This is a genomic window from Mycetohabitans sp. B2 (assembly GCF_021733735.1).
In the GTDB taxonomy this organism is placed as follows: Bacteria; Pseudomonadota; Gammaproteobacteria; order Burkholderiales; family Burkholderiaceae; genus Mycetohabitans; species Mycetohabitans rhizoxinica.
The window spans coordinates 1-57,312 of record NZ_JAHKSP010000046.1; the positions used below are offsets into that span (position 1 = coordinate 1).

General features: G+C 61.6%; 53 protein-coding genes and 5 pseudogenes (1 of these 58 only partly in view). 21 read left to right on the top strand and 37 right to left on the bottom strand.

What is annotated here, in order from left to right; translation table 11 throughout:
* The 8 genes and pseudogenes from KPG66_RS09015 to KPG66_RS09050 all read right to left on the bottom strand — a co-directional run.
* Positions 1–2,287: non-ribosomal peptide synthetase (locus KPG66_RS09015; protein ID WP_237070708.1), on the bottom strand; the 2,287-nt coding region annotated here is incomplete at its 3' end.
* A gap of 535 nt (positions 2,288–2,822) precedes the next feature.
* Positions 2,823–2,994: pseudogene (locus KPG66_RS09020) on the bottom strand (adenosine deaminase); the annotation flags it as partial.
* Between the two features lie 102 nt (positions 2,995–3,096).
* Positions 3,097–3,453, bottom strand: a complete 357-nt coding sequence (locus tag KPG66_RS09025) for a hypothetical protein (protein ID WP_237070709.1) — start codon at positions 3,451–3,453, stop codon at positions 3,097–3,099.
* A 556-nt stretch (positions 3,454–4,009) separates the two neighbouring features.
* Positions 4,010–5,020 (bottom strand): 4-hydroxy-2-oxovalerate aldolase, encoded by a 1,011-nt coding sequence (dmpG, locus tag KPG66_RS09030; protein WP_041753701.1) that lies wholly within the window; start codon positions 5,018–5,020, stop codon positions 4,010–4,012.
* Positions 5,017–5,979 carry an acetaldehyde dehydrogenase (acetylating) gene (locus KPG66_RS09035; RefSeq protein ID WP_013435814.1) on the bottom strand — a complete coding sequence of 321 codons (963 nt, stop codon included), beginning with the start codon at positions 5,977–5,979 and terminating at the stop codon, positions 5,017–5,019. Before KPG66_RS09035 ends, dmpG begins: the two co-directional genes overlap by 4 nt.
* A gap of 60 nt (positions 5,980–6,039) precedes the next feature.
* Positions 6,040–6,807, bottom strand: a complete 768-nt coding sequence (locus tag KPG66_RS09040; protein WP_237070710.1) for a 2-keto-4-pentenoate hydratase — start codon at positions 6,805–6,807, stop codon at positions 6,040–6,042.
* A complete protein-coding gene (locus tag KPG66_RS09045; protein WP_237070711.1) occupies positions 6,804–7,610 on the bottom strand; it encodes a 2-keto-4-pentenoate hydratase in 807 nt (268 codons plus the stop codon). Before KPG66_RS09045 ends, KPG66_RS09040 begins: the two co-directional genes overlap by 4 nt.
* Before the next feature lies 1 nt (position 7,611).
* Positions 7,612–7,821, bottom strand: a complete 210-nt coding sequence (locus KPG66_RS09050) for a tautomerase family protein (protein WP_041753703.1) — start codon at positions 7,819–7,821, stop codon at positions 7,612–7,614.
* A 141-nt stretch (positions 7,822–7,962) separates the two neighbouring features.
* On the opposite strand from KPG66_RS09050, the gene KPG66_RS09055 reads away from it, so the two are divergent.
* The 5 genes from KPG66_RS09055 to KPG66_RS09075 all read left to right on the top strand — a co-directional run bounded on the left by KPG66_RS09055 (position 7,963) and on the right by KPG66_RS09075 (position 13,439).
* Positions 7,963–8,859, top strand: a complete 897-nt coding sequence (locus KPG66_RS09055; RefSeq protein ID WP_013435818.1) for a LysR family transcriptional regulator — start codon at positions 7,963–7,965, stop codon at positions 8,857–8,859.
* 70 nt (positions 8,860–8,929) lie between these two features.
* A complete protein-coding gene (locus tag KPG66_RS09060) occupies positions 8,930–10,447 on the top strand; it encodes a hypothetical protein (protein WP_237070712.1) in 1,518 nt (505 codons plus the stop codon).
* A 317-nt stretch (positions 10,448–10,764) separates the two neighbouring features.
* Positions 10,765–12,492 (top strand): 2-isopropylmalate synthase, encoded by a 1,728-nt coding sequence (leuA, locus tag KPG66_RS09065; protein WP_237070713.1) that lies wholly within the window; start codon positions 10,765–10,767, stop codon positions 12,490–12,492.
* A 309-nt stretch (positions 12,493–12,801) separates the two neighbouring features.
* A complete protein-coding gene (locus KPG66_RS09070; protein ID WP_237070714.1) occupies positions 12,802–13,053 on the top strand; it encodes a hypothetical protein in 252 nt (83 codons plus the stop codon).
* A gap of 161 nt (positions 13,054–13,214) precedes the next feature.
* Positions 13,215–13,439 (top strand): hypothetical protein, encoded by a 225-nt coding sequence (locus KPG66_RS09075; protein ID WP_237070715.1) that lies wholly within the window; start codon positions 13,215–13,217, stop codon positions 13,437–13,439.
* 35 nt (positions 13,440–13,474) lie between these two features.
* Here KPG66_RS09075 and KPG66_RS09080 read toward each other — a convergent pair whose 3' ends face one another.
* The 24 genes from KPG66_RS09080 to KPG66_RS09195 form a co-directional block, all read right to left on the bottom strand.
* Entirely contained in the window at positions 13,475–14,695 is a 1,221-nt protein-coding gene (locus KPG66_RS09080; protein ID WP_237070716.1) for an O-succinylhomoserine sulfhydrylase, read from the bottom strand.
* Between the two features lie 28 nt (positions 14,696–14,723).
* Positions 14,724–16,259 carry an amidophosphoribosyltransferase gene (gene purF, locus KPG66_RS09085; RefSeq protein ID WP_013435825.1) on the bottom strand — a complete coding sequence of 512 codons (1,536 nt, stop codon included), beginning with the start codon at positions 16,257–16,259 and terminating at the stop codon, positions 14,724–14,726.
* 36 nt (positions 16,260–16,295) lie between these two features.
* Positions 16,296–16,787: a CvpA family protein gene (locus tag KPG66_RS09090; protein WP_041754381.1), complete on the bottom strand. Its 492-nt coding sequence runs from the start codon at positions 16,785–16,787 to the stop codon at positions 16,296–16,298.
* A gap of 30 nt (positions 16,788–16,817) precedes the next feature.
* A complete protein-coding gene (locus KPG66_RS09095; protein ID WP_237070717.1) occupies positions 16,818–17,534 on the bottom strand; it encodes an SPOR domain-containing protein in 717 nt (238 codons plus the stop codon).
* A 56-nt stretch (positions 17,535–17,590) separates the two neighbouring features.
* Positions 17,591–18,916 (bottom strand): bifunctional tetrahydrofolate synthase/dihydrofolate synthase, encoded by a 1,326-nt coding sequence (gene folC, locus KPG66_RS09100; protein ID WP_237070718.1) that lies wholly within the window; start codon positions 18,914–18,916, stop codon positions 17,591–17,593.
* Between the two features lie 28 nt (positions 18,917–18,944).
* On the bottom strand, positions 18,945–19,817 hold the full coding sequence (gene accD, locus KPG66_RS09105) for an acetyl-CoA carboxylase, carboxyltransferase subunit beta (protein ID WP_013435829.1): 873 nt from the start codon (positions 19,815–19,817) through the stop codon (positions 18,945–18,947).
* A 44-nt stretch (positions 19,818–19,861) separates the two neighbouring features.
* The gene (trpA, locus tag KPG66_RS09110; protein ID WP_013435830.1) at positions 19,862–20,665 is read right to left on the bottom strand and encodes a tryptophan synthase subunit alpha; all 804 of its coding nucleotides are present in this window, start codon (positions 20,663–20,665) and stop codon (positions 19,862–19,864) included.
* Positions 20,652–21,560: a DNA-methyltransferase gene (locus tag KPG66_RS09115; RefSeq protein WP_041754383.1), complete on the bottom strand. Its 909-nt coding sequence runs from the start codon at positions 21,558–21,560 to the stop codon at positions 20,652–20,654. The genes trpA and KPG66_RS09115 overlap by 14 nt, the downstream gene beginning before the upstream one ends.
* Before the next feature lie 29 nt (positions 21,561–21,589).
* Entirely contained in the window at positions 21,590–22,783 is a 1,194-nt protein-coding gene (gene trpB, locus KPG66_RS09120; protein ID WP_237070719.1) for a tryptophan synthase subunit beta, read from the bottom strand.
* Positions 22,784–22,831: 48 nt separating this feature from the next.
* Positions 22,832–23,551 carry a phosphoribosylanthranilate isomerase gene (locus tag KPG66_RS09125; protein ID WP_237070720.1) on the bottom strand — a complete coding sequence of 240 codons (720 nt, stop codon included), beginning with the start codon at positions 23,549–23,551 and terminating at the stop codon, positions 22,832–22,834.
* Positions 23,544–24,344: a tRNA pseudouridine(38-40) synthase TruA gene (truA, locus tag KPG66_RS09130; protein WP_237070721.1), complete on the bottom strand. Its 801-nt coding sequence runs from the start codon at positions 24,342–24,344 to the stop codon at positions 23,544–23,546. Before truA ends, KPG66_RS09125 begins: the two co-directional genes overlap by 8 nt.
* Before the next feature lie 11 nt (positions 24,345–24,355).
* A complete protein-coding gene (locus KPG66_RS09135; RefSeq protein ID WP_237070722.1) occupies positions 24,356–26,314 on the bottom strand; it encodes a hypothetical protein in 1,959 nt (652 codons plus the stop codon).
* Positions 26,315–26,500: 186 nt separating this feature from the next.
* On the bottom strand, positions 26,501–27,622 hold the full coding sequence (gene asd, locus KPG66_RS09140) for an aspartate-semialdehyde dehydrogenase (RefSeq protein WP_237070723.1): 1,122 nt from the start codon (positions 27,620–27,622) through the stop codon (positions 26,501–26,503).
* Positions 27,623–27,979: 357 nt separating this feature from the next.
* Positions 27,980–29,053 (bottom strand): 3-isopropylmalate dehydrogenase, encoded by a 1,074-nt coding sequence (leuB, locus tag KPG66_RS09145; protein ID WP_237070724.1) that lies wholly within the window; start codon positions 29,051–29,053, stop codon positions 27,980–27,982.
* Positions 29,054–29,111: 58 nt separating this feature from the next.
* A complete protein-coding gene (leuD, locus tag KPG66_RS09150) occupies positions 29,112–29,765 on the bottom strand; it encodes a 3-isopropylmalate dehydratase small subunit (protein WP_041754385.1) in 654 nt (217 codons plus the stop codon).
* A gap of 94 nt (positions 29,766–29,859) precedes the next feature.
* Positions 29,860–30,000: an entericidin A/B family lipoprotein gene (locus KPG66_RS09155; protein WP_013435840.1), complete on the bottom strand. Its 141-nt coding sequence runs from the start codon at positions 29,998–30,000 to the stop codon at positions 29,860–29,862.
* A gap of 21 nt (positions 30,001–30,021) precedes the next feature.
* Entirely contained in the window at positions 30,022–31,431 is a 1,410-nt protein-coding gene (leuC, locus tag KPG66_RS09160; protein WP_041753709.1) for a 3-isopropylmalate dehydratase large subunit, read from the bottom strand.
* 439 nt (positions 31,432–31,870) lie between these two features.
* Entirely contained in the window at positions 31,871–33,172 is a 1,302-nt protein-coding gene (gene gltA, locus KPG66_RS09165; RefSeq protein WP_013435842.1) for a citrate synthase, read from the bottom strand.
* Positions 33,173–33,223: 51 nt separating this feature from the next.
* Positions 33,224–33,493 carry an FAD assembly factor SdhE gene (locus tag KPG66_RS09170; RefSeq protein WP_013435843.1) on the bottom strand — a complete coding sequence of 90 codons (270 nt, stop codon included), beginning with the start codon at positions 33,491–33,493 and terminating at the stop codon, positions 33,224–33,226.
* A gap of 7 nt (positions 33,494–33,500) precedes the next feature.
* Positions 33,501–34,205, bottom strand: a complete 705-nt coding sequence (locus KPG66_RS09175; RefSeq protein ID WP_237070725.1) for a succinate dehydrogenase iron-sulfur subunit — start codon at positions 34,203–34,205, stop codon at positions 33,501–33,503.
* A gap of 30 nt (positions 34,206–34,235) precedes the next feature.
* Positions 34,236–36,011: a succinate dehydrogenase flavoprotein subunit gene (sdhA, locus tag KPG66_RS09180; RefSeq protein ID WP_013435846.1), complete on the bottom strand. Its 1,776-nt coding sequence runs from the start codon at positions 36,009–36,011 to the stop codon at positions 34,236–34,238.
* A 4-nt stretch (positions 36,012–36,015) separates the two neighbouring features.
* Complete coding sequence (gene sdhD, locus KPG66_RS09185) at positions 36,016–36,384, bottom strand: succinate dehydrogenase, hydrophobic membrane anchor protein (protein ID WP_013435847.1); 369 nt, start codon at positions 36,382–36,384, stop codon at positions 36,016–36,018.
* On the bottom strand, positions 36,385–36,795 hold the full coding sequence (gene sdhC, locus KPG66_RS09190) for a succinate dehydrogenase, cytochrome b556 subunit (RefSeq protein ID WP_041753710.1): 411 nt from the start codon (positions 36,793–36,795) through the stop codon (positions 36,385–36,387).
* 203 nt (positions 36,796–36,998) lie between these two features.
* Positions 36,999–37,787, bottom strand: coding sequence for a GntR family transcriptional regulator (locus tag KPG66_RS09195; protein ID WP_237070726.1), 789 nt, complete (start codon positions 37,785–37,787; stop codon positions 36,999–37,001).
* Between the two features lie 400 nt (positions 37,788–38,187).
* Here KPG66_RS09195 and KPG66_RS09200 point away from each other — a divergent pair, with 400 nt between their 5' ends.
* The 6 genes and pseudogenes from KPG66_RS09200 to KPG66_RS09225 all read left to right on the top strand — a co-directional run.
* The gene (locus tag KPG66_RS09200) at positions 38,188–39,171 is read left to right on the top strand and encodes a malate dehydrogenase (protein WP_237070727.1); all 984 of its coding nucleotides are present in this window, start codon (positions 38,188–38,190) and stop codon (positions 39,169–39,171) included.
* A gap of 25 nt (positions 39,172–39,196) precedes the next feature.
* The gene (locus KPG66_RS09205) at positions 39,197–40,273 is read left to right on the top strand and encodes an HpcH/HpaI aldolase/citrate lyase family protein (protein WP_237070772.1); all 1,077 of its coding nucleotides are present in this window, start codon (positions 39,197–39,199) and stop codon (positions 40,271–40,273) included.
* 66 nt (positions 40,274–40,339) lie between these two features.
* Positions 40,340–40,912 carry a hypothetical protein gene (locus KPG66_RS09210; protein WP_013435853.1) on the top strand — a complete coding sequence of 191 codons (573 nt, stop codon included), beginning with the start codon at positions 40,340–40,342 and terminating at the stop codon, positions 40,910–40,912.
* Positions 40,913–40,944: 32 nt separating this feature from the next.
* Positions 40,945–41,115, top strand: a complete 171-nt coding sequence (locus KPG66_RS09215; protein WP_013435854.1) for a 2-methylcitrate dehydratase — start codon at positions 40,945–40,947, stop codon at positions 41,113–41,115.
* Positions 41,116–41,154: 39 nt separating this feature from the next.
* Positions 41,155–43,869, top strand: coding sequence for an aconitate hydratase AcnA (gene acnA, locus KPG66_RS09220; RefSeq protein ID WP_237070728.1), 2,715 nt, complete (start codon positions 41,155–41,157; stop codon positions 43,867–43,869).
* A gap of 85 nt (positions 43,870–43,954) precedes the next feature.
* Positions 43,955–44,355, top strand: a pseudogene (locus KPG66_RS09225) (IS66 family transposase); the annotation flags it as partial.
* Positions 44,356–44,458: 103 nt separating this feature from the next.
* Here the strand turns inward: KPG66_RS09225 and KPG66_RS09230 are convergent.
* Together KPG66_RS09230 and KPG66_RS17965 are read right to left on the bottom strand one after the other, a co-directional pair.
* Positions 44,459–44,632, bottom strand: coding sequence for a hypothetical protein (locus tag KPG66_RS09230; protein WP_237070729.1), 174 nt, complete (start codon positions 44,630–44,632; stop codon positions 44,459–44,461).
* A gap of 300 nt (positions 44,633–44,932) precedes the next feature.
* Positions 44,933–45,040, bottom strand: a pseudogene (locus KPG66_RS17965) (IS6 family transposase); the annotation flags it as partial.
* A 38-nt stretch (positions 45,041–45,078) separates the two neighbouring features.
* On the opposite strand from KPG66_RS17965, the pseudogene KPG66_RS09235 reads away from it, so the two are divergent.
* Together KPG66_RS09235 and KPG66_RS09240 are read left to right on the top strand one after the other, a co-directional pair.
* A pseudogene (locus tag KPG66_RS09235) lies at positions 45,079–45,215 on the top strand (ATP-binding protein); the annotation flags it as partial.
* A gap of 151 nt (positions 45,216–45,366) precedes the next feature.
* Positions 45,367–47,196: a cholesterol oxidase substrate-binding domain-containing protein gene (locus tag KPG66_RS09240; RefSeq protein ID WP_237070730.1), complete on the top strand. Its 1,830-nt coding sequence runs from the start codon at positions 45,367–45,369 to the stop codon at positions 47,194–47,196.
* A gap of 164 nt (positions 47,197–47,360) precedes the next feature.
* On the opposite strand, the gene KPG66_RS09245 is transcribed toward KPG66_RS09240, so the two are convergent.
* A complete protein-coding gene (locus KPG66_RS09245) occupies positions 47,361–48,425 on the bottom strand; it encodes a 2,3-butanediol dehydrogenase (protein ID WP_237070773.1) in 1,065 nt (354 codons plus the stop codon).
* A gap of 715 nt (positions 48,426–49,140) precedes the next feature.
* Between KPG66_RS09245 and KPG66_RS09250 the strand changes: the two genes are divergently transcribed.
* The 4 genes from KPG66_RS09250 (at position 49,141) to KPG66_RS09265 (ending at position 52,965) form a co-directional block, all read left to right on the top strand.
* Positions 49,141–50,358, top strand: a complete 1,218-nt coding sequence (locus tag KPG66_RS09250; RefSeq protein ID WP_237070731.1) for a DUF2863 family protein — start codon at positions 49,141–49,143, stop codon at positions 50,356–50,358.
* A gap of 193 nt (positions 50,359–50,551) precedes the next feature.
* Entirely contained in the window at positions 50,552–51,406 is an 855-nt protein-coding gene (locus tag KPG66_RS09255) for a response regulator transcription factor (protein WP_237070732.1), read from the top strand.
* 68 nt (positions 51,407–51,474) lie between these two features.
* Entirely contained in the window at positions 51,475–52,167 is a 693-nt protein-coding gene (locus KPG66_RS09260; RefSeq protein ID WP_013435864.1) for an energy-coupling factor ABC transporter permease, read from the top strand.
* 219 nt (positions 52,168–52,386) lie between these two features.
* Positions 52,387–52,965, top strand: coding sequence for a BspC domain-containing protein (locus KPG66_RS09265; RefSeq protein ID WP_237070733.1), 579 nt, complete (start codon positions 52,387–52,389; stop codon positions 52,963–52,965).
* Positions 52,966–53,065: 100 nt separating this feature from the next.
* Here KPG66_RS09265 and KPG66_RS09270 read toward each other — a convergent pair whose 3' ends face one another.
* A complete protein-coding gene (locus KPG66_RS09270; RefSeq protein ID WP_237070734.1) occupies positions 53,066–54,208 on the bottom strand; it encodes a M14 family metallopeptidase in 1,143 nt (380 codons plus the stop codon).
* A 24-nt stretch (positions 54,209–54,232) separates the two neighbouring features.
* A complete protein-coding gene (yaaA, locus tag KPG66_RS09275; RefSeq protein ID WP_041753717.1) occupies positions 54,233–55,015 on the bottom strand; it encodes a peroxide stress protein YaaA in 783 nt (260 codons plus the stop codon).
* A 98-nt stretch (positions 55,016–55,113) separates the two neighbouring features.
* On the opposite strand from yaaA, the gene KPG66_RS09280 reads away from it, so the two are divergent.
* The 4 genes and pseudogenes from KPG66_RS09280 to KPG66_RS09295 form a co-directional block, all read left to right on the top strand.
* A complete protein-coding gene (locus KPG66_RS09280) occupies positions 55,114–55,713 on the top strand; it encodes a PIN domain-containing protein (RefSeq protein WP_272907060.1) in 600 nt (199 codons plus the stop codon).
* 59 nt (positions 55,714–55,772) lie between these two features.
* Positions 55,773–56,957 (top strand): pyridoxal phosphate-dependent aminotransferase, encoded by a 1,185-nt coding sequence (locus KPG66_RS09285; RefSeq protein ID WP_237070735.1) that lies wholly within the window; start codon positions 55,773–55,775, stop codon positions 56,955–56,957.
* A 34-nt stretch (positions 56,958–56,991) separates the two neighbouring features.
* Positions 56,992–57,290 (top strand): annotated as a pseudogene (locus tag KPG66_RS09290) (3-hydroxyacyl-CoA dehydrogenase family protein); the annotation flags it as partial.
* 17 nt (positions 57,291–57,307) lie between these two features.
* Positions 57,308–57,312, top strand: the start of a protein-coding gene (locus KPG66_RS09295) for an oxepin-CoA hydrolase, alternative type (RefSeq protein ID WP_237070736.1). The gene runs 775 nt beyond the window's last position; the window shows 5 of its 780 coding nt (coding positions 1–5); its start codon is at positions 57,308–57,310; its stop codon lies off the right edge, out of view.

A 57,312-nucleotide genomic window follows, 5' to 3' on the forward strand; every position in this document is an offset into this window, starting at 1 on the left:
CGTCGGCCTTGAACCACGTTGACGCCATCGTGCATTCGCTTGGACCGTATTGATTGACCACTGTTACTTGAAGGCCAAACGCCTTATGCACCTGTTCACATACACTCGCCTCTAGCGGCTCACCAGAGGTCAAGATAGTGTTCAACGAGGATGCAATGGGACCCTTCGGTACACTTTCACAAAGACTACGCAAAAGGCTTGGCGTGATACTCAACAGTTTCGTCACGGACCTTTCGCGAATCACCGATATATATTGGCCTGGCTCTTTCGCCTGCTCATTGGGCACGATGATCACGCGCGCGCCTGCTATCAACGGACCAAACAAGTCGCGCACACAGGGGTCAAAGGCAAGACCCGTAATATTTAAAATAGTATCCGCACACGTGATGGCGTAATGGCGAGTCAGAAAACTTAAATAATTGACAACGCCACGATGCGAATGCATCACCCCTTTAGGCTGACCTGTCGAACCTGACGTATAAATAATGTAGGCAAGGTGCTCGGCCGTTACCCCACTGTCAAGTCGTGTCTTGGGACACGCGGCAATCTTGGCCCAATCCGTATCGAGATCAATACGTCGTGCCTCGATCTCAGGCAGCCTCGCTTCAAGATGGGATTGCGTCACCAAGACCGCGACGCTCGCCTGGCGCAACATAGACGTTAAGCGCTCGGCAGGATGGCTTGGATCCAGCGGCAAATATGCACCGCCCGCTTTCAGAATGCCTAATAGGCCAATGACTGCCTCAAGCGAGCGCTCGGCGCATAGTCCCACCACGACTTCCGGACCCACATCTAAGGTACGCAGGTAATGCGCCAGTTGGTTTGCCCTATCGTTTAATTCCGCATAGCTAAGCGTCTGATTCTCATAGACCAATGCCGTCACATCCGGCGTGCGCTCCACCTGCGCTTCGAACAATTGGTGAATACACCGATGCAATGGATAATCCTGTCGTGTCGCGTTCCATTCAACCAGCAGCCGATGCCGCTCTTCAGCATCGAGCAGGTCGATCCGGCCAATCGGTTGCGTGGCATTCGCAGCCAGCGCATGCACGCACCGAACAAGCCGACGCTGAAGCGCGTCGAGCTCTTCCACCGTATAGCATGCGGGATTCGCGTTAAAGTCGATCCTTAATTGACTACTGCCCGACGCCCAATAGGCGTCGAGCACCAGATCGTCAATCGGGCCATTGAGCAGATTATGGCTCGTCGACGGATACCCATCGAACGACATATCGTAGTCTAACGGCATCACATTAATCGTGGCACCGAATAGTGCTTGTCCTGGAGACAGCCCTAATCGTCGCCGTAGCACCTCGCTTGGGTAGCGTTGATATCGGAAGCCGCGCTGGATCTGCTGCGCAGCTTGCTGCAGCAATGACGACAAGTTCATTCCCGGCTGCATTGTGAAATGCAGCGGGATATCATGTGCCAGCGTGCCGAGGATGTACCGATCCGCGCCCAAGCGAGTCGTCACTGGCAAGCCCAGCACCACATCCTGCACGCCGGTCATCCGATGCCCATACACGGCCAGCGCAACGGTGAGAAGCTGGGCTAACCGCCCTGTATCCGACGTAAAGTCGCCTAGCGTCTGAGTCGGCAGGTAAGCTGTCTGGCGCAGCCGATGCTGCAAGAGTGGTGCGGCGCGGCTCACCAGCGTCGTGGGCTCGGGCCAATCGGCACATTGCTTGAGCCAATACGCTTCGTCTCTTTCTTGCTGAGTGGGCACCTGCTGCGCATCGCTGTCCAACAGCGGCAGAATCGAGCCAAACACACACGGCCCGGGCTCCTTGCCTGCGCGCATTGCGCTGTACACCCGCGCGACGCGTTGCGCGATGAGTACAGTGCCATAGCCGTCTATGATGATATGGCAGTAACGCTGATACCAAATCCATTGTTCAAAAGCGACTTTCAGTAACGCATAGCAAAAGAGTGGGCCCTGCACGAGATCCACCGGCTGCTCACACTCGGCGCGCATCCAGTCTTGCGCGCTTGTATGAGGATCAGCCGTTTCACTGAAATCCAACACCGGCATCGACCATGCGGGGGAGCCCATTGTCTGCCGCAGCCCCTCGCTACTATCGACAAATTGCAAGCGCAGGCTGTCCGCCTCGCCGATGACTTGGCACACTGCGGCTTCAAACACAGCCGGATCGATCGCGCCTTCGATCAATGTGTATTGGGCAATGTTGTAGACTGGACTGTCTGGATGAAACTGTTGCGCGAGCCAAATTTCCTTTTGCTCCGAAGAAAGCGAATATGTCGCAAGGGGTGTCGCGCTAACAGCCATCAATCCATCTCCATTTCAGATCAACGATTTATTCGATTTGAGATACGTGATTCGCCCCTCCCCCACGTATTGAGGTACCGTCAAGGCTCGGGCCATATTGTACGCCAGCGGCCTATAACCTTTACCCGGCTTACCTTGGTGAAAAATTGCTTATCAGGTGCGACTGCTACCAGGGCTGCATTTTTTAACTACTTGATTCGATTAGTTGTGCACTGCAGCTATCATAATGCAATGGACTTTACCCATCCGAACCACAGCGGCATAGTCCGCCTAGCCGGATAACGAGCGGCATCAAACCAGTATGAGAAAAGGAATCCTTATGAGTTGCATAGCTACCGTGATTGGTCTGGATATTTCGAAGGATGTATTCGTCGCCTTGAGACGCGACAAACAGGGGCGTGAGACGTTCAGAAAAAAACGCTCCCGACATCAGGTACTGGCTTTTTCGCAAGAGCGAGGCCAGCCGAGATGCTAAGCTGTTCAGTGCCGCGGCAACGCAAGCGCCTCGTGCAACACATCGGAAAGTCGCGAGCACTCCTGCGCCCATTCGGGTGCGAAATCCCGCGGCGCGCGCACTGCGGTATGCTTTCCAAAACAGCTCCGGCGGCCGGTCGTTTTTGCGGTAGTCCATGCAGGCCCGCGACCTCGTGCGCGTGATGTGTCTTCATCCATTCGACGATCTGCACCGCCTCGTCCAGATCCTGTTCCCCACCTTGCCGTGTGCTGTCAAGATCGGCCTATAGTGAGCCATATCATTGTCAAATAGGTAGATAAAGGATATTTTGTCATTTAACAAATCTGTTTCCTACCTAAGACGAAAGGAGAACTCGAATTCTATGTAAGCTAAATGGGAGCGTGCGCCCTTGTCTCTTTAAGTCCTTCTTCACCATCGTATTGATTGGAACATCGGCCGCACTTTCCCGCTTCATGTTGTCGTTGAGCTTTTTGCCATCGACAGTGCCATCACCGCCCGTGATCTTGTCTAATACCTTCTTACCGTAGTCCGTGACATCCTGGACCTCCATGTTTTCCACAGCGCCCATTGGGTTCACCCGCCCTGGGCCGACCTTCTCGTCCGGGCTGACCCAGCCATGCACATTCTCATCCGAGGCCCCAGCCCGCCTCGGGATGTTGCCCTTGTTTCTCGAATCAAGCTGGCCGTGCACCTCGTCCCTGGAACGGGCGAACGAGGGATGGCGCGCTGGTATCGACGTTCAGCGCACCGGCATCACCGTAGCCGGCTAGCTAGCTTCGGACTGGTCACTTCTCATGCTGGTAACGGAGAAATTGCGCTCGTTGCGCGCGGCCTCATCCAAACCGTGCTGGGTTGAAACCTCACGGCTACGGCCCTGCTCTGCCGAGTAGGTCTTGCGCGAGTCGGGGCCGAATCCACCATTGAAGAGTGCCGCCTACCATCGGGCGCCAATCCGCTCACCAGTGGCTGCCTGATACGCGGCGCAGAACTTGCGGCCCACGTCGACGGCAGCCGAGTCGTAGCGCGCGCTGTCCAGTTGCACGTCGTTCCCCGTCGTGCAATCGACAACGGCACTTGCCACCCATGTGTACAGCGCAAGCCGCGCCAGACGCCACGTCGTATGGGTATGAAGAAGGACGCGAAACGGCGCACCAAGCCGGCTCAGGCACCGGCATCGCGGTGAGTCCAGGTGAATTGGCCCCGGCATCTCGGCAAAGCCAGGCGGTCCGGCCCCGGCCCACGCAGGCCTAGCGAAGATCAAGCGCGACGTCGACGATCATGTCCTCCTGGCCGCCCACCATCTTGCGGCGGCCAAGTTCAACCAGAATGTCAACGGTCTTCAGGCCGTACTTCTGAGCGGCCACCTCAGCATGACGCAGAAAACTCGAATACACGCCGGCATAGCCAAGCGCAAGCGTTTCGCGATCGACGCGCACCGGACGGTCTTGCAACGGCCGCACCAGGTCATCGGCTGCGTCCATCAGCTGGTACAGGTCGCAACCGTGGTTCCAGCCCTGCTTGTCAGCAGCCGCAATGAATACCTCGAGCGGCGCATTGCCCGCCCCGGCACCCATTCCGGCTAGGCTCGCATCGATGCGGTCACATCCTTCTTCGAGCGCAACCAGCGAATTGGCCACGCCAAGACTCAGGTTATGGTGCGCGTGGATGCCGGTCTGCGTATCGGCACGCAACACCTCCTTCAGCGCGCGGAACCGGTCACGCACGTCGTTCATGCCGAGCGCGCCACCGGAGTCGACCACATAGATACAGCTCGCGCCATAGCTTTCCATCAGCAGCGCTTGCTCGGCCAGCTTCTGCGGCGTGGTCATGTGGCTCATCATCAGGAAACCGACCGGGTCCATGCCCAGTTCCCGGGCGTACTCCAGGTGTTGTCGCGAGACATCGGCCTCGGTACAGTGCGTCGCCACGCGCACGATACGTGCGCCGGCGTCGTACGCATTGCGCAGGTCGTGGATCGTGCCGATGCCAGGCAACAGCAGCGTGGCGATTTGGGCCCTCGTCACGCTTTGCGCGGCGGCCTCGATCCATTCAACGTCGCTGTGCGCGCCAAATCCATAGTTGAAGCTAGAGCCTTGCAGCCCGTCGCCATGCGCGACCTCAATGCTGTCCACGCCGGCACGGTCCAGCGCGGCCGCGATCGCGCGCACGTTCTCCACGCTGTACTGGTGCCGTATGGCGTGACTGCCGTCGCGCAACGTCACGTCGGAGATATACAGTTTCTTGCCGGTGTGGCTCATTGTGCGGTCTCCCGATGGCCGCGCGCCATGCCCGTGTCGAGGCGGCGGCGCGCGATCAAATCGCCGCATGCAAGCGCGGCCGATGTCATGATGTCTAGATTGCCGGCATACGACGGCAAATAGTGCGCCGCGCCTTCGACCTCCAGGAACACGGACGTCTTCAGACCATGCGCGAGTCCGATGCCGGGCACGTTCAGTGGACGCTGCGGCACAATCTCATCAAATTGGACCTTCTGTTTGAGCCGGTATCCCGGCACGTAGGCTTGTACGCTTTGCACCATTTGCTCGATGCTTTGCTCGACCCGCTGCGTATCGACGTGCTCGGACAGCACAAACACCGTATCGCGCATGATCAGCGGCGGCTCCGCCGGATTGAGGACAATGATTGCCTTGCCGCGCGTGGCACCGCCCAACGACTCGATCGCGCGGCGCGTGGTCTCGGTGAATTCGTCGATGTTCGCGCGCGTGCCGGGTCCCGCGGACTTGCTGGCGATCGACGCAACAATTTCCGCATAGTGAACCTTAGCTACGCGCGAGACCGCCGCCACGATCGGTATTGTCGCCTGGCCGCCGCACGTGACCATATTGATGTTCGACGCGGTCTCGGCCTGCAGGTTAATCGCCGGAATCACGAATGGCCCAATCGCGGCTGGCGTCAGGTCGATCACCTGCACGCCATGGGCCTGCAGGATCTCATTGTGCCGCGCATGCGCGGCGGCAGACGTCGCGTCGAACACGATGTCGACGTCGTCAAACACATCCAGCTCGAGCAATCCATCGATGCCCCGCGCAGTTGTCGCTACGCCGAGCCGCGCAGCCCGCGCCAACCCGTCGGACTGCGGATCGACGCCCACCATCGCACCCATCTGTAGGTGCTTGCCGTTGCGCATCACCTTGATCATCAGGTCGGTGCCGATATTGCCCGAGCCGATAATGGCGACCTTCACCTTTTGCGTCATGCTTGTGCTCCAATCGTACGGTTTCTTGCTAAGTGGCGCGCGCTGCGAAACATGCGCCGCTTAGTCGGCCACGTGGAATCCGGCGCTACCCAGCCGCTCGATGTCGATCGACACATACTGACCCGGCGCGATGTACTCGGCCGAAGTCGCGCCACCCGCCATCACGATCCAACCGGCTTGCAGCGGCTCGCCGGCCTGCGCGGACAAGCGCGCGGCCGCCACCAGCGAACGCAACGGGTGGCCGAGCAATGCCGCGCTCGAGCCGACTTGCTTGACCTGTCCGTCAATGTTCAGTGTCAAGCCCAGGTTCGAGAAGTCGATGTGCGGATCACACCACGCGCCAATCACAAAGCCACTGGACGAGGCGTTGTCAGCAATCACCTCGGGCAACGTGAACTTGAAGTTCTTGTAGCGCGAATCGATAACCTCGATCGCCGGCGCGATCGCCTCCACGGCGGCCAACGCCGCAGGGGCCGTCACATCTGCGGCCAGCGGCCGCTTGAGCAGAAATGCGATTTCCGGCTCCACGCGCGGATGCACGAAGCGCCTGAACGACACCGATGCGCCTTCCTCGAGCTGCATGGCGCAGGTCAGCCTGCCCCAGATCACGTCGGACAATCCCATCTGAAGCATCTTCGCGCGACTCGTAAAACCCATCTTCACGCCCACCCTGTGCTCGCCGCGCTCGAGCCGCCGCGCAATTGACGTGGCCTGAATCGCGTAGGCGTCCTCCAACGACAGACGAGCGTCGAGATCGAACTGCTCGACCTCGTGCGCGTCGCGCGCCGCCGTATCGAGCAGTGTGGCGTATTCAGTAATGAAGCTCATCGATGGGCCTCGTTCGAATCACGTTCAAAAACTGCCCGCACGGAACCAACACCATTGATGCGAGCTTGGACAACGTCGCCGGGCACGATCGGGACCATCGGCCCGAGCGCACCGGACAACACTAGGTCGCCGGCCTTGAGCGGCGTGCCCAAGGCCGCCATCGTGCGGGCGAGCCACACGAGTGCGTTGACGGGACTGCCCAGGCATGCGGCGCCTGCGCCGACCGACACCGGCTCGCCGCGGCGCTCCATCACCATGCCGCACAACCGCATATCGAACGCGGCAACGCTTACCGGCGTATTGCCTAGCACAAAAGCCCCCGACGACGCGTTGTCGGCAATCGTATCGGTGATTCGGATATTCCAATTCGCGATGCGGCTGCCGACGATATCAATCGCCGGCAACGCATAGTCGATGGCGCGCAGCACGTCCACATGACTGGGACGAACCGTCTCAATATCCTTACCGATGATGAACGCGATTTCGGCCTCGGCCTTTGGTTGCGCGAGCACCGACGTGGGAATCGGCTCGCCGTCGCCAAAAGCCATGTCATCGAACAGCATGCCGAAGTCGGGCTGGTCCACGCCGAGTTGCTGCTGCACCGCGACCGACGTGAGGCCGATCTTGCAGCCGATCACGCGCTGCCCGCGCGCGATACGCCACTCAGTGTTCTCACGTTGGATTGCATAGGCCGAATCGATCGACAACGACGGCCAGGTGTCACGAAGTGGTGCAATGTACTCGCCGCTGCTGGCCGCCATGCGCAGTGCCGCGGCCGCCTGCTGGATCTGTTGGGGCGTCATGTCAGGCCCTCCGCTCCGGCTGCGCAGCCGCTTCGTCCTTCGTGTGCGCACCGATCGCCCAGTGCACGGCCGGCACTTGGGTTGCATACACACGAATGCTCTGCAGCGGTGCGCCAAGCGTCTCGTGCACCGTGACGGCGACCGCCTTGACGCAAGCCTTGACCGCTGCTTCACTGCGGCCCTCGACCAGCGAGATATGTACGATTGGCATCGAACTTCCCTTGAAATACTGAGCCCACCAGGCGCGGACGCGCCAACACGGTAACGATCTTGCCAACCGCCGGACATACCGTCCAATACTGTTTTTTTACGTTACGATACCAAAACGGTATGACATAACGGGATGCGAACGATGGATCTGAAGCAAATGCGGTACTTCCTCGCAGTCGCACAGGAACGCAATTTCGGACGCGCCGCCCAGCGTCTGCATATTGCGCAGCCACCATTGACGCGACATATCCATGCCCTGGAGGCGCAGCTGGGCGTCACGCTGTTCGTGCGCAGTGCGCGCGGCGCGGAGTTGACTGAGGCGGGACGCACGCTGCTCGCCGAAGTGCCCAACATCCTGGCGCTAGCCCAAAGAGCTACCGAGCAGACGCAACTCGCCGGCCAGGGGCTGATCGGACGACTGGACGTGGGCATCTTCAGCTCCGGCGTCCTGCAGGTGATTCCGCAGTTGCTCGCCACCTTTCATACCGAACGGCCACGGATTAAGATAGGACTGCACAATCTGACCAAGGCCCAGCAGCTCGATGCGCTGCGCGAGCGCCGGATCACGATCGGCTTCAACCGGCTGGTGCCACACGATGACGACATTGCCGTCGAGAAAGTACTCGAGGAGCCGTACCTCGTCGCGCTGTACGATGGTCATCCGCTATGCAGGAAGGAGCGAATACGACTGCGCGACCTGGACGGCGAGCCGATGATCCTATACCCGAACGCGCCCGTGCATGGGCTCGCCCAAGAAATCGCGGCCGCCTTTAAGCAAGCACGTGTGACGTTGCGGGTGGAACAGGAGGTGGAGGATGTGGTGACCTGCATCGCGCTGGTGGCCAGCCGGTTCGGCGTCTGCATCACCACGGCTTCTGCCGCCAACCTGCGCTTGCCGGGCGTCACCTACCGGCCGTTGCAGTCGCGACGCATGCGCCACATCGAACTCAGTTGCCTGTATCGGCGCGACGACGATACGCCGATTCTGCATGCATTCCTGGACGTGATCCGGCGACGCCGCCATGCCGGCAAGCACTAGGGGTCGTTAACACACAATCAATGTGTTTCCATTTTGATTCTCAACGGGAATCAGGATGGTGCGCAGACTGATGAGTGACACGCAATGGGCGAAGATCGACTATCTGTTCGCTTTCGACTATTTTATGGTGCAGCATCGCTTCGCGTTGCATGTATCTGACCTCTTACCGAGCTTGCTAATGGACTTTGATCTAAACGCCGCTTTAAACAACCAGCAAACCTATCTGTGCGCGTTGGCAGCCTGCCCGGCACCCGCCGACTCGACGCCGCCGCCATTGACGCCGTCAAGCGGTGCCCTGGCTGGCAGGTCGGCCACCGGGCCCACCACCTATCAGGACCTACCGCCCGAAGTGATTCAGCGGATCGGTGACTACGTGCCCATTCAAGACATAGGACATTTCTCGGCAATCGATCGCCATACGTATCGTTCAATGTATGACCGGCGGCTTGTCTGGCACTATTGGCAACGTGCTAACCAAGCCACGAGCTTGGCGTCAGTCAACCAGCTGCTCGATGAGATGGAGCGCACGCTCCACCAGCCAACGCAGCAGGTCGGGCCCATTGAGTCGCTGCGCCGGCGTCTGCGCACATTGCCGCAGGCCGAGCGCGTCGACGCGTTTAAGCGAGTGTTCTCGGCCGCGGACCGCCTTCCAGAATACGGCGTGCGGATACAAAGGGTAATGCTGCTCACGTTACGTCATCTTTTCGATAACCGTGCATTGTCTGGGCACGAGTTTCAGGAGTTGTTCGACTTTGTTCACGCAATGGCAGCGCAGCGCGGGCCCGAACAAGAAAATTTCTGGCCAGAACTGGCATACGCATTAGCGACTAGCTGGACTTGCCCATTCGACGCGTTTCTTGGGTATTATCAGGCGCTTTTCTCTCGGTTGCCATCGTTAAGCATACCTGAGCAAGCGGCCTTGATTCCGGTATTGTGCAAAGCATTATTTTATTTTAAACCTAGAGAATGGCGCGTGAACATTCCTGAACTGCATGCGGCTTTACGCGAACGGGCCCGGCAGCTGCCACCGTCTCATCAAGGCACATCAGTCGGCGCGTTGGCGAGTAAAATTTGGAGATTGCCGCCAGCGGAGCAATTCACGATCTACGCAGAGCTGCGCGATTGGGCCTTATCGCTGCCCGACGATCAGTGGGGAGCCGCCCTATCGCTGCCAGACGAGGAGTGGGGATCTCCGCAGTGTTTCCTAAAAGGACTCTATAGGTTGCCGCCCGAACTACGTGCGCAGGAGTTCGCGCTAATTGAGCCCCAGCTGGCGCGCGTACCCGCGGCACAGCGTGAGCAGGTGGCGCTTGGATTGCTTTTCGATATCCATCTCCATAATTTGGATAATGCGCTGGCGCAGCGGGTGTGGCAGCAGGCGTTAAGTCTGCTCAATGGCGTGGATGCGGCAACGTTCTCGCGCTTTCTTTGCAAGCTTCGGGAGAACGCTCCAATAGCTCCGCACTTTCACCAATGGCCATTGGTTAAGGCTGAGATTATCCACTTTATACAAACCAATCAATTCTCTGAGGCGGCGCGGACACAAATCAGGAACAGTATGCCATGGCTCAAAAGTGAGTTGCCTTAACAGCAGCTTCGGCACGCACAACTTGGCCGGCTGCAACGTCAGGCTGACGCTAGGCCAGCCATCATTGACATCGCCGCAATACTGTGATTCCATTGTCCACATGAACCGCGCACCGATCCGTCTATCGCTACGACTACTAGCCTGCTTGTTCGGGCTAGGTCTGTTTGCGCGCGTTTCATGGCAGCTTCATTAACGAAGCCTCCCTGAATCCCCTGATTTAACTACCTGGCCCCGGTAACCGACCGGCGGTCTTGTTCGTCCATGCCTTCCGGTCGCCATGCCGGCCCGATGTTTTTCGACCCTTGGCGAGACGAACCATGCTGAAAGACCCTTCAATTAAATACCGTCCTTTTACGCCGATCGAGCTGCCGGATCGTGTCTGGCCCACGCGCACGATCACCCGCGCGCCAATCTGGATGAGCACCGATTTGCGCGACGGCAACCAGGCGCTGTTCGAGCCGATGGACGCCAAGCGTAAGATGCGTCTGTTCAAGACGCTGGTCGCCATTGGTTTTAAAGAGATCGAAGTCGCATTCCCCTCCGCCTCCGAAACGGATTTCAACTTCGTGCGTGAGCTGATCGAAGGCGGCCACATCCCCGATGATGTGACAATCGAAGTGCTCACACAGGCGCGCGAAGACTTGATCGAGCGTACGTTCGCGTCGCTGTACGGGGTCCCGCGTGCGATCGTCCACCTGTACAACGCCACGGCGCCGGCATTTCGCCGCATCGTATTCGGCACTGACCGCCATGGCGTACGACAACTGACGGAGCGGGCCGCCCGCTTGATCAAGCAACTCGCGGACGCGGCGCCTCAAACGCAGTTCACGCTGCAATACAGTCCGGAGACTTTTACCGCGACCGAGTTGGACTTCGCCAAGGAAGTCTGCGATGCGGTGTTCGACATCTGGCAGCCAAGCCCCGAGCACAAAGCCATCGTCAACCTGCCCGCCACCGTCGAGATTGGGACACCGAATTTCTACGCGGACCAGATCGAATGGATGCATCGTCACCTGGCGCGGCGGGACTCGCTGATCCTGTCCGTGCATCCGCATAACGACCGCGGCACGGCCGTCGCCGCAGCAGAACTCGCGGTCATGGCCGGCGCGGACCGGATTGAAGGATGCCTGTTCGGCAACGGCGAGCGCACGGGTAACGTCGATCTCGTGACACTCGCGCTGAACCTGTATACGCAGGGCGTCGATCCGGGCCTGGACTTTTCGCAGATCAACGAGATCGCGCGCACCGCCGAAGCCTGTACCCAACTGCCTGTGCATCCACGCCACCCATACGCTGGTGACCTGGTGTTCACCGCGTTCTCGGGCTCCCACCAGGATGCAATCAAGAAAGGCTTCGCCGCGCAGCAGGCCAATACCGTCTGGGAAGTCCCTTACCTGCCCGTCGATCCGGGCGACCTGGGCCGCACCTATGACTCGATCATCCGCGTCAACAGTCAATCCGGTAAGGGCGGTATCGCCTACCTGCTCGAACAGGGCTATGGCATCGCGCTGCCACGGCGATTGCAAGTCGATTTCAGTGCCGCGGTACAGCGGCACACCGACGACAGCGGCCAGGAGGTCAGCGCCGCACAAATCTGGACGCTGTTCCAGCAGGAATATGCGCGCAACGATGCGCCGCTGCGCTACATCGGCCATGAATTGTCCAAGCACGAGGGCGGCGAATTCATCGCCGTCACGGTCCAGATTCATGACCTCCAACAGATTCTGACGGGCACGGGCAACGGTCCGCTCGATGCACTGATGCACGCGCTGCGCACGCCGCTGCACATCCAGCATTATGAGGAACGCGCGTTAACGCAGGGCGCTGACGCGCAGGCCATCGCGATCGCCGAACTGGCCGGCCCCGGCGTATGCGGCAGCGCGTTTGGCGTCGGCATCGATGCGAACCTGACGACTGCGTCGATCCGCGCAGTCGTGAATGGCGTGAATCGAGCGTATGCGCGCTGTGACGCCACAGGGCAACGCACGTTCTTCGATGCCGCACAGCGGGCATCGGCCAACGCCGGCATCAGCCGGGCTGCGTAACACCCCGGCTCAACGCATGGACGAGCGCCCAGCAACGCGATACACCGAGTTGCGCTCCGAGTATCGCCTTCGCATTAAGTGCCGCTTTCGCGCTGCGTATTGCGACAGGTGCAGTCTCGTTGCGGCACCCGTCGCGCAGCGCGCGGCACGCATCGTGTCCAACGCGGCGCAATGCCGCAATGAACAGAAACAATCGTCATGGAACGGTAGCCGGCACCCGTGGTCCAACCCCCATCATTTGGCATCGCCGCCCGGCGGCATCCCCTTGCCGGCGGCCAGCATTGCAAAAACCTTGCAGACACCCAGCGCATGAACGCCGATACCGACAATACGCCGTCACCGCGCAAGCCATTGTTGCGCCGACTGTTGAGCCACCATGAGATAGCCACGCTGTTGCTGTTGCTGCACGCGCCAGCCGGCGCGCTCGCTGCCAAGCCGGATGTCGCCACGCTGGCGGAGGCCGGCCTAGTGCGCATCGTCGATTCGTCGGAGAGCGGATCGCACGTCGAGCTAACTGCCGAAGGCAATGCGGTGCTGCGCACGTTGACTGCATCGCGCTGACCGCGCCATCAGCGTCCTGGACATCACGGGGACGTCGCAGCGGATCTGGCCACGCGCCGCCGCGATGCCAACCCGCCGCCGCCGAGTTGGCACACGAGCAGCCTGACCAGCCTCAACGCGTAGCCGCCGAGTTTTATCATAAGGGTTCGGATGTCATGCAGATGGTCGATCAGCAACGCCAGCAACTGATCGATTTCATTGCGCGCGTGCTTGCGCAGCAAACCGACAAGCGCAACGCGACACGCATGGCGCGCCATTGCATGCTGCTGTTCGACGGGGCGATCGTCGCGGCGCAGACGAGGGGGCGGACCGGCGCCGCAATGGAAGCGTGGAACATTGCCCGGCAATGGTTGTCGGCAACCGACGCGTCGCGCAAGCTCGCCTGAGCGGGCGCACAACGTGGGCCTGTCGGTGGCGACGCTCAGCCGTTCAGGCCACGCTCCAGGTCACGCTTTAGGTCATCGACTCCTTCAAGACCGACCGACATCCGAATCAAACCTTCGGTGATACCAGCAGCCGCTCGGGCCTGCGGCGTAATCCGCGCATGCGTGGTGGTCGCTGGATGGGTCAGCGTGGTGCGCGTATCGCCAAGGTTACCCGTGATCGAGCAGATCCTCGTGCCGTCGATCACGCGCCATGCATTGGCGCGCAGCTGCTCGGGTGAGTCACCCTTAAGCTCAAACGATACGATCGCGCCGCCGGCACGCTGCTGACGCCGTGCAAGCACGTGCTGCGGATGCGACTGGAGCCCCGGATAGAAGACCCGGTTCACCGCGGGATGCGCCTCGAGCCAACGCGCTAGCTCAAGTGCGTTGGCGCATTGCCGCTCGAGTCGCACGTGCAGCGTCTCCATGCCCTTAAGCAGCACCCATGCGTTGAACGCGGATAGCGTCGGGCCGGCACTGCGCACGAACGGAAACACCTTCTCCATCAACAGCTGGCGCTGCCCGACCAGCGCGCCGCCGAGCACACGACCTTGGCCGTCCAGGTACTTGGTGGCCGAGTGCATCACCACATCTGCCCCGAGCTTCAGCGGCTGCTGCAACGCCGGGCTGCAAAAGCAGTTGTCAACGACGAACAACGCCCCTGCCTGCTTCGCGATCCGGCTCACCGCTTCGATGTCCGACACCTCGGTGAGCGGATTGGACGGCGTCTCCACGAAAAACATCCGCGTGGCGGGCGTCACCGCGTCGCGCCAGGCCTGCAGGTCGGACGGGTCGACGAACGTCGTCGTGATGCCCAGCCGCGGCAGCATCTGGGCGAACATACCGAGCGTCGAGCCGAATAGGCTCCGGGAACTGACGATGTGTTCTCCGGCCTGCAGCACCGACAATACGATTGACAGGATAGCGCTCATGCCGGAAGCGGTCGCGATGCAAGCCTCGCCGCCTTCGAGCGCCGCCAGACGGTCCTGAAACATCGATACCGTCGGATTTGTGAAGCGCGAATAAGTGAAGCTGTTTTCGGAGTCGGCAAAGCGCTCGGCGGCCTGCGCCGCGCTGTCGAAACAAAAGCTCGAAGTCAGCAGCAACGCTTCAGAGTGCTCGTTGAACGGCGTGCGCCGCGTACCGGCACGCACCGCCAGCGTATCGCTGGACAATCCTTGCAGATCCCCGTCGTGCGGATGGAGAAAATCGTTCATGGATAACGTTCGCCGATGGGCTGCGTGCTCATTCAACCGCCAAATGCAGGTGTAGTTGTGAGCGGTCGTTGCCTTCGCCGGCCGCATCACGGTCCGACTGTGACGCCAGATTGAGCCGCACCCGTTCGATCTTGCTCAGATACTCGGTCGTCACGTCGCCGGTGATGTAGTGGCCGTCGAAGCACGATGCCTCGAAATTTTGCAGTTGTGGATTCGTGTCACGCACCGCCTGCTTCATGTCCTCGACGTCCTGGTAGACGAGCGCATCGGCGCCGATGATCTGCGCCACTTCCTGGTCGGTCCGACCGTGCGCCACCAATTCAGCGCGGGTCGGCATATCGATGCCATACACATTCGGGAACCGCACTGGCGGTGCCGCCGAAGCAAAGATCACCTTGTTCGCGCCGGCGTCGCGCGCCATTTGCACGATCTCCTGTGACGTGGTGCCGCGCACGATCGAGTCGTCGACGATCAACACGTTACGGCCCTTGAACTCGACCGCCATCGCGTTGAGCTTTTGACGCACCGACTTCTTGCGCACTGCCTGGCCAGGCATGATGAAGGTGCGGCCAACATAGCGGTTCTTGAAGAACCCCTCGCGATATTCGATGTTGAGCTTCTTGGCGACCTGCATCGCCGCCGGCCGCGACGAATCAGGAATCGGCATCACGACATCAATTTGCACGCCGGGCAGCGTGCGTTTGATCTTCTCGGCTAAGTAATCGCCCATGCGCAGCCGCGCGTCGTAGACGGGCACGCCATCGAGCACCGAGTCGGGCCGCGCCAGGTAGACCAGTTCGAAGATACACGGGTTCAGGCTAGGATACTGCGCACATTGCTTGGCGTGCAACGTGCCATCCATACCGATGAACACGGCTTCGCCGGGCGCCACGTCCCGTACAAATTCGAAACCGATGCCCTCGAGCGCGACCGATTCGGACGCGATTATCCATTCGGTGCCCTGCGCGGTGTCGTGCTTGCCGATGGCCAGCGGCCGAATTCCATGCGGATCGCGAAACGCCAGCAATCCGTATCCGGCAATCAACGCGACAATCGCATAAGAGCCCTTTACGCGCCGATGCACCCCGGACACCGCCTTGAAAATCGCGTCGGGCTCCAGCGAGAATCCGGTCGTGGCCAACTGCAACTCGTGTGCGAGCACGTTAAGCAGCACCTCGGAATCGGAACTCGTGTTGATGTGCCGGCGGTCGATGCGGAACATTTCGTCCTTGAGTTGTTCCCAGTTCGTTACGTTGCCGTTGTGCGCGAGGATGACGCCGAACGGTGCATTCACGTAGAACGGCTGGGCCTCCTCCGCACTGCTCGCCGAGCCGGCGGTCGGGTAGCGGACTTGGCCGATCCCGCAGTTGCCGGGCAGCGAGCGCATGTTGCGCGTACGGAACACGTCGCGCACCATGCCGTTTGCCTTATGCATGTGGAACGTGCTGCCGTTGGCCGTCGCAATGCCGGCCGCATCCTGGCCGCGATGCTGCAACAGTAGCAGGCTGTCATAGATTAGCTGATTGACGGGAGACTGGGAAATTACGCCTACGATGCCGCACATGGCATGTCCTTCAAAGAAATTGAATCCGGGTGCCGCTCAGAAATGCACGTACGCTGCGATCGCGGCCGGCAGGAACGGTTTCAGTTCGCGCACACCATGCTCGGCGTAAGGCCTGAACATCGCGTTGCGCCAAAAATCTTGTCGCGGCAGCTCGGTCAATCCGGCGACCGCCACCAATACGAGTACCAGCAGCACGCCTCGTATCAGCCCAAATAGTATGCCCAACGTGCGATCGACGCCGCGCAGCCCGCCGGCGTCGGCAAGCCGGGTAAGCAGCGCACCGATCACGCCAGAGACAACCAGTACAGCCGCCGCCAAGCCGAAGAACACAACCCAGTACTGCGTCAGCACGCCGCCAGGCCAGTTCGCCGGCACATAGCCCGCCAGTGCGGGTGCATAGATCGCGGCGACAATGAACGCGACGATCCACCCAACCAGGCCGAATACCTCCGCCAGCAGCCCCCGCCACATTCCGCGCAGCGCCGACAGGCCAATGAGCGCGACCACGGCGTAGTCGAAAGCGGTCAACGTCGCGTCCGTCACTTCGTCAGCCGCCCTCTACTGCGTACGCTTGCTACCGCCGCCCGCGGTCAGTCCGGCTTCGCGCACCTTCGCCACCGCGGCGGCAGCGGCCGAACGATCGGCGAAGGGCCCGGCGCGCAACAGGATGCGCTCACTGCCGTCGGACTGGCGCCGGCGCTCGACATAGGCCGGCACGCCGAGCGCCTTCAACCGGCCCACCCAATCCCGTGCAGCGGCATCGCTGCCCAGCGTGCCCAGTTGCACCACGTAGCGATTGCCAGCTGGCACATTCGGCGTGCCGCCGGGACTCGACGCGTCCAATGACGCAGCCGCGCTGCTTTGTGCTCGAGCGCGCCCAGATTCCATCGCGGTCTTGCCGCGCGGCGGCGTCGCGGTGGGCGGCGTGTCCGGCGCGGCGGCAGGCATCACATCGTCTTCATACGCATGCGACGATGCCAGCGCCCATTCGGGCCGCGCCGGAATCTGGATGGCGATGTCGTCGGTAAAGGGCTTTGGGTGGGAGTCGAGAATCATCGGCAGCGCAACCACGGCCGCCATGACCAGCGCGATCGCACCAACCAGACGCCGACGCGCGCGTTGTTTCTCAGGCAGCGTCGGATCAAGCAACATCGCATCCGGATCCGTGCGGCGCTCGGCACGCCGCTCACCGCGGCTCGTGCGGCCGGCGCGGCTCCCCGCGGTGGTCCGGGACGGGCCCGCGTCGTCTTTGCTGCCGAAGGAAAACAATCCCATATGTGGCTCGTGGCGGCGCCGGCAGGCCGGTCTGCCCGGCTCGCGCGCCGCGCGGATCAATGATGCTGCATCTTACGATAGGCCATCACGCCGGCTACCGTATAGAAACTGCCGAAAACCACGATTCTATCATTTTCGGACGCCCGGCTGAGGGCATCCTGATAGGCAAGCTGCGGATTCGCGAACTGCCGGATCGACGCGTCCGAGGGCGCGTCGGGGTCGCCGCGCGCCACACCTAGCGTCTCTAATGTCTGTTCGATGTCGAGCGCACGGGCCGCGCGCGTCGTGGGCAATTCAGTCACGCACCAATGATCGACCTCGCCTTTCAAGCGTGCGAGCACGCCGGCGATATCCTTGTCGGCCATCGCGCCGAACACCGCATAGGTGTACGGGAAATAACCCATGTTGCCCAGATTCTGTGCCAACACCGCGGCCGCGTGAGGATTGTGCGCGACATCCAGCACGATCGCCGGTTTGCCGGGCAGCACCTGGAAGCGCCCGGGCAGCTCGACGTTGGCCAGCCCGAGCCGGATATCCTGCGCGCTGACCGGCAGACGCTCGCGCAGCGCCTCGAGTGCAGCGAGCGCCGCCGCGGTATTGAGCAACTGGTTTGCGCCGCGCAGCGCCGGATAGGCCAGCGCCGCGCGTTTTAGCGTGCGGCCGCGATAGCTCCATTGCTGCCGCTCGCTGCCGGCATGACCCTCGTAATGAAAGTCGCGGTTGAACAGCCACAGGTCGGCGCCGATCGCCTCGGCATGCTCGACCACGCTATGCGGCGGCAGCGGATCGCCGACGATCGCCGGCTTGCCGGGACGAAAGATCCCCGCCTTCTCGCGGCCGATCTGCTCCCGCGTGTCGCCCAGGTAATGCTGGTGGTCCAGATCGACGCTGGTGATAACCGCACAATCGGCATCGATGATATTCACCGCGTCGAGCCGGCCGCCCAGGCCGACCTCCAAAATCACCGCATCAAGCTGGAGGGATACGAACAAGCGCATGATCGCCAGCGTCGTGAACTCGAAGTAGGTCAGCGACACCGGCTCGGGCAACGACAACCGTGCAGCCTCGACCGCTTCGAAATGCGGCAGCAGTTCGTCATCGGTCGCATTGCGGCCGTCCACGCGCGCACGTTCGTTGAACTCGAGCAGGTGTGGCGACGTGTGGCACCCGACGTGATAGCCGGCACGCAGCAGAATCGCTTCCAGAATCGCGCACGTCGATCCCTTGCCGTTGGTGCCGCCCACCGTGATCACCGGGCAGTTGAACTGCAGGCCGAGCGCCGCCTTCACGCGTCCAATGCGCGCCAACCCCATGTCGATGCCAACCGGATGGGCGGTTTCTAGATGCGCGAGCCAATCCTGAAGCGTTGCGAAAACAGTCATGACAGCCCCAGTGCCGAGCACCGCCGCTTCACGCGACCGCGTCCGCCGGCTGGTGCGTCAACAGCGCGATCAGCCGGGCGATTTCCTCGCGCATCTTGCGCCGATCCACGATCATGTCGATCGCACCTTTTTGCAGCAGGAATTCCGAACGCTGAAAGCCCTCCGGCAGTTTTTCGCGCACGGTCTGCTCGATCACGCGCGGACCGGCAAAGCCGATCAGCGCGCGGGGCTCGGCAATCACGACGTCGCCCAAGAACGCGAAGCTGGCCGACACGCCGCCCATCGTCGGGTCAGTCAGCACCGAGATGAACGGCAGCTTGGCCTCGGAGAGCTTTGTGAGCATCGCCGTGGTCTTGGCCATCTGCATCAGCGATAGCACGCTTTCTTGCATCCGCGCGCCGCCCGATGCGGCAAAGCAAATAAACGGGACTTGCTGCTCGAGCGCGTTCTTCGCCCCGCGCACGAAGCGCTCGCCAACGACCGAGCCCATCGAGCCGCCCATGAACGCGAACTCGAAGCAGGCGACCACCACCGGCAACGTGTGAATCGCACCGCCCATCACGACCATCGCGTCGGTCTCGCCGGTATCGTCCATCGCGTCCTTGAGCCGATCCGGGTATTTACGGCTGTCCTTGAACTTCAGCGCGTCGACCGGCACGATCTCCTGGCCGATTTCATAGCGGCCCTCCGGATCGAGCAACACGTCCAAGCGCTCGCGCGCACCAATCCGCATATGGTGATCGCACTTCGGACACACGTGCAGGTTGGCCTGCACATCATTGCGGTAAAGCACCGCCTCGCAGTTCGGGCACTTGACCCACAGTCCTTCCGGAATGCTCTTGCGGCTGCGCGGATCCGTTTGCTTGATCTTCGGCGGCAGCAGTTTATCCAGCCAACTCATGAAAGCTCCTCGATGGGTAGGTTCGTCGCGGCATACCGCCGGGCTCAGACCGCGTGGTCCAGCGCGTGCCGCACCTCGGCAACAAACGCCTTGAGCACGTGCGCGGCGTCCTGCCCGGGCGTCTGCTCGAGCAGTTGGACAATGCGGCTGCCGATCACGACCGCGTCGCTGACCTCGGCGATTGCACGGGCCGTGGCGGCATCGCGAATACCAAAGCCGACTCCAATCGGCAAAGGCACTCGCGCCTTGATGGCTGGCATTTTACCTGCGATGCTGGAAACGTCGAGATTTGCCGCACCGGTCACGCCCCTGAGCGACACATAATAGACATAGCCGCTCGCCACGCGTCCCACCGCGGCAATGCGCTCGTCGGTGGACGTCGGCGCGAGCAGGAAGATCGGATCGATGCCGTAGCCACGCATGGTATCGGCGAATTCGGCCGCTTCCTCGGGCGGGTAGTCAACCACCAGCACACCATCGACACCGGCCTCGCGCGCCGCGGCGCCGAACGCCTCGCGCCCCATCCGCTCGATCGGGTTCGCGTATCCCATCAGCACCACGGGTGTGTCACGGTCGCGCTCGCGAAACACGCGCACGTCGTCGAGCACGCGCCGCAGCGTGATGCCGCGCGCCAGTGCCCGCTCGGACGAGCGCTGAATCACGGGGCCATCGGCCATCGGGTCCGAGAATGGCACACCCAGCTCGATCACGTCGGCGCCGCCAGCGGCCAGCGCGTGCATGAACTCGACGGTGCGCGCCGGATCCGGGTCGCCCGCGGTCATGAATGGAATCAGGCCCTTGCGTCGATCGCGGGTCAGCGCCGCAAACTTCGTTTTAATTCGGGACATGGGGTAAAGTCTCGTCTAAAGTCGCACGGCCTGCCTCGAGCGCAGCCAATCGCCGGCGAGCAAGCGCGCAGTATTCAGGGTTAATCTCGTAGCCGACAAAGCGACGCTGGTGCCGCGCGCAGGCCACCGCGGTGGTGCCGCTGCCCATGAACGGATCGAGCACCAGACCGCCCGGCGGGCAACTGGACAGCACCATTCGCTCGATGATCTCCAGCGGCTTTTGCGTCGGATGCGCAACGCGCTCGGCATGCTGGCGGTGCAAGCGCGACACCGACCAGACGTCCTTCGGGTTGTAGCCGAGCTCGAGCCATTTGCTGCCTTCGAAAATGCGCCGCGAGCGGGCCTTCTTCGTGACAGGATCGTACGGAATACGCACCGGGTCCAGGTCGAAGTAATAGTCCTTCGACACCGCGAAAAAACCAATGTTGTCGTGCACCGACGTGAACCGGCGCGTCGTGCCACCCATGCTCGGCACGCGCCGGTCCCAGATAATCTCGTTGATCATCGTGAGCCGGCGCTTCAAGAAGCAGAAGATCTCCGGCGCGTATTGCCACGTGCAGAATACATACAGCGAGCCGCTCGGCTTGAGCTTTGGAATTGCCAATTCGAGCCAGCGGCAGGTCCACGCGATGAAATCCTGGCCGTTGCGCTTGTCCGAATCGTTGCCATAGTCCTTGCCCAGCCCGTATGGCGGGTCGGCCAGGATCAGGTCGATCGACTGGTCAGCCAGGCTGCCCACGTCGGTGAGGAAATCGCAATTGCGCAACGCTATCCCCGGCGGGATGGCGCGCGGCTGCAGCGCGTCGAGCGCCAGCGCGAAGTCGCACCCGCCGCCGGCCAGCGCGCCGCAATCATCGTCGGGTCCGGCTCGTTCGCTGAGTTCGTCGTCGCGCATCGTGATCGGTGTCGTAGCGAGCGGCGCGCTCAAAACGCGATACCGGCGCGCTCGGCCACCGTATGCATATCTTTGTCGCCACGGCCCGACAGGTTCACCAGCAGCAGCTTGTCGCGCGCCAGGCTCGGTGCAAGCTTCGCTGCATACGCAAGCGCGTGGCTGGACTCGAGCGCGGGAATGATGCCCTCGATGCGGCAGCAGTCATGAAACGCCTTCAGCGCCTCATCATCGGTAATCCCGACGTACTGTGCGCGGCCAGTATCGCGCAGCCACGCATGCTCCGGCCCGACCCCCGGATAGTCCAGCCCCGCCGAGACCGAATGCGTATCGATGATCTGCCCGTTCTCGTCTTGCAATAGATAGGTGCGGTTGCCATGCAGTACGCCGGGCGTGCCGCCGATCAGCGATGCCGCGTGCCGGCCGGTGTCCAGTCCATCGCCGGCCGCCTCCACGCCGATTAATTGCACCGCCGTGTCGTCGATGTAGGGATAGAAAATGCCCATCGCATTCGAGCCGCCCCCCACGCACGCAATCACCGCATCCGGCTGGCGGCCGACTAGCTCGGGCATCTGCACCCGACACTCGTCGCCGATCACGCGCTGAAAGTCACGCACCATCAGCGGATATGGATGGGGACCGGCCACGGTGCCGATGATATAGAACGTGTTCTCGACATTCGTGACCCAGTCGCGCATCGCTTCGTTGAGCGCGTCCTTCAGCGTGCGCGAGCCCGAGTCGACCGGCACGACGCTCGTCCCCAGCAGCTTCATCCGATAAACGTTCGCCGCCTGCCGGCGCACATCCTCGGCGCCCATGTACACCACACATTCCATGCCAAGGCGCGCGGCGATTGTCGCCGTGGCCACGCCGTGCTGGCCGGCGCCCGTCTCCGCGATGACGCGCGGCTTGCCCATGCGGCGCGCCAGCAACGCCTGACCGATCACGTTGTTGACCTTGTGCGCGCCAGTGTGATTCAAGTCCTCGCGCTTCAAGTAGATCTGCGCGCCGCCGAGCAGCTCGCTCCAACGCCGTGCGTGGTAGATCGGCGACGGACGGCCGACGAAATGCTTAAGCTCGCGCGCATATTCGGCGACGAACTCGGGATCCTGCCGGTATTGGTCGTACGCGTCGCGCAGCTCGGCGAGCGCATGAACTAGGGTTTCGGCGACGAACACGCCACCATAAGGGCCGAAGTGGCCACGTTCATCAGGCAAATTGTACATTGCGTCACTCTCGTCAGACAGGGCCCGCACGCCACGCGAGCCCACTGGTCACCGGGCGTCCATCGCCGCCGCTGCCGCATCCGCGGCCTGCACGGCATTGACGAACGCCGCCATTCGGGCGTGATCCTTCACGCCCTTTGCACCCGGCACTTCGATGCCGCTGGACACATCCACGGCATACGGGCGCACCCGGTGAATGGCGTCAGTGACGTTTTGCGCGCTCAACCCACCACTCAAAACGGCCTGACGCGCGATGTCTGCTGGAATAAGTGACCAATCGAAAACCTTTCCGCCTCCGCCATAGCCGGCGACCAGCGAATCGAGCAGCAAGCCCGTCGCACAAGCATAGTTGACGGATGATTCTACCAAATCAGCCGGCCGGGTATCCGGTCCGACACGTAGGGCGCGCAGCCAGCGCAGGCCCGCGCGCCCCGCCAATGCGGCGCAGCGCTGCGGCGTCTCGTCGCCATGAAATTGCACCATGCCGAGCGGCACCGCGTCGAGCACCTGTTCGAACAGCGCGTCGTCGGCATTGACGAACAGCCCCACCACGGTCACGAACGGCGGAACACGGCGCGCCAGCGCGGCGGCAAGCTCGAGGCTCACACAGCGCGGGCTGGGCGGATAGAAGACCAGTCCAATCGCATCGGCGCCCAGTGCGACCGCGCAATCGACGTCTTGCTCAGTGGACAGGCCACACAGCTTCACGCGCGTTCGCTGCGCGCGGTAGGCCGGCGCGGCGGCCTGGGTGGGTGCGGGCTCAGTCATGATTCCATACCTCGCTGAATGGCAAACTGGCGAGATTGGGCGGCGGCACGCCGAAGCCGTCGGGATAGCCCACCTGCGCCAGATACAGGCCGTCCGGCATGAACGTCGGTGCCGCGTGCTTGCGCTCGCGAGCAGCCAGCACTTCGGCCATCCAACAGGCTGGATGCCTGCGCCGTCCCACTGACACCAGGCAGCCCATGATGTTGCGCACCATGTGGTGTAGAAACGCATTCGCGCGAAAGCGCAAATGCACGAACGGCCCGTGCTCAACGATATCGATCGCGTACAAGTGCTTGACGGGCGTCTTCGCCTGGCAATCGGACGAGCGAAACGACGAAAAATCGTGCTCGCCGATCAAATACCCGGCGGCCTCGCGCATCGCCTCGACGTCCAGCGGCGTATGAACCCACCCGGCGCGCCTCGCGAGCATCGGCGAGCGCACCGGATGCACATACAACACATAGAAATACGTGCGCTCGAACGCCGCAAAGCGCGCGTGAAAAGTCGGCGGCACCGGCTTGGCCCACTGCACCGAGACACTGGGCGGCAAGAACGCGTTGACTCCGCGAACCCACGAAAATGCCGCCCGGTCAAGCAATGTATCGAAATGCACGACTTGACCGAGTGCATGTACGCCCGTGTCGGTCCGGCCGGCGACGACAGTGGGCAGCGGCACTTGCGCGAACTGCTCCAGCGCACGCTCAAGCACGTTCTGGACCGTATTGCCGTGCGGCTGCGCCTGCCAACCGCAGAACGCGGCGCCGTCATACTGGAGTCCCAGCGCGATGCGCATCGCCACCTTGCTCAAAGCGGCGTGAGCGCGGCGTGCAGCGCCCGCGCCTTTTCCAGCGTCGTCGGATCGTTCGACGCGATGACTTCGCTGACCAATGCGCGTGCGCCCGCCGCATCGCCCAACTTCATGGATTCGACGGCCAGATTGAGCTTGTGACGGGCGATCGCGGCGAGTTCGTCCGGCACCAGCGCGACGGACGGTTGCGCGGCCAGCAGCGGCAAATCAAGATCAAAATCGAGGTTCAATGCGCCGAAATGGGCGGCACCGAAGCGGGGCGGCGGCGCAACGGAGGGTGGCGGGGCCATCGGCGCGTCGCGCTCGACGGCGGCGATCTGCGCATCGGCAATCGCCGCATCGTACACGCTCGACGTCGTGGACGGCAACGGCGGCAGCGATAGCTCCAGCGATGCCAGCGCGGCAGCGGCGTGTGCCGGAAAGTCGGGCGCCAGCGGCGTGTGCCGCTCGCCGGCGTGCGTTGCGGTGACGGCCGGCGATTCGGCTGCGAAGGCGGCTAAAACAGCACCCGATGACGGCGACGCAGCGTCCGGATCGTGCTCGACCATGTCGCCGCGCGACAATGCGTCGTGCGCTCCGGCGGTCGAAACGGTCCCGGACCGCAGACCGGCTTCGCCAGCCTCAACGGTCGGGCCTTCACGCGCCGTGTCGGCGGCATGCGTCTGTCCGGCGTCCAGACGATCGGATGCCTGTGCCTTGTCGCCCCCACGGTGACTGGCCAGCAGCGATTCGTCGTCGCGCTCCCCCACGTCCTCGTGTGCGACGGGCACGACGTGCGCCCGCTCCTGCGCCCGCTCGCTGTCAATGGCGTCCGACGAGCGGCTAACCACCGGCGGCTCAGCATCCGACGTGGCATCACCCCCCCGACCGGCATCGCGCGTCACCGCGGCAGCCACCGCCGTCGCCGCGACGCCCATGGCCGCCACGGCGACACCCGTAGCCGCCGTGCCGACGACGGCAGCTTGCAACGCCTCATCGCCGGCATGGGGTACCGTGCCGTCAGACGATTTAGACCCGGTTCGCATTGCAGAGGCACGATGCGGCAAGCCGCCATCCGGCGCACGAGCCGCGCCCGCTCGAGTCTCCTCGCGTGGGCCAACGCCCTGTGCACCACCCATATTGCCAGTAGCTGCCGCGCGCTGCCGTCGTCGCACCAGCGCGATCAGCAATCCCACCAGCAGGAACGCTAGTGCAGCGGCACCCGCCGCGATCGTTGGCGACAGACGTGGCAAAGCCCCCGTGCGGGCCGACGCGCGGGCCGTACCCTGGCTCGCCGCCACAGCAGTTGTCGAGACCACCCACGCCGCGGACGCGGACGCGGATGCGGACGGTGACGCCAATGCAACCGAGCCTGACTCCGGCACAATGGCTGCAACGCCCGCGGTCGCCGGCGTGCTCGCTTGATGTACCGGCCCCCCCTCGGCTTGCGGCGCAGACGGCGTGGACGCGCCAGAGGTGACACCCAAGGTGACGCCAACGGAGGCACCCGAGGACGCGACGCCACCCGACGTGGCAATGCCCGGCGCGGCACTGTCCAGCGCCGCGGCGTGGGACGCGAGCGTCGGCAATGGTGCGCCGCTCATCCCCGTCGCAGTATTCGAAGGTTGCGGCGCGCGCTGGATCGCGCCGTCGGGTACCTGGATCACCGCACCGATCTTCAAGCGGTCCGGATCGCGCCCCATAAACGCGCCGGGATTGGCCTTGAACAGCAGTGCCACCATCCTGTCACGCATCGCCCGGTCGTTGGACTGGATCACAGCACTGGCTATGTCGTTTAGCGATTGGCCGGGCTTGACGACAAAACGATTGGAGCCTGCGCTATCGGCAACCGATGCGCCGGCCGTGCCGGCCGCGCCGGTATTCGTTCCGGCTGCCGCCGCGCCCGGCGACGACACCGTAACCATTGCCGTCACCGCCACGGCGCCCACGCGCGCGCCCCATGCTCGAACCCTCATTAATACTCCTACATCGCCACGATGCGTGCTAACCTGAGCGCCGCCGTTGGCCTGTGCCGCACGCCGGCGCCGATTCTAGTTGGCTTTCGATCACAAAAGCCGCATCTTAAAACGAAAAAGGCGCCACGCAGCGCGCAACGCCCTTATCTTTCGCGCGCACGGGCGCGCGCGTTGCCCGCTGGCAGATCAATGTTCAAGCAAAATGCGCAACATCCGGCGCAGCGGTTCGGCAGCACCCCACAGCAACTGGTCGCCGACCGTGAATGCCGATAAGTATTCGCCGCCCATCGCGAGCTTGCGCAACCGGCCGACCGGCACCGACAGCGTGCCGGTCACATTGGCCGGCGATAGCGCGTGCATCGACGCGTCGCGCGCGTTCGGCACAACCTTCACCCAATCGTTCGCCGTCGCCAGCATCTGATGGACCTCGTCGAGCGGCACGTCCTGCTTCAGCTTGATCGTCAATGCCTGCGAATGGCAACGCATTGCACCGATGCGCACGCACAATCCGTCGACCGGGATCGACCCCGGCTCGCCGACGGCTGGACGGCCGAGGATCTTGTTCGTCTCGGCACCGCCCTTCCATTCTTCCTTCGACATGCCGTTGCCCAGGTCCTTGTCGATCCATGGAATCAGCGAACCGGCCAGCGGCACGCCGAAATGCTGCGTCGGCATCGCGTCACTGTTCATTGCGGACAACACGCGGCGGTCGATGTCTAGGATGGACGACGCGGGATCGGTCAGTTGCGGCTCAACCGCGCCATGTAGCGTCCCCATCTGCGACAAAAGCTCGCGCATGTTTTGTGCGCCGGCCCCGGACGCGGCCTGATACGTCATCGCGGTCAGCCAGTCAACCAGGTCGTGCTGGAACAATCCGCCCAGCGCCATGAGCATCAAGCTCACGGTGCAATTCCCGCCGATGAAATCGCGCCCGCCACGCACCAGCGAATCACGGATCACGTCGAGATTGACCGGATCCAGGATAATCACCGCATCGTCCTTCATCCGCAGCGCGGAGGCCGCGTCGATCCAGTAGCCCTTCCAGCCGGCTGCGCGCAGCTTCGGATAGACGTCGTTCGTATAATCACCACCCTGGCACGTGATGATCGCGTCGCAGCGCTTTAGCTCGTCGATAGCGAACGCGTCCTTGAGCTTCGTGTCCGTGTTCGCGAATGCCGGCGCCGCACCGCCCGCATTGCTGGTACTAAAGAAGACCGGTTCTATCAGGTCGAAATCGCGCTCCTGTTGCATGCGCTGCATCAGGACGCTGCCGACCATGCCGCGCCAACCAACGAGACCTACGTTCATGACTTACCTTTGGGATCGGTTCTTCCCCGCATCTGTCCCCAGTGTGGCCGCGCGGGGAAGATGAGGCGGACACGACTGGACACGATCAAGTTTTGATCGTTTTGCGGGTACGAATCATCGTCGTGCCAATAGGCGGCGTGCGATGCGCCGCGAGAACGCGCACGGCCGTCCATTTCCGCTCGCGCGAACGCGCGCCGCGATCGTCACCGACAATCGCAGCAACCAGGCTCGTGGAACGGGGGGCTTGCATCATGTTGCGCAGTGTACACGAAATCGTAGCGCGATGGCGCCAAACCGACTCAAAAAGCGAACCGATTCAGCCACTTGCACCCCCTCGGACAAATCGCCTGGGCGGCGTCAGCGTGCCAGCGCCGCGATGACCGCATCACCCATTTCGCGCGTGCCGACTTGCTTGCAGCCCGGCGTAACGATGTCCGGCGTGCGATAGCCTTGCGCGAGCACACGCTTGACCGCGTTCTCGATCCGGTCCGCCTGTTCGGCGCGTCCAAGCGAGTAGCGCAACATCATCGCAGCCGATAGAATCGTCGCGAGCGGATTAGCCACGCCCTTACCCGCGATATCCGGCGCCGAGCCGTGCGACGGCTCATACAGGCCCTTGTTGTTCACGTCGAGCGACGCGGAGGGCAGCATCCCGATCGAGCCAGTCAGCATCGCCGCTTCGTCGGATAGGATATCGCCGAACATGTTGCCCGTGACGACCACGTCAAATGCTTTGGGCGCCTTCACCAGTTGCATCGCCGCGTTGTCGACATACATATGCGATAGTTCGACATCCGGATAGTCGCGCGCCACGTCGATCATGACGTCCTTCCACAGTTGCGACGTTTCCAGTACGTTGGCTTTATCGACCGAAGTCAACCGCTTCGCGCGCTTTTGCGCGGCTTGGAAGGCCACGTGCGCGATCCGTCGCACCTCCGGCTCCGCATAGCGCATCGTGTCGAAACCCTCGCGGCTACCGTGGAACGGGCCGTCCGGCGCGTCGCGCAAGCCGCGCGGCTGGCCGAAGTAGATGTCGCCGTTCAGTTCGCGCACGATCAGGATGTCCAGTCCGGACACGATCTCCGGCTTCAGCGATGACGCGCCGGTCAACTCTGGATAGCAGATCGCCGGGCGAAAGTTCGCAAACAACTGCAAGTGCTTACGCAAGCCAAGGATCGCCTGCTCCGGGCGCAACGCGCGCTCGAGCTGGTCGTATTTCCAATCGCCGACCGCGCCGAATAAAATCGCGTCTGCGTGCCTGGCCAGCGCCAGCGTGGCGTCCGGCAACGGATGCCCGCTTGCCTCGTAGCCGGCGCCCCCGACCGGTGCCTGCTCCAGTTCAAAGCGCTCGTCGAGCGCATTCAGGACTTTTACCGCCTCGGTGACGATTTCCGGGCCAATCCCGTCGCCCGGCAACACGGCAATCTTCATACGTTCCATTCCAAAAACATTGAATCGAAAGGCGCGACGCGCGGCAATGCGCGCCGCCTCAACCGACGAGACGATTGTTCAGCCACGGTTGACGGGCCAGCCGCTCGGCCTCGAACTGACGAATCCGCTCGGCATGACGCAACGTGAGACCGATGTCGTCGAACCCGTTGAGCAGACAGTATTTGCGAAACGGCGCGATGTCGAATTCGAACGCGTGGGCGCCATCCACGGTGCGCACCTGCTGCTGCTCCAGGTCGATCGTCAGCTGGAAGCCGTTGAATGCGGCCGTGTCGTTGAACAGTCGGTGCACATCGGCGCCGCGCAACACGATCGGCAGCAAGCCGTTCTTGAAGCAGTTGTTGAAGAAGATGTCTGCAAAGCTGGGCGCGATGATCGCCCGGAAGCCATACTGCTGCAATGCCCACGGCGCATGCTCGCGTGAGCTACCGCAGCCGAAGTTCTGGCGGGCAAGCAGGATCGAGGCGCCCTGGTAGCGCGGCTGGTTCAGCACGAAATCCGGGTTCAGCGGCCGCGTCGAGCAATCCTGGCCCGGCTCCCCATGGTCCAGGTAGCGCCACTCGTCAAACAGATTGGGTCCGAAGCCCGTACGCTTGATTGACTTCAGGAACTGCTTCGGAATGATGGCATCGGTGTCGACATTCTCGCGATCGAGCGGTGCGACGATACCGGTATGAACGACAAATTTTTCCATGACTTCCTCGAACGTGATCGAGTCCTGATCGGACCCGGTCGGGCCCGCCGTCGCGGGCCGTGTGCGCAACCCGTGACCTGCAGCGAGACCCGCGTTACTGCGCGGCCTTCTTGATCGCCGCACCGGCCTCGCGCATGTCCTGCCCGAAACCCGACACGGTGTTGCATCCGGCGATCGCGGCACAGCCCAGCACCACCGCGGTCACTGCGAGCCACCCGATGAATACGCGCTTCATTCTTATGCTTGCCCCGTCGCGTCAGGCCAAACGACGTACGTCGACAAAATGACCTTCGATGGCCGCCGCAGCCGCCATCGCCGGGCTGACCAGGTGCGTGCGTCCACCGTTGCCCTGTCGCCCCTCGAAATTGCGATTCGACGTCGATGCGCAGCGCTCGCCCGGCTCGAGCCGGTCCGCGTTCATCGCCAGGCACATCGAGCACCCCGGCTCGCGCCATTCGAACCCGGCGTCCTTGAATACCTTGTCGAGCCCCTCGCGTTCGGCCTGCGCCTTCACGAGCCCGGAGCCCGGCACGACCAGTGCCAGCCGGATGTTTGGCGCAATGCGCCGCCCGAGCTGGCGCACCATGTGCGCGGCCGCGCGCAGATCCTCGATCCGCGCATTCGTGCAGGAGCCGATGAAGACCTTGTCGGGCTGGATCGCCTGAATCGGCGTATCGGGCTCCAACGCCATGTACTGGAGCGCACGCTCCATCGCATCGCGCTTGACCGGATCCTTCTCACGCCCCGGGTCCGGCACCCGTGCGTCGATCGAGGTGACCATCTCCGGCGACGTACCCCATGTCACTTGCGGCACGATCTGCGCGGCATCCAGTTCGACGACGCGCTCGAAGTACGCGCCTTCATCGGAGCGGAACGTGCGCCAATACTGCGCGGCCTGCTCGAACTCGGCCCCCTTCGGCGAGAACGGCCGCTCGCGCAGATAGTCGATTGTTGTGTCATCGACCGCCACCATCCCAGCACGCGCGCCGGCCTCGATGGCCATGTTGCACACGGTCATGCGACCTTCCATCGACAGCGCACGGATCGTCGAGCCGCCAAATTCAATCGCGTAACCCGTGCCGCCCGCCGTGCCGATGCGCCCGATGATCGCAAGTACGATGTCTTTGGCCGTGCATCCGCGCGGCAACACGCCATCGACTTGGATCAACATGTTCTTGCTTTTTTTCTGCAACAACGTCTGCGTGGCGAGCACGTGCTCGACCTCGGACGTGCCGATGCCGTGCGCGAGCGCGCCAAACGCGCCGTGCGTCGACGTGTGGGAATCGCCGCACACGATCGTCATGCCGGGCAACGTCGCGCCCTGCTCCGGGCCAATGATGTGAACGATGCCCTGCCGCTGGTCGTTCATCTTAAATTGCGTGATGCCATAGGCGTCACAGTTGGCGTCCAGCGTATCGACCTGCAGCTTGGACACTGGATCGACGATGCCGTGGCTGCGGTCGGTGGTCGGCACGTTGTGGTCCGACACCGCCAGGTTCGCGCTGATGCGCCACACCGGTCGCTGCGCGAGCTTTAGGCCTTCGAATGCCTGTGGCGAAGTCACCTCGTGCAACAGGTGCCGGTCGATATAGAGCAGCGTGGTGCCGTCTTCCTCGGTATGGACGACGTGCGAATCCCACAGTTTGTCATACAGGGTCTGGGGCATGGCGTTCAGTCTCGGGTCAGTGCTGGACCGTGGTATTGAAGGGACACCGTAGGTCGATGTTGCGTTGGTCCACGCACCGATTATGCCAGCAGCACGGGGCGATTCGCTACCCAATTGATAAAAAAATCTATTAAAAACATAGAGTTATGGTGGTATTCGCAATACCTGGATAAATACTGCCAGCATCATTGGCACACCCGAACAGCGTGTCTCGTGCGCTGTCCCGTGCGCCCAGCGCGGGAAAAGCATACGGGCCAGAGACGCCTGCCCGGCATCTCTGGCCCGCTCTGTCCTTGGCCTAATCGACGTTGACGGTCGGTTCACGCAGACCGGTAGTTCCCGCAAACTGCCGATTCACACCAGACTGCTGGTTCATACAGACCGCCGGCGGCGCGCCGCGTGCCGCCGACTCTGACGGACGCAACGCACAGATCTGCTCTTACCGTTTGTCGATCGGCTTGGCCTCGCGCGGCGTATGACCGATGAACAATTGGCGCGGACGACCGATTTTTTGCTCCGGCTCCGAGATCATCTCGCTCCACTGCGCGATCCAGCCTACCGTGCGGGCCATCGCGAAAACACATGTGAACATCGACGTCGGAATACCGAGCGCGCGCTGCACGATGCCGGAATAGAAGTCCACGTTCGGATACAGCTTGCGCGAGACGAAATACTCGTCCTCGAGTGCGATTTTCTCCAGCTCCATTGCCAACTTAAACAGCGGATCGTCGTGCAAACCAAGCTCGTTGAGCACTTCGTGGCACGTCTCGCGCATTAGCTTCGCGCGCGGATCGTAGTTCTTGTACACGCGATGGCCAAACCCCATCAGCTTGACGCCGGAGTTCTTATCCTTGACCTGCTTGATGAACTCGGGAATCCTATCCGACGAGCCGATTTCCTCGAGCATGTTCAGCGCCGCCTCATTGGCGCCGCCGTGTGCCGGCCCCCACAAACACGCGATACCGGCGGCGATACACGCAAACGGGTTCGCGCCGGACGAGCCGGCCAGCCGCACGGTCGACGTCGATGCGTTTTGCTCATGGTCCGCGTGCAGGATTAGAATGCGGTCGAGCGCGCGCACCAGCACGTCGTTGATCACATATTCCTCGCACGGGTTCGCGAACATCATGCGCATGAAGTTCGCGCTGTACGACAGGTCGTTACGCGGATAGACGAACGGCTGACCGATGCTGTACTTGTAGGCCATCGCAACGAGCGTCGGCAGCTTCGCGATCATCCGGATCGCCGATACGTCACGATGACGCGGATCGTTGATGTTCAGCGAATCGTGGTAGAACGCCGACAGCGCACCGACCGCCGCCGTCAGGATAGCCATCGGATGCGCATCACGGCGAAAGCCTCGGAAGAAGAACTGCATCTGCTCGTGAACCATCGTGTGCTTGGCCACGGTGTCGACAAATTCCTTCTTCTGCTGTTTGTTCGGCAAATCGCCCTTGAGCAGCACATAACAAGTCTCGAGGAAGTCTGCATTCTGCGCCAGCTCGTCGATCGGATAGCCGCGGTACAGCAGCTCACCCTTGTCGCCATCGATGTAGGTGATCGAGGAGTTGCACGACGCAGTGGACATGAACCCCGGGTCATACGTGAATTTGCCGGTCTGGCCGTACAGCTTGCGGATGTCGATCGCATCGGGCCCCATCGTGCCCTTGTAGATCGGCAGTTCGACACTCGGCGAATTGTCGCTGAACGATAGCGTGGCTTTAACGTCTGACGGGGTCATGGCACATCCTCAATCGTGGTATAGGAAACAATTTGCGATATGACGCACGAATCACACCGTGCGCAGCCAACCCAGTACGCGCGCCACATCGGGTGTCGCGAGGGGTGCAGCGGGTTCGCTGCGCGAGAGCAATAGGTCCATCAGCTCGTTGTCGGATAGCTCCAGCAGTTGCGTAAGCGCGCCAACGTCCGCATCGCTGAGTTCATGTTCATATCGGCTGAAAAAACGCTCGAAAATCAGATCGTTTTCCAGCAGGCCGCGTCGCGCGCGCCAGCGCAGCCGCGCGCGACGAGTAGGGTCGGACTGATGAGAGGATGACACGTCAGCCTCAAACCGCCCGGCGCACCATCAGTTCCTTGATCTTGCCGATCGCCTTCGTCGGATTGAGCCCCTTCGGGCACACATCGACGCAGTTCATGATCGTGTGGCAACGGAACAGACGATACGGGTCTTCCAGGTTGTCTAGCCGCTCGCCGGTCGCCTGATCACGACTATCGGCGATGAATCGGTACGCTTGCAACAAGCCCGCCGGGCCGACGAACTTGTCCGGGTTCCACCAAAAGCTGGGGCAAGACGTCGAGCAGCTCGCGCACAGGATGCACTCGTACAGGCCGTCAAGCTCGTCACGCTCCTCAGGCGACTGCAACCGCTCCTTCTCCGGCGGCGGCGTGTCGTTGATCAGGTACGGCTTGATCGAGTGATACTGGTTGAAGAACTGCGTGAAGTCGCAAATCAGGTCGCGCACCACCGGCAGCCCCGGCAACGGACGCAGCACGATCTTATGCGGCAGATCGTTCAGGTTCGTCAGGCACGCCAGCCCGTTCTTGCCGTTGATGTTCATCGCATCCGAACCACACACGCCTTCGCGACACGAGCGGCGGAACGAGATCGTCTCGTCGACGGCCTTGAGCTTGACCAGCGCGTCGAGCAGCATCCGGTCATGCGAGTCGAGCTCGATCTCGTACGTCTGCATGCGCGGCGCGGCGTCCTTATCCGGATCGTAGCGGTAAATTTCAAAAATACGTTTTGCCATGTTCGTTTCCTTTGACTTGCTGCGCGTCGCTCAAAAGGTCCGCGGCTTCGGGGGGACCGGGTCGACCGTCAACGGCTTCATGTGGACCGGCTTGTAGTCCAGACGGTCGCCTTCGCTGAACCACAGCGTATGGCGCAGCCAGTTTTCATCGTCGCGGTGCTCGTAGTCACTCTGCGCGTGCGCGCCGCGGCTTTCCTTGCGCGCCTCAGCCGACACCATCGTCGCACGGGCAACTTCAGTCAGGTTGGCCAACTCAAGCGCCTCGACGCGCGCAGTATTGAACACTTTTGACTTGTCCTTCAGATGCACGTCGCCAGCGCGCGCGCACACTTCGCGGATCTTCACGACACCTTCAGCAAGCAGCTTGGACGTGCGGAACACACCCGCATGCGCCTGCATCGTCTTGCGGATGTCCGCCGCCACCGCCTGCGTGTACTCGCCCGACGTGGACGCATCGAGCTTGGCCAGCCGCGACAACGCAAAATCGGCCGCATCGGCCGGCAGCGGCTTATGCTCCTTCACGTCCTTCACGTGCTGGATGATGTGATTGCCCGCTGCGCGGCCGAACACCACGAGGTCCAGCAACGAGTTCGTGCCGAGCCGGTTCGCGCCGTGGACCGATACGCACGAGCATTCGCCGACCGCATAGAAGCCGTTGACCGGCTCCTTGTGGCCCTTCGGCGTGCCAACGACCTGGCCATGGAGATTTGTCGGGATACCGCCCATCTGGTAATGGATCGTCGGCACCACCGGAATCGGCTCCTTGATCGCATCGACGTTCGCGAACTTCAGCGCGATCTCGCGAATCGACGGCAGGCGCTTCATGATCGTTTCCGCGCCGATATGCGACAGGTCCAGCAGCACGTAGTCCTTGTTCGGACCACAGCCGCGTCCTTCCTTGATTTCCTGATCCATCGAGCGCGACACAAAATCGCGGGGCGCCAGGTCCTTCAGCGTCGGCGCGTAGCGCTCCATGAAGCGCTCACCGTTTGCGTTGCGCAGAATGCCGCCCTCGCCGCGCACCCCTTCGGTGATCAGCACGCCGGCGCCCGCAACGCCGGTCGGGTGGAACTGCCAGAATTCCATGTCCTGCAGCGCGATGCCCGCGCGCGCGGCCATCCCAAGACCGTCGCCGGTATTGATGAACGCGTTCGTCGACGCATTGAAGATGCGCCCGGCCCCGCCGGTCGCAAACAGCGTGCACTTGCCCTCGAGAATGTAGACGTCACCGGTTTCCATCTCGAGCGCAGTCACGCCGAGCACGTCGCCTTCGGCATCGCGGATCAGGTCCAGCGCCATCCATTCGACGAAGAAGTGCGTCTTGGCCTTCACATTCTGCTGGTACAACGTATGCAGCAACGCGTGGCCGGTGCGGTCCGCAGCCGCGCAAGCGCGCTGCACCGGCTTCTCGCCATAGTTCGCGGTATGGCCACCGAATGGGCGCTGATAAATCGTGCCGTCCGGATTGCGGTCGAACGGCATGCCAAAGTGCTCAAGCTCGTAGACCGCGTTCGTCGCCTCGCGGCACATGAACTCGATCGCGTCCTGGTCGCCAAGCCAGTCCGAGCCCTTGATCGTGTCATAGAAGTGGTAGTGCCAGTTGTCCTCGCTCATGTTGCCCAGCGATGCGCCGATGCCGCCTTGCGCGGCCACCGTGTGCGAGCGGGTCGGGAACACCTTGGAGAGCACGGCCACCGACAGGCCAGCCTTCGCCAGTTGCAGCGACGCGCGCATCCCGGAGCCGCCCGCGCCGACGATCACCACGTCGAACTTGCGACGCGGCAGCGAATTCTTGATTGCAACCATGCTTTTAAACTCTCCAGAGAATCTGTGCGGCGTAGCCCGTGCACGCGACGAGCCAGACAATCGTCAGCACCTGCAGCACGAGCCGCACGCCGACCGGCTTCACGTAGTCCATCCAGATGTCGCGCACGCCGACCCAGGCGTGATAAAAGAGCGCGAGCAGCGTGACGAACGTCGCGAGCTTCATCCATTGGATCGAAAAGATCGCCGCCCAGCCGTCATACGAGAAGTTGCCGGCCAAGAAGAACCAAACGAGCAGGATGACCGTGTAGATCGCCATGATCATTGCGGTTGCGCGCTGCGCGATCCAGTCGCGCAGCCCATAGTGAGCGCCGACGACCAAGCGCTTCGAACCAATGCGGTGATTCGCTGCCATTTAAAACACTCCGAACAGTTTGAGCGCGACGGCAATCGTGAGCACCGACGACACCACGAACACGACGATCGACGTTTGCTTGCCGCCCTGCTTCGTGACCGCACGGTGCGTGTCCAGCAGCAGGTGGCGCAGCCCAGCACAGAAGTGGAACAGGTACGCCCACGACAGCACGAGCACAATCAGTTTGACCAGAGGATAGGAAAAGAAGGCTTTCAGGGACGCAAAGCTGAGCTCCGAAGTCAAGCTCTGCTCAAGCAGGTACAGCGAGAAAGGCAGCAGCAGGAACAGCAGCGCACCGCTGACACGATGCAAGATGGATACACGGCCCGCGAGCGGTAGCCGGTATCTCAGTATCTGGCCGATACTGATGTTCCGGTACTCCGGTCTTGGTTTTTTTACGGCTTCAGCCATTGCTAGACCCCAAGTTGAGACACTAACCCATAATTTTAACGCCTTTTCTTTTCGCGATGCATTGCAACAATGTTGCCCCGGTGTTGCCCCGGGCGCCAGCGTTGCAAGATTGCTTTGCCAGATGCGCAACAATAGGCATTGCGCCACGTATGCGGCGGGCGCTAGACCGGGCGGCCGCGCGTCGATGCCATCGTCTTTTTCTGTCAGCTCAAATCGTTTTGGTAATGGTATCCGGCCGTCACGTACCAGCCCCGCCGCACCTCGACCGGTCGATCACCGTACGTGTACGACACGCGATCGACCGACAGCAGCGGATAATCGGGCGCGACCCTCAGCAGCGCGGCCACTGCCGCGTCGGCGGCCACCGCGCGGATCTTTTCGGACGCGCGGATCATCCGCGTGCCGAACTCCGTCTCGAACATCGCATACAGCGGCCCCTTGTATTCGGACAGCCGCTCCAGCGTGAGCCCGCGAAACATCGCACCGGGCAGCCAGATCTCATCGAGCACCGTCGGCTTGGCCTCGAACTCGAGCACGCGCTTGACCAGCACCACCGAGTCCGCGGGCTTAAGTTCCAGCTGCCGTGCGATCTCTGCCGGTGCACGCAAGCGGCGTACCTCCAACAGGCGGCTTTCGTGCGGCTGCAGCTCGCCCTGGTCGGGCAGCAGCCGCAGGAACCGGAACTGCACGCGGTCCTCGTTATGGGTCGCCACGAACGTGCCCTTACCCTGGCGGCGCACCAGCAGGTTGTCGGCGGCCAGCTCGTCGATCGCCTTGCGCACGGTGCCCTGGCTAACCCTGTAGCGCGCGGCCAGCTCCACCTCACTCGGAATCATCTCGCCTGGCTTCCACTCGCCCGACTCCAGGCTCTGTGTGATCAGCGCCTTGATCTGTTGATAAAGCGGGCTGAACGTGGGCGACGGCACACCCGCGGCCGGGCCGCGCTCGGTGCCGTTCGTCGTGTTGCCCGGGCTCGCGTGGTTCGAATTCATGGCGCTATTTCATCATGAAGGTCGCCGCACCGTCCATCTTTTTTCACCCTATTCATCTGTCTTATATAAGATATAAGATATGGTTGACTTTACCCCCTTCGGCTCCTAAACTGCGTTGCTATGCAATGCTTCGCGGCGTTGCCTTGCTGCGTGGCGTATCGCGTGTCGATCTAGCGTGATATGCCACGCAATGCTGAACGACCGAAATTTACCGGCACGCCCCGTTTAGCCGCGTGCGCGAGCACCGCATCCCCTCAGGTGACTCGCCCATGCGGCCAAACGAGACCGCGCTTCACCGACGCGCGACGAATGTCAGCTCGAGCATGCTGCAAAGAGCCACGCGGCGCGCTTAAAATGGCGTTCTTTGTTGCGTTCAACGTCTCGTCCTGGAGATTTATCAATGGCTAAGCCCGCTCAGCGCGTTGCCGTCACCGGCGCCGCAGGTCAAATTGGTTATTCGCTGCTATTTCGCATCGCCAATGGCGATCTACTCGGCAAGGACCAACCCGTCATCCTGCAACTGCTCGACCTGCCGCAGGCACAAGCCGCCGTCAAGGGCGTGGTGATGGAGCTTGAGGACTGCGCTTTCCCGCTGCTGTCCGGCGTGGTCGTCACTGACGATCCGAAAGTGGCATTCAAGGATGCCGACGTTGCGCTGCTGGTCGGTGCCCGCCCCCGCTCCAAGGGCATGGAGCGCAAGGACCTGCTGTCGGCCAACGCCGAAATCTTCACGGTGCAGGGCCGCGCGCTTAATGAGGTCGCCAGCCGCGACGTGAAGGTGCTGGTGGTCGGCAATCCAGCCAACACCAACGCCTATATCGCGATGAAGTCGGCGCCGGACTTGCCCAAGAAGAACTTCACCTCGATGCTGCGCTTGGATCACAACCGCGCGCTGTCGCAACTGGCCGCCAAGGCCGGCAAGCCGGTCGCCTCGATCGAGAAGCTCGTGGTATGGGGCAACCACTCGCCGACGATGTACCCGGATTTCCGCTTCGCAACGGCTGAGGGCCAGTCACTGACCCAGCTGATCAACGATGACGAATGGAACCGCAACGTGTTCATCCCGACGGTGGGCAAGCGCGGCGCGGCGATTATCGAGGCCCGCGGACTGTCGTCAGCCGCGTCCGCGGCCAATGCGGCAATCGATCACGTGCACGACTGGGTGCTCGGCTCCAATGGCAAGTGGGTCACGATGGGCGTGCCGTCCGACGGCTCGTACGGCATCCCGGAAGACATCATCTATGGCGTGCCGGTGATCACCGAGAACGGCGAGTACAAGCGCGTCGAGGGTCTGGAGATCGATGCTTTCTCGCGCGAGAAGATGGACGCCACGCTCAACGAGTTGCTTGAGGAGCGTGACGGCGTGCAGCACCTGCTCGGCTGAGCCCGGCACGCGCTTCACGCCGACGATGCACGCCTTGACGCCTGCCGATGTCCTGTTCGACGGCGAAACGCCGCCTGCCTTGCTGCCCGCGTGCGATCACTACGCGGGCAGCGAGAAGCTGATGCGCAAGTCGCTCGAGCTGCAGCAACGGCTCGGGCCGGTGTTCGACATCACGCTCGATTGTGAGGACGGCGCGCAGGTCGGGCGCGAGGCCGAACACGCGGCGCTGGTCGCCTCGCTATTGCACGGCGAGGGCAACCGCTTTGGCCGCGTTGGCGTGCGCATCCATGCGTACGATCATCCGCATTGGCGCGACGACGTGCGCATCGTGCTGCATGCGCCACGGTGCCCGCCCGCGTACATCATGTTGCCGAAGGTGCGTGGGCTGCACGAGGCGGCCGAGCAGTGCGCATTCATCGACGCGGTGCGCCGTGAGACCGGTCTGCACGCCCCCATCCCGGTTCATTTGCTCATCGAGACGCATGCCGCGCTCGACTCGGTATTTTCACTGGCCGCGCTGCCCGCCGTGCAATCGCTGTCGTTTGGCCTGATGGATTTCGTCTCCGCACATCACGGCGCGATTGCTGACGCCGCGATGCGCTCGCCGGGGCAATTCGACCATCCGCTGGTGCGCCGCGCCAAACTCGAGATCGCCGCGGCCTGCCATGCGCACGGCAAGGTGCCGTCGCATAACGTGACGACCGACGTGCGCGACGTGCAACGCGTCGCGCACGATGCCGCGCGGGCCCGCGACGAGTTCGGGTACACGCGGATGTGGAGCATCCATCCGGCGCAAATCGAGCCGATCGTCGCCGCCTTCGCCCCGCGCGACGACGAATTGGCGCTGGCCACCGACATCCTGCTTGCCGCACAGCAGGCGCAATGGGGGCCCATTCGCCACCGCGACACGCTGCACGACCGCGCGAGCTACCGCTATTACTGGTGCGTGCTTCGCCGTGCGAAGGCGCTCGGTCGGCCGCTTGCGCGCGACGTCGCCGTCTGGTTCACGCCTGCTGAGAACACTGGGTCGGACGCCACCGCGGCGAATCGCGCCGTAACGACAAACCCGATGTCGGTCCCATTGTTGAATAGGCGAGAATAGCGTCCGCCCCACGGCGCGCGCCGCCCGCGCGCCCGGTCGCCGCTTATTTTCAAGGTATTGATACAGATGAAGACACTCGCTATCGCCGCCGCCATCGGCGTGCTCTGCGCCACGCTATTCGTGACTGCCGACGCGTGCGCCGCCACGGCCGCCGCAACCGGCACCAGCTCCGCATCCGCCCAATCCAGCACAAGATCTGGCGCCCAATCCGGCACACAATCCGGAGCAAAGAAACCCGAGCCGAGCCATCGACTATCTAAGAAGCGCACCGCCAAGAAAGCCGCTGCGAAAACGATAGCCGACTTGGTGCCGGAAGGCGCAACAAAATGGCGCTGCGCAGACAACAACGCGTTTTTCCTGAGTGGCGACATGAAGCGCGACCAGATTGTCACCGTGCATTGGGCCGGCAAGAATTACAAGCTGCCGCGTGAGCAGACGACCACCGGCGCCGATCGCTTCCACGACGCGGCGACGGGACTCGATCTGATCGTCATCCCGACTAAGGCGATGCTGTTCTCCGATAAGAACAGCTCTCGACTGGCCGACGAATGTAAGACGCCCGAAATGGTCGCTGGCGCGCCGGCGCCGATCCAGACCGAGGCGCTCAAGCAGCGTCCGAGCCTGTTGCAAGGTCACTGAACGACGCCAGGCAGCATATCAGGGCCCCCGCCATGTCCCCGCCGATCTCAAACGTGCGACCTGAACCGGATGCTGGGCTGGTCGACATCGTCGACTACGTGCAACACTACCGCATCGACAGTGCGCTCGCGCTGGAGACGGCGCGCTGGATCCGGCCCGCCTCGAGGCGATGCCCGTCAACGAGTATGTCGATTTGTACGTGATTTGACTGAACCCACGCGTATCAACCCAAGGGAAACACCATGGCCCACAATCTCCACAAAACGCTCAAGGAATTTGATAGCGGCTCAGGCAAGGGTAAGTACTACTCGTTGCCGCAGCTCGGCAAGGCCCTCGGCATCAAGATCGACCGCCTGCCCGTGTCGATTCGTATCGTGCTCGAATCCGTGCTGCGCAATTACGATGGCAAGAAGATCAGCGAGGAGCACGTCAAGCAGTTGGCAAAGTGGCAACCCAACGCCGCGCGCACCGACGAGATTCCATTTGTCGTGTCGCGCGTCGTGTTGCAGGACTTCACCGGCGTGCCGCTGCTGGCCGACATCGCGGCAATGCGCGGCGTCGCGCAGCGCGCCGGCAAGAATCCGAAGCGCATCGAGCCGTTGGTGCCAGTCGACCTGGTTGTGGACCACTCAGTGCAAATCGACTACTTCCGGCAAAAGGATGCGCTGGACCTGAACATGAAGCTGGAGTTCGAGCGCAATAAGGAGCGCTACCAATTCATGAAATGGGGCATGCAGGCATTCGACACGTTCAAGGTCGTGCCACCGGGCGTGGGCATCGTGCACCAGGTGAACCTGGAATACCTGGCGCGTGGCGTGCACAAAAAGAGCGTGGACGGCGACACGGTCTATTATCCCGACACGCTGGTGGGCACTGACAGCCATACAACGATGATCAACGGCATCGGCGTGGTCGGCTGGGGCGTGGGCGGCATTGAGGCTGAGGCGGGCATGCTCGGCCAGCCGGTGTACTTCCTGACGCCTGACGTGGTCGGCGTTGAACTCAAAGGCCGGCTGCGCGAAGGCGTGACCGCGACGGACCTGGTGCTGACGATCACCGAGATGCTGCGCAAGGAGAAGGTGGTCGGCAAGTTCGTCGAATTCTTTGGCGAAGGTACCGCGTCGCTGACGCTGCCAGACCGCGCCACGATCGGCAACATGGCGCCGGAATATGGCGCGACGATGGGCTTCTTCCCGGTTGACAACAAGACGATCGACTACTTCAAGGGCACGGGCCGCACGAAGGAAGAAATCGCCGCGTTCGAGAACTACTTCAAGGCGCAGGAGCTGTATGGCATCCCAAGCGCCGGCCAAATCGACTACACGAAGACGCTGACGCTAGACCTGAGCACGGTCGCGCCATCGCTTGCCGGTCCCAAGCGTCCACAGGACCGGATCGAGATCGGCAACGTGAAGAGCACGTTCGCCGACCTGTTCTCGCTGCCGGTCGCGCAAAACGGTTTCGCGAAGAAAGCCGACGACCTGGGCAAGGTATACAAGACCACCGATGGCGTCGAGTTGAAGAACGGCGACGTGCTGATCGCCGCGATCACCTCGTGCACCAACACATCGAACCCGAGCGTGCTAATCGCCGCCGGCCTGCTCGCGAAAAAGGCCGTCGACGCGGGCCTCACGGTAGCCCCGCACATCAAGACGTCGCTCGCGCCGGGATCGCGGATCGTCACGGAGTATTTGAGCGCCACCGGTCTGCTGCCCTACCTAGAAAAGCTCGGCTTCACGGTCGCGGCGTACGGCTGCACGACCTGTATCGGCAACGCCGGTGACCTAACCGCGCCGCTCAACGAGGCAATCGTCAAGCATGATGTGGTCGCCGCCGCGGTGCTCTCGGGCAACCGTAACTTTGAGGCGCGGATCCATCCGAACATCCGCGCGAACTTCCTCGCCTCGCCGCCGCTGGTGGTCGCGTACGCAATCGCCGGCACGATCACACGCGATCTGATGACCGAGCCGGTCGGCAAGGGTAAGGGCGGCCGCGACATCTACCTGGGCGACATCTGGCCGTCCAGCGATGAAGTGAACCAACTGCTCAAGTACGCGTTGGACGCGAAGAAGTTCAAGGAGAATTACTCGCAGTTGACCAAGAATGGCGATCTGTGGAGTCAGATCGAGGGCGCCGAGGGCCAAGTCTATAACTGGCCGAAGTCGACCTATATTGCCGAGCCGCCGTTCTTCGGCGAGCACTTCTCGATGCAACCGGCCAAATCGATCACGCCGGTCAAAAACGCCCGGGCACTCGGCATCTTCGGCGACTCGGTCACAACCGACCACATCAGTCCGGCCGGATCGATCAAGGAAGACTCGCCAGCTGGCCGCTGGTTGAAGGAGAACGGCGTGCAGAAGGCCGACTTCAACAGCTACGGCTCGCGGCGCGGCAACCACGATGTGATGATGCGCGGCACGTTCGCCAACGTGCGGATCAAGAACCTGATGATTCCGGCCAAGCCAGACGGCTCGCGGGTGGAAGGCGGCCTGACCATTCACCAGCCGAGCGGCGAACAGACGTCGATCTATGACGCCGCGATAAAGTACATCGCCGAAGGCACGCCGACCATCGTATTTGCCGGCGAAGAGTATGGTACCGGCTCATCGCGCGACTGGGCGGCCAAGGGCACGTACTTGCTCGGCGTGAAGGCGGTCGTGGCGCGCAGCTTCGAGCGCATCCACCGTTCGAACCTGGTGGGCATGGGCGTGCTGCCGCTGCAATTCGAGAATGAGGACAGCGTGCAGTCGCTCGGCATCACCGGCGAAGAGATCTACGACATTGAAGGTCTCACGGACGACTTCAAGCCACAACAGGAAGTCACGCTGGTCATCCGCGGCAAGAACGGCGTGAAGAAGGTGCCGGTGCTGCTGCGTATCGATACGCCGATCGAAGTGGACTACTACAAGCACGGCGGAATCCTGCCGTTCGTGCTGCGCCAGTTGCTCGCCGCCTGATGTGAGCTGCTGCCGGTGCCGCACCGCGCGGCACCGGCCCAACGAGAAATCGAGATGGTGACGCACCTATACTGCCCGAGCATCTCGTGTACTCGAAGCAGCTTGTTGGGCTCATGCAAGACAACAGCGCTACGCGTTCCACATCGCACGGTCGAATGCCTTCAATACCGAGGCACTCGAGCGAATCGGTGCGCTCTATCAAGTCGAAGCAGTCATCCGCGGCAAGCCTGCCGACGAGCGCGGCGCCTATCGCCAGTTGCACGCTAAGTCTTTGCTCGATCAGCTTCATACTTGGCTGAGCCAGATGCTTGCCACGCTCTCGCGTCAATCGGATACAAGCCGCGCCATTCTCTATGCGCTCAACCGCTGGAAGACGCTGACGCGCTACTGCGATGACGAACGACTTGAGATCGATAACCTGCCCGTTGAGCGCGCCCTGCGCGGCGTGGCTACCGGCCGGCGCACTACCTTTTCGCGAGTACCGATGTTTTAAAGTGGCAACCCTGTCTTCGCAGAGCGAATAGGGCGCCCGCCCTGATGACCGTGGAGCAGGCCACAACCCTTTCTCGCGCCAAGCGTTCGTCCAGTTCTAAACGGTCTTCTTGCTCACCTCTAACTGGGCCGCGATCTCGTGCACCCGTTGACCTGCGTCGAGCAGCAACAAGCCCTGCCCTCTGATCCGGAAGTCTTCATACAGATGCCGCAGCGCAAGCTCTCGCAAGGCTCGTTTCTCCACCTCGTTCAGTTCGATGGTGCACTTCATCGGCAATGTCAGCTCGTTCTTCAGGTCACTGGCATCTGACTCTCATGCGAGTGCCGCAGATCGATCATCGCATCCAAGCGGCTACGAAAAAATCCGGTGTCCTACAAGAACTTGTCTGGCTCGCGCTCATCGGTGATATTTAAAACTCCTAGGAATTGCCCTTTTGGACTATCTTTCCGGCTATTGCACAAACCCTCGTTTGACTTCTGCGCCTGACCGCAACAGCATTTCAAACTCTTTTCAAGCTCGACTATTTAGCAACTGACTCAACATTTTTTCGTTATCGCGACACAATCTAGCGAGCTGCGGTATTTGCGCCTTGGCCGCTGCATAGCTGCCCAACTGGCCAGTGACAAACTTGCGTGGCGTCGGCTAAGCACGCAAGATCCGTCGGTTCTCACGTCTCGCCTCTGATGACAAGCAATTTGCGTGATGGATAGCAAGATCAGAATTGGGGTGCTTACCTCAGCAGCAGCACAAAATGAGTACCACGATCCCGGACCGGCTCATGCATCACTGCTCTCTGCTCGAGTTAGATGGGCATAGTTACCGACTCAAAGGGGCTAACAAAACCCTTGCATAAAAAACCAAAGAGCGTTAAATAACAACCTCATCCCGTTCCACAATGTAGAGGAATTTGCGCGACCGAACGTGGAAGGGTTTTAACTGGCCGTCCGGACGGCCTCTTTCCTTCATTTATTCATTTTTTACTATTTAACAAATAGGAGTTAAAAATGAAAAAGGATTTTAAAAAGAAGGGTTTTACGAGTTCCCGCCGGAAGTTTATTTCTGATATGGCCATGTTATCTGCTTCGGGCATCGTTACTGGAGGGTGGTCGCCAATTTTTCAAATATCAGCCAACGCAAGTGAAATGTTGGTAAATTTCCCGATTGGGATACCAATTTATCAGCAGGCTTACGAGAACTGGAGCGGGGAAATATTTGTAGATAAAGTATGGACAGCGGCGCCTAAAACACCTAGCGACATCGTTTCCATTGTAAACTGGGCGAGATCAAATGATTATAAGATTCGTCCACGTGGATATATGCATAACTGGTCTCCATTAATAATGAACTCGGATAGCAAGGCTTCTTCAGTCGTTTTACTTGACATGACGAAGAACCTGAATGCCGTATCAATTGACACGGCATCAAAACCAGCTCGAGTAACCGCGCAAACAGGCGTATCGATGGAGACCTTACTCGAAAAACTGGAAGCAGAAGGCCTAGGAATGACAGCCGTACCTGCTCCCGGCGACATTACGTTGGGAGGTGCACTAGCGATTGGTGCGCATGGCACTGCTGTGCCAGCCAAAGGAGAGAAATTATTATCAGGACATACCTATGGCTCTTTAAGCAACCTTATTCTATCGTTAAGTGCGGTAGTGTATGATGAAGCAAAGAGAGAATATATATTGAGGACGTTTTCCCGTGAAGAGGCAGATATTAGTGCATTCCTCACGCATATCGGACGAGCTTGCATTGTCGAGGTAACGATGCAAGTCGGGAAAAATCAGCGTTTACGCTGTCGGAGCTACGTTAATATTCCTGCCGATGAATTATTTGCAAAACCTATAATATCCAAGAGAACAACTGGATCGTTTCGCGATAAGATTTCTGCCAGGGAATTGTTTGCAAAAACCGGAACATCCAAAAGAACAATTGAATCGTTTCTTGATAAATCTGGCAGAATAGAGATAATCTGGTTCCCATTTACAAGCAATCCATGGCTAAAAGTCTGGAGTATAAAACCAAATAAGCCATTATTCTCGCGCACTGTCACGAAGGCGAACAATTATCCATTTTCAGACTGGATTCCCACAGAATTATCTGATTTAATCAAGCGCATTGTCATTGACAACGAGGTAACTATTACTCCACATTTTGGCCAAAAGCAGTTGGCAATTACCACTGCAGGCTTGATTACCACGCATAGCCTGGATATCTGGGGATGGTCAAGAAACGTACTACAATACATTCGACCCAGCACACTGCGCGTTACTGCAAATGGCTATGCAGTCGTTACCAGTCGGGCTAACGTCCAGCGCGTCATTAGCGAGTTCGTCGAGAACTATCAGGAGCGCATTAATGCGTATCAGGAGCAAAGCCAATACCCAATCAATGGCCCGCTCGAAATTCGGGTGTCAGGGCTAGATAACCCGAATGATGTGAGCCCTAATAGTGTCACTGCTGCCCTGTCTATGCTTAAGCCACGCTTGGATAGACCCGATTGGAATATTGCGGTTTGGTTCGACATTTTGACTTTGCCTGGGACACCTCACGCGAATAAATTTTATCGCGAAACAGAACAGTGGATGCTTTCAAATTATGCAGGCTCCTATGCAACAATGCGACCAGAATGGTCTAAGGGTTGGGCATATACAGATTCGTCAGCCTGGGAGGATTACACGACGATTAGCACAACGATCCCGAATATTTATAGGGAGGGCCAAATCGATCAGGAGAAAGATTGGGATAAAGCTATCAGGACACTCAATAAATACGATCCTAACCGTATCTTCTCGTCGGCGTTGCTCGATAAGCTATTGCCTTCAGGAGTATAAATGATAGAGTTTCTGGAAATATAATGGGTGTTGTTGCAATAAGGTCGAAAGCTCGAAGCGAGCCGCAGACGTCGCACAGGACCGGCGAAACCAGTGTGGCTGTACCGGTGCGGCAATGGAAAGGCCCGATGCCACGACGTCGGGCTTTTTTGACTTCGCGCGCCTCAGGCGGCAACTGGCGACACGAGGATCTTGACGTTCGTGTCCTTATTGTTGACCAACTCCTCGAACCCTTTGCTGACGATGTCAGACAGCGCGATGCGACCGGTAATCAGCGGCTGCACGTCGATGCACCCATCCGCAACATAGCGGATCACATCGGCGAATTCGCCGTTGTAGGCTAGCGAGCCGATGACTGCCTTCTCGGTCGAGACGATCTCACAGAAGTTGAACTCGCTCGGCTCCTCAAAGATACCGACCATCACGCATTTGCCGGCCTTGCGGATGACGTCGATCGCCAGCTTGGCCGTGGTGCGATGGCCAATGCATTCGAACGACACATCCGCACCATAGCCACCAGTCAACGCGCGCACCTGTTCAATCGCGTCACCCTGACTTGGATCGATCACCGTCGTGGCGCCGACCTCCAGCGCCTTCTTCTTGCGCGCGGTGGACATTTCAAGCGCGATGACACGGCTGGCACCAGCGGTCTTAGCGGACATGATTGTGCACAATCCGATGGTGCCGGCGCCCACCACCACCACGGTCTGCCCGGCAATGCTGCCAGCCTTCTTCACCGCGTGCAGCCCAACGGCGAGCGGCTCGATCAGCGCACCGGCCTCGATCGGAAAATCATCCGGCAGTTTATAGAGCAATTCCGCCGGCACATTCACGTACTCGGCGAACGCCCCGTTGTTCATCAGGCCGGTGAACGCCAGGTTCTCGCAAATGTTGTACAGGCCCTGCTTGCAGTAGTAGCACGTGCCGCAGTGCTGGCACGCATCCGCCGTGACCCGCTCGCCGACGCGCCAACCGCTTACGCCGGCGCCGATCTCAGCGATCTCGCCACTGAATTCATGCCCGAGGATGCATTGGCCCTTCAGCCCGGTCAGCGGGTGAGGACGCTCGACCGGGATGAATACCGGTCCCGCCACATATTCATGCAGGTCGGAGCCGCAGATACCGCACCAGTGCACCCGAATCTTGACCCACCCTGGCGGGGGCGCGTCGGGAACCCGCACCTGCTCGACGCGGATGTCCTTGCGGCCGCGCCAAACGGCGGCTTTCATGCTGGGTTGCTGTACGGGAGTTGTGTCGTTCACGATTGTGCCTCCATCCTAATTGGGCGACGCTAAATCAACGAATGGGCCGGCTGGGCGCCACGCGTGCCGTATGCCGTATGCCGTATGCCGTATGCCGTATGCCGTATGCCGCATGCCGCATGCCGTGTGCCTGCGTGCTATGTGCGCTACGCCTGCGTGCTGAGGTCTTGGCGCGCCGCGTCCGTTATGCCCGCATGCTTGCGCGACGGCCGTTACTTGTGCGCTAGTACGCCAATGCAGGAAAGGTGCCAGCCGGCGGACCTACGGCAGGCTCTTCCACGAGCGGCATGATGTGGCAGCACAACAGGCCCGCAAAAGGCGGTGTATCAAAGCAATTCGAAATCTGCCATGGCCGCGATGCTGCATCGCGCAATGCCGTCCAGCAGGACGCGGCAGGCCGCCGGCGGCCTGCGCCGAGACGCGGCGTCGCAGCGCACATGAGACCGTCGTCTCTGTCGTTTTTCCGTGCTTGTTTGGCCTTCCTCGCGACCGAAACCCATGGCAACGCGCTCAAGAGACGTGTGTATCAGGCAAGCGGCGCGGCATCGGCACGACGCGGGCCTGCTGCAGCATCGCAGAGGCGCCATGGCGCGAAAGCCCGCCTCCATGGACGACGGAAAATGTGCCGTCAGCCCCGATCGGGACTAAAATACAAGGTTCTCCGCACCTGAATTGGCACACCATGCGCTCGCGTATCGCTAAACGTCTCCCACCCGACGCCGACAAGCTGGTCGGACTGTCGCTCGCGCTTTTTGCGTCCGGCAGCCGCATCGAAGACCACTTCTGGGAAGCAAAGCTCGATGCGCTCATCGAAAAAATCATCCGCAATGGCAACCAGACGACACTAGATGCCGCTCTAGACCATCTGCAGCAAAACCATGCGGACGCCTATGGCGCCCTCGCTGACATGGCCGAGACCCATAGCGAATCGTTCCGCATCGAGCACGACGGTCAACCGTACGACGTGCTGTTGATCGCGGCGCCGGTGCTCACCTGGACGCGTTACATGATCCCGTCCGGCCCGCTGAAAGGCGACGTCGTCGATGCGCTGCGTGCACAGTTGCAAGCGCACATCTTCGCGGCACGGGCGCGCATCGCGTTGGCGCCGTACCTGTACAGCATCGACCAGTTACCGCGTCATCATGTCGAGACGTTCCGGCTCGCGCAGCAACTTGGCCAAGCGGCGCTGAGCGGCGGCACGATCAAGATGAATCTCGGCGACCTTCCGGAAACGTCGCCGATCCTCGCCGATCCACGCTTTCTGCTATCCGTGGTCGCCGCGCCGGCCGGCGAGCCACTGTTTCGCTGGCAGGAGGAGGAGAACGGCGCACGTGTCGAGCGCGGGCAATGCCTGGAACAATGGCGTGCACAAGGCGGCCCAAACCTATCGGGCGTGCTGCCCGGCTGCGAATTCGACTGCCTGCTGCCGGACGCGTATTACTCAGCTTGCCGCGACGCGGACGAGCAAATCCGCCCGCATACCGTGCGCACCGCAGTCAGGTATTTGGGCGATACGATCGGCGCTAAACCGGATGAATTGCGTGCGGTTGTCGCCGGCTTCGGCGAACGGCGCGTAGACGAATATCGAATCGCCTTCACCCGGCGCGGCAGCAACGACGTGATCTACGGCGTGGTATGGCCACTGTACGGCCGCGAGAACGGCGATCTCGGCCCGGATGACGACGTGCCGCCTGACGAGGATCCGGCCGGCGGCATGCTCGACGATGTCATCGGATTGCTTAAGGAAATCGGTGTCACCGATATCCGCCGTCACGCGGCACGATTTGAACCGGAGTACTGCGACGATTGTGGCGTGCCACTGTATGCCGACCCACTCGGCGAGATCGTGCATGCCGAAATGCCTGAGGATGCCGAACCAGCGCAACCTCACTTCCACTAAGAACTAAGACCCTCGTTTCTCCCGCCCGCCACGTGCGTCGCGTTATCGGCCGAAGCGCCGTCGCGACGCAGCCCGACTGGCCTTTTGGCTAATGCCGGCCGAAGGCTGTTCTTGCCATCATTGATCTCTGACGCCCGCCGCGCTGGCCAACGCGGCGGCGCGGTTGTGTGGACTCAGTCAGGGAGAAGTGGTCATGAAAGTCTGCTTGCTGAATGAGCAAGCCGAGAGGCGCGAAGGGCTGAAAACATTGCTGCGCCAGATCAATCGACATGCATCATTCTACGATGCACGTGACTGGCGGCAAGCGCAGCGCATACTGCAACATGCCTGCCCGGACATGCTCATCATCGACTGGCAAGACGGGATGAACGTGCAGGATATCTTTGATCTCCGGCGCCATTATCCTAACCTGCCGATCGCGGCATTAGTCGATGATGACAGCCCAACGCGGGTCAAATCGCTAGTCGACGCTGGCGTGCTCGGCGTCGTGCCGCGGCGCCTCAATCCGCGTCTCATCGTTCGCGCGTTTGAGATCGTGCTGCTGGGCGGGCACTACGTGCCGCCCAGTGGGCTGAATCTGCACACGCCCACCGTCGTGCCGATCAATGCGTACGAGGACAGCTCGCTGAACCGAGCGGCCTGCCGGCGCCAAAGTGCGTCGCCCGGCCTACTGTCGCCGCGCCAGGAGCAAATCCTACGGCTCGTGCACATGGGTGCGACCAACAAAAGCATTGCACGCGCGCTGGGCATCAGCGAAGGAACGGTCAAGATCCATCTCGGCGCGATCTTCGAGAAGCTCGGCGCGACCAACCGCGCGGCTGCGGTGGCGATCTACAACGGCTGGCAGACTAGCGCGCTGGAAGTGCTGCGCGATGCGACCCAGCAGGCGCGGCAGCCGGTCTACGGCGAGGCCGGGCCGACGCCGCTGCGCGCGGCCACCCGCGAGCATCGGCGGCGCGACGCAGCCAATGGGCGCGACCACACAGTACTGCAAGCCGCGGAGCCGGACGGCGTGCCCTACAAGGTGATTCCACGCAAGCGTCGCTGAATCGCAACGCCGCGTGCAGATGTGCGATCTGCTTCCACCGGGAGCCGTGCAGCGAGTAATATGTCTATATGGGATTTCTCTATACGTCGTTACCTTTGTGGTTAGCGATAGGCGGCAACCTTGCCGCCGTGGTCCTGCTTGCGCTCGCGGCGCGGAAGAAGTCCTTCGCGCGGTTGCACGACGACACGCTGCAGCATCTGTGGCTTGGCATGACCGTGGCGATCGCGGTCATGTGGGCCACAAACGCATGGCTGAACGATGGCCCGGTAATGCATTTGCTTGGCGCAACACTGATGGTCACGCTGTTCGACTGGTCGCTTGCGCTGGTGTCGATGGCGGCCATATGCGCGCTCGTGGCGGCGATCCTCGGCACACCATGGCATGGCGTGGGTCTGACCTTTGTCATATTCGGGGCGGTGCCGGTCTTCGTCTCGACAATGCTACAGCGGGCCATTGCCGCATGGTTACCGCGAACCTTGTTGGTGTTCATCTTCGGCCACGGCTTCGTGACCGCCGCGCTGGCGCTGGGCGCCGCCTGTGCCGGCGCACTGGGCCTGCAGCTGATGCTAGCCCACGGCGACACGGCCGTGATCCCGCCCAGCTACGGGATAGCCGTCGTCGTGCTCGCCTCCGGCGAAGCGTGGTTCTGCGGCATGTTGACCGCGCTGTTTGCCGTCTATCGCCCGGCGTGGGTCACCACGTACGATGTGCGCCGCTACCGGTTCGATCGCAGCCACGTGGACCGGGGCCCGCGCGCCTGACTCAGCGGCCTGTCGATCCGCTATATCGTGTGCAACAGTTACCGCGCTATGCCGCCGGCCACGGTACGCCCTCTGTTTTGCGTTAAGATGGCACTCCAGCCCAACCGCGGGCATCTGAGCGTATCCAAGTCCGAACCCGACACCGCGTGCGAATCCATTGGCCGCACGCGCGCTCACATCGACCGCGGCTTTTTTATGGCACCTAGCAACCAGAATTAGATGGATCATCACTCTACGTCGCGCCCGATGCAGCGACTGATCGGCGCCATCGCGTCATGCGCGCTCGCAGCCATGGCAATCGCCATTCCCACGATGGCCCGCGCCGACCAAGTCGAACACCACAACGAACTGGTCTACCAATTCATCACCCAAATGAGAGCCAATCCGCTGGTCGCGGACTGCGCGGCGCACGGCGACTTTGTCGTCGGCACGTCGAGCGCGTTCGACCACGTCGAGTTTCCACGCAGCTCGTTCGATCCCGCGCACGCCGGGGTCAAGCCATGGAATGGCTCGTTTGACCGGGGCAAGCAACGGATCAAGGTCGACTCGATCGTCACCGTCGAAGGGGTCGGCGTGCGCAAGGATGGTTCGACGATGCCCAACGCGCTAAAATTCCGCTGCGGCTACGTCGACGCGAAAATGCTCGCGTTCAGTTGGAACGATCCGGTCGCGCCGTTCAAGCGCGCTGCGCCGAGCCGCCAGGCCGGCAAGACCAAAAAGGCGCTGCGCGGCTCGGGCCGCAAGAGTCCAGCGAAGGCGGCGGGCAAAGGCAAAGGCAAGAAAAGCCGGCGGCGCTGAGCCCGCCATGCACGCACCCGGGTGTGACGAACGCTGCGCTCACGATGCCGCGGCGCGTCATATCACGTCGTTGCGTCACGTGATATGACGTCACATCGCGTCATATCGCGTCGAGTTGCCAGCCGATGGCTTGCAGCATCGCCGCGCCCAGCGACGCACTGCGCGCCCCGTTCCAGCCGACACGCGGATCGGGCAGGTTCGCATCGTCCTTGAATGGCATTTCAAGCGTGAGTGACAGGCACTTGAAGGCGTAGCCGACATACTTAGAGGCGAGCTTGAGCGCATCCTGCTGGTAACGCCCGGGCTTGTATCCGTGCTCATCCTGGAAATGCGCGCTAGCGCGCTTGAAATGGCCGATGAATTCGTCTTGCACGCGGCGTTGCGCGTCAGAGAAATCGGGCAGCATTTCCGAGCCAGCGACGAAGACGTATGGCAGCGCTTCATCGCCATGGATATCAAAGAACATGTCGCAACCGCTCGCATGGATGGCATCGCGTACGGCCAGCACCTCGGGGCTGCGGCGCGGGTCCGGCTGCAACCATTCCCGGTTCAGGTCCGCGCCGGCGGCGTTGGTACGCAAGTTACCCAGTGCGCTGCCATCCGGATTCATGTTCGGTACCACGTGAAAAACCGCGCGTTCGAGCACGATGCGGCCCAGCGGGTCACCCCGCCAATCGCCAAGGCCGCACAAGCGCTTGAGCAGACCCTCAACGAACCACTGCGCCATCGTCTCGCCCGGATGCTGCCTCGCAATGATCCAGATGTTGCGCTTGTGCGGCGCCGGCTCGCCAACGGTCAGCAAATCTAGCGCACGGGCCTGCACGGTGCGGGTCAGTTCGGTCAGGCGCACGCCGGGCTGCTGGACCAGCGTGTCAACCCACTGCGCATGTCGCGCATACGGATACGGCTCGAAATACGCGTAATAGATCCGGTCGCGCGCCGGCCGATGACAGATGCGCAGCACTTGACCGTCATACGTGGTAGGCACCCGGAACCAGTCGATGCCATCATGGCTCGCGACAGCCTGATAACCGTGCCATCCGTTTGGAAATGCACTATGCGATGCGTTCTCGAACGTCATTGTGCAGTCCACGTCCTTCGCACCGCTCAGCGAGAAATAGAACCACTGCGCAAACGCTGCTTGCGTGTCGGCGCGCAACCGCAACCGGATGTCGTCCGCGCGCTCGCACGATACGACATCGATTGCCCCTGAATCGAATTGACTGCTGATGTGAACGCTCATGGGTCGGATCCGCAACGAATGAAGTCAGCCAGCCTGCTTGCGACGAAACACGTAGGTTGAATCGTTCGATGCGTTCGCATCAAACCGGTAGCCGTCGGCGTCGAACGCGACGAGCCTGGCCGGCTCATCGATCCGGTTCACGACTGCGAAGCGGGCGAACCTACCGCGCGCGCGCTTGGCATAAAAACTGATGACTTTGTATTGACCGTTTTTCCAGTCCTCGAACACCGGCGTGATTACAGGTGCGTCGAGCTGGCGCAGCCTGACCGAGCGAAAATACTCGTCCGACGCGCAATTGATCAATACCCGCGCGCCATGCGCGCGCTTGAGCTGCGCGTTCAGCGCCGCGGTGATCTTGTCGCCCCAGAACGCATACAGGTCCTTGCCGCGCGGGTTGGCGAGCCGCGTGCCCATTTCGAGCCGGTACGGCAGCATCAGATCGAGCGGACGCAGCACTCCATACAAGCCGGAAAGCACGCGTATATGACATTGTGCATACTCTAGGTCGGCGACGGACAAGGACCGCGCGTCGAACCCGTCGTAGACATCGCCATCGAACGCAAGCATTGCCTGCTTGGCATGCGGTGGCGTGAACCGCGCGGGGGACCAGTCGCCGTACCGCGTGTAGTTCAACCGCGCGAGCGGATCAGAAAGACGCATCAATGTGCCGATTTGCTGTGGCGAGAACGTACGCAACTGCGCGATCAACTCGGCCGAGTCGTCAAGGAACGCCGGCAGCGTATGCTTGCGCAGATGGGATGGGGTGTCATAGTCCAGTGACTTGGCGGGCGACAAAACGATTATCATGGAAGGCCGACTAAAAAAAGCATCGCGCGGCGTGACCGGCCGCGAGCGTTGCCATTGTATCGAGAATGACGCCATCCCGTTTCGCTCCGCCGCCGCCGATGGACTCTGTCGCCCCATCGAGCGCCCCTGCGTCTGCCTTCGTCCGTCCACGCGTGGTGCTCGACACGAACGTGTGGATCGACATCCTGGTATTCGACGATCCCGCGACCCGCTCGATTGCAACCGCGTTGCAGAACGGCGGCCTCGACGCCGTGCAGGACGAGCGCTGCCTCAACGAGTTGCAGCGCGTGCTCGACTACCCGCAGTTCGTGCGCTACGCGATTGACAAGTCGGCGGCACTCGCGCGGCTCGCTCGGCTCTGCACGCGCGTCGCGCCGGCGCGACACGCGGAGGGGGGTGCCGCAACGCCCGTGCCGGAAACAGGGACGAATGCGGGCGCCAGTGCGCACGCCGCCCGCGCCACGCCGCGTGCACTGCCGCTGTGCCGCGACCGCGACGACCAGAAATTCCTCGAATTGGCGCATGCCACAGCCGCACAGTGGCTGGTCACCAAGGACAAGGCGTTGTTGAAGATGGCGCGCCGAATGGCGCGCGATTTTGACTTGCGCATTGTGCAGCCGGCCCACTTTGTTGCGGCCACAGGCCTTGCCCAGCCGGCATCGGCAGGCGATGCGACGCGCGAGCCTACCGTACAATAAGCTTATTGGAGCCGACCATCCGGTCGGACGGCCCCCTCTATCCAAACGACGCTTACGCCATGAACGCCTCGCATCGCCCGACCGATACGTCGCCCCGCGTCCCCCCCTTCCCTTCGCGGCTGCCGCAAGTCGGCACCACGATCTTCACGGTGATGAGCACGCTCGCGTCCGAGGCCGGCGCCGTCAACCTGGGTCAGGGGTTTCCAGATTTTGACTGCGACCCGGCGATCATCGATGCGGTCGCACAAGCGATGCGCGACGGCTTCAACCAGTATCCGCCGATGGCCGGTCTTGCGTCGTTGCGCGATGCGATTGCCGCGAAGATTGAGCAGCTGTACGGGCATCGTTACGATGCGGCCAGCGAAATCACGATCACCGCGGGCGCGACGCAGGCGCTGCTCACCGCCGTGCTGTGTTGCGTGCAGCCGGGCGATGAGGTGATCGTAATCGAGCCTTGCTACGACAGCTACTTGCCGGCAATTGAACTGGCCGGTGGCAAACCCGTGTTCGTGACGCTGGACGCACCCGATTATCGGATTGCGTTCGACCAACTCGCCGCGGCGATCACGCCGAAGACACGGCTGATCATCGTGAACACGCCGCACAACCCGACCGGCACGGTCTGGCGCGACAGCGACATGCGGGCATTGCAGGACATCGTGCGAGGTACAGACATCCTGGTACTGTCCGACGAGGTCTATGAGCATATGGTGTTTGACGGCGCCCGCCACGAGAGCGTTGCACGCTATCCGGAGCTTGCGGCGCACAGCTTCGTCGTATCGAGCTTCGGCAAAACCTATCACGTGACCGGCTGGAAGCTCGGCTACGTTGCCGCGCCGCGTGAATTGAGCGCCGAGTTCCGCAAGGTCCACCAGTTCACCGTGTTCACGGTGCATTCGGCCACCCAGGCAGGCGTCGCCGCGTACATGGCTGATCCAGCGCCCTACCTGACGTTGCCGGCGTTCTACCAGGCCAAGCGCGACTTCTTTCGTGCCGGCCTGGAACGCACGCGTTTTAAGCTATTGCCATGTGAAGGCACATATTTCCAGTGCGTCGATTATTCGGCGATCTCAGCATTGCCAGAGGCGGAGTTTGCCAGGTGGTTGACCGTCGAGATCGGTGTTGCGGCGATTCCCGTGTCCGCGTTCTATCATCAGGCGCACGACGCCGGCGTCGTGCGCTTTTGCTTCGCCAAACGCGAAGCGACGCTGGCGAGCGCGCTCGAGCGCCTCGCCGCGCTGTAGCAATGCGGCGCGCGCCCTATCCGAGCTGCACCCGCGCGGCTCAACCGGCTTTGTCGCGCAGCGCATCGTCGCCACGATCATCCATATCGCGTGCAACATCGTCCAACAGCAGATCGCCACGCCACAGCACATCGATTTGGCCGTGATGCTGGGCTTCGGCTATCCGACAGGGCCGCTGGCGCTCAGCGATGTGTTGGGTGCGACGCGCATCCTCACGGTTCTGCGCCTTTCTGCGCCACACTGAACGGTCCACGCTACCGGCCGTCGCCTTGGCTGGCACGCCGCACGCAACTGAGCTTGTCGCTGCTGCATGTCAAAAGCGACGCCCCTTAACATGAAGGAGTCCACCGATGAC

What these genes read in the sequence shown, in the direction of transcription:
- dmpG (WP_041753701.1), bottom strand. Translation starts at nt 5,020, where the DNA reads ATGAGCCACACCGGCAAGAAACTGTATATCTCCGACGTGACGTTGCGC.
- KPG66_RS09035 (WP_013435814.1), bottom strand. Translation starts at nt 5,979, where the DNA reads ATGACGCAAAAGGTGAAGGTCGCCATTATCGGCTCGGGCAATATCGGC.
- KPG66_RS09040 (WP_237070710.1), bottom strand. Translation starts at nt 6,807, where the DNA reads ATGAGCTTCATTACTGAATACGCCACACTGCTCGATACGGCGGCGCGC.
- KPG66_RS09045 (WP_237070711.1), bottom strand. Translation starts at nt 7,610, where the DNA reads ATGACGCCCCAACAGATCCAGCAGGCGGCCGCGGCACTGCGCATGGCG.
- KPG66_RS09050 (WP_041753703.1), bottom strand. Translation starts at nt 7,821, where the DNA reads ATGCCAATCGTACATATCTCGCTGGTCGAGGGCCGCAGTGAAGCAGCG.
- KPG66_RS09055 (WP_013435818.1), top strand. Translation starts at nt 7,963, where the DNA reads ATGGATCTGAAGCAAATGCGGTACTTCCTCGCAGTCGCACAGGAACGC.
- KPG66_RS09060 (WP_237070712.1), top strand. Translation starts at nt 8,930, where the DNA reads ATGAGTGACACGCAATGGGCGAAGATCGACTATCTGTTCGCTTTCGAC.
- leuA (WP_237070713.1), top strand. Translation starts at nt 10,765, where the DNA reads ATGCTGAAAGACCCTTCAATTAAATACCGTCCTTTTACGCCGATCGAG.
- KPG66_RS09070 (WP_237070714.1), top strand. Translation starts at nt 12,802, where the DNA reads ATGAACGCCGATACCGACAATACGCCGTCACCGCGCAAGCCATTGTTG.
- KPG66_RS09075 (WP_237070715.1), top strand. Translation starts at nt 13,215, where the DNA reads ATGGTCGATCAGCAACGCCAGCAACTGATCGATTTCATTGCGCGCGTG.
- KPG66_RS09080 (WP_237070716.1), bottom strand. Translation starts at nt 14,695, where the DNA reads ATGAACGATTTTCTCCATCCGCACGACGGGGATCTGCAAGGATTGTCC.
- purF (WP_013435825.1), bottom strand. Translation starts at nt 16,259, where the DNA reads ATGTGCGGCATCGTAGGCGTAATTTCCCAGTCTCCCGTCAATCAGCTA.
- KPG66_RS09095 (WP_237070717.1), bottom strand. Translation starts at nt 17,534, where the DNA reads ATGGGATTGTTTTCCTTCGGCAGCAAAGACGACGCGGGCCCGTCCCGG.
- folC (WP_237070718.1), bottom strand. Translation starts at nt 18,916, where the DNA reads ATGACTGTTTTCGCAACGCTTCAGGATTGGCTCGCGCATCTAGAAACC.
- accD (WP_013435829.1), bottom strand. Translation starts at nt 19,817, where the DNA reads ATGAGTTGGCTGGATAAACTGCTGCCGCCGAAGATCAAGCAAACGGAT.
- trpA (WP_013435830.1), bottom strand. Translation starts at nt 20,665, where the DNA reads ATGTCCCGAATTAAAACGAAGTTTGCGGCGCTGACCCGCGATCGACGC.
- KPG66_RS09115 (WP_041754383.1), bottom strand. Translation starts at nt 21,560, where the DNA reads ATGCGCGACGACGAACTCAGCGAACGAGCCGGACCCGACGATGATTGC.
- trpB (WP_237070719.1), bottom strand. Translation starts at nt 22,783, where the DNA reads ATGTACAATTTGCCTGATGAACGTGGCCACTTCGGCCCTTATGGTGGC.
- KPG66_RS09125 (WP_237070720.1), bottom strand. Translation starts at nt 23,551, where the DNA reads ATGACTGAGCCCGCACCCACCCAGGCCGCCGCGCCGGCCTACCGCGCG.
- truA (WP_237070721.1), bottom strand. Translation starts at nt 24,344, where the DNA reads ATGCGCATCGCGCTGGGACTCCAGTATGACGGCGCCGCGTTCTGCGGT.
- KPG66_RS09135 (WP_237070722.1), bottom strand. Translation starts at nt 26,314, where the DNA reads ATGAGGGTTCGAGCATGGGGCGCGCGCGTGGGCGCCGTGGCGGTGACG.
- asd (WP_237070723.1), bottom strand. Translation starts at nt 27,622, where the DNA reads ATGAACGTAGGTCTCGTTGGTTGGCGCGGCATGGTCGGCAGCGTCCTG.
- leuB (WP_237070724.1), bottom strand. Translation starts at nt 29,053, where the DNA reads ATGAAGATTGCCGTGTTGCCGGGCGACGGGATTGGCCCGGAAATCGTC.
- leuD (WP_041754385.1), bottom strand. Translation starts at nt 29,765, where the DNA reads ATGGAAAAATTTGTCGTTCATACCGGTATCGTCGCACCGCTCGATCGC.
- KPG66_RS09155 (WP_013435840.1), bottom strand. Translation starts at nt 30,000, where the DNA reads ATGAAGCGCGTATTCATCGGGTGGCTCGCAGTGACCGCGGTGGTGCTG.
- leuC (WP_041753709.1), bottom strand. Translation starts at nt 31,431, where the DNA reads ATGCCCCAGACCCTGTATGACAAACTGTGGGATTCGCACGTCGTCCAT.
- gltA (WP_013435842.1), bottom strand. Translation starts at nt 33,172, where the DNA reads ATGACCCCGTCAGACGTTAAAGCCACGCTATCGTTCAGCGACAATTCG.
- KPG66_RS09175 (WP_237070725.1), bottom strand. Translation starts at nt 34,205, where the DNA reads ATGGCAAAACGTATTTTTGAAATTTACCGCTACGATCCGGATAAGGAC.
- sdhA (WP_013435846.1), bottom strand. Translation starts at nt 36,011, where the DNA reads ATGGTTGCAATCAAGAATTCGCTGCCGCGTCGCAAGTTCGACGTGGTG.
- sdhD (WP_013435847.1), bottom strand. Translation starts at nt 36,384, where the DNA reads ATGGCAGCGAATCACCGCATTGGTTCGAAGCGCTTGGTCGTCGGCGCT.
- sdhC (WP_041753710.1), bottom strand. Translation starts at nt 36,795, where the DNA reads ATGGCTGAAGCCGTAAAAAAACCAAGACCGGAGTACCGGAACATCAGT.
- KPG66_RS09195 (WP_237070726.1), bottom strand. Translation starts at nt 37,787, where the DNA reads ATGAATTCGAACCACGCGAGCCCGGGCAACACGACGAACGGCACCGAG.
- KPG66_RS09200 (WP_237070727.1), top strand. Translation starts at nt 38,188, where the DNA reads ATGGCTAAGCCCGCTCAGCGCGTTGCCGTCACCGGCGCCGCAGGTCAA.
- KPG66_RS09205 (WP_237070772.1), top strand. Translation starts at nt 39,197, where the DNA reads ATGCACGCCTTGACGCCTGCCGATGTCCTGTTCGACGGCGAAACGCCG.
- KPG66_RS09210 (WP_013435853.1), top strand. Translation starts at nt 40,340, where the DNA reads ATGAAGACACTCGCTATCGCCGCCGCCATCGGCGTGCTCTGCGCCACG.
- KPG66_RS09215 (WP_013435854.1), top strand. Translation starts at nt 40,945, where the DNA reads ATGTCCCCGCCGATCTCAAACGTGCGACCTGAACCGGATGCTGGGCTG.
- acnA (WP_237070728.1), top strand. Translation starts at nt 41,155, where the DNA reads ATGGCCCACAATCTCCACAAAACGCTCAAGGAATTTGATAGCGGCTCA.
- KPG66_RS09230 (WP_237070729.1), bottom strand. Translation starts at nt 44,632, where the DNA reads ATGAAGTGCACCATCGAACTGAACGAGGTGGAGAAACGAGCCTTGCGA.
- KPG66_RS09240 (WP_237070730.1), top strand. Translation starts at nt 45,367, where the DNA reads ATGAAAAAGGATTTTAAAAAGAAGGGTTTTACGAGTTCCCGCCGGAAG.
- KPG66_RS09245 (WP_237070773.1), bottom strand. Translation starts at nt 48,425, where the DNA reads ATGAAAGCCGCCGTTTGGCGCGGCCGCAAGGACATCCGCGTCGAGCAG.
- KPG66_RS09250 (WP_237070731.1), top strand. Translation starts at nt 49,141, where the DNA reads ATGCGCTCGCGTATCGCTAAACGTCTCCCACCCGACGCCGACAAGCTG.
- KPG66_RS09255 (WP_237070732.1), top strand. Translation starts at nt 50,552, where the DNA reads ATGAAAGTCTGCTTGCTGAATGAGCAAGCCGAGAGGCGCGAAGGGCTG.
- KPG66_RS09260 (WP_013435864.1), top strand. Translation starts at nt 51,475, where the DNA reads ATGGGATTTCTCTATACGTCGTTACCTTTGTGGTTAGCGATAGGCGGC.
- KPG66_RS09265 (WP_237070733.1), top strand. Translation starts at nt 52,387, where the DNA reads ATGGATCATCACTCTACGTCGCGCCCGATGCAGCGACTGATCGGCGCC.
- KPG66_RS09270 (WP_237070734.1), bottom strand. Translation starts at nt 54,208, where the DNA reads ATGAGCGTTCACATCAGCAGTCAATTCGATTCAGGGGCAATCGATGTC.
- yaaA (WP_041753717.1), bottom strand. Translation starts at nt 55,015, where the DNA reads ATGATAATCGTTTTGTCGCCCGCCAAGTCACTGGACTATGACACCCCA.
- KPG66_RS09280 (WP_272907060.1), top strand. Translation starts at nt 55,114, where the DNA reads ATGGACTCTGTCGCCCCATCGAGCGCCCCTGCGTCTGCCTTCGTCCGT.
- KPG66_RS09285 (WP_237070735.1), top strand. Translation starts at nt 55,773, where the DNA reads ATGAACGCCTCGCATCGCCCGACCGATACGTCGCCCCGCGTCCCCCCC.